The organism is Micromonospora zamorensis, assembly GCF_900090275.1.
GTDB classification, from domain to species: Bacteria; Actinomycetota; Actinomycetes; order Mycobacteriales; family Micromonosporaceae; genus Micromonospora; species Micromonospora zamorensis.
This window is the reverse complement of the sequence record NZ_LT607755.1, coordinates 1,206,753-1,264,423: the sequence shown is the minus strand read 5'-3', so window position 1 is coordinate 1,264,423 and position 57,671 is coordinate 1,206,753. Positions and strand designations below refer to the sequence as shown.

The 57,671-nt window shown below is 69.2% G+C and carries 50 protein-coding genes (2 of these 50 cut by a window edge); 21 read left to right on the top strand and 29 right to left on the bottom strand.

Translation table 11 applies throughout. The features are described 5' to 3' along the window. Both GA0070619_RS05750 and GA0070619_RS05745 read right to left on the bottom strand, forming a co-directional pair. Nucleotides 1-1,397: the 5' portion of an ABC transporter ATP-binding protein gene (locus tag GA0070619_RS05750; protein WP_088951580.1), read on the bottom strand. The gene continues 493 nt to the left of window position 1, outside the view; 1,397 of the gene's 1,890 nt are visible here — the first part of the coding sequence; its start codon is at nt 1,395-1,397; the stop codon falls past the left edge of the window. Between the two features lie 291 nt (nt 1,398-1,688). Beyond that, a complete protein-coding gene (locus GA0070619_RS05745) occupies nt 1,689-2,180 on the bottom strand; it encodes a MarR family winged helix-turn-helix transcriptional regulator (RefSeq protein ID WP_088947095.1) in 492 nt (163 codons plus the stop codon). Nucleotides 2,181-2,253: 73 nt separating this feature from the next. Between GA0070619_RS05745 and GA0070619_RS05740 the strand changes: the two genes are divergently transcribed. From GA0070619_RS05740 to GA0070619_RS05730, 3 genes are read left to right on the top strand one after another with little or no spacing between them, the layout of a single operon-like run. Continuing rightward, nucleotides 2,254-3,303 (top strand): LLM class flavin-dependent oxidoreductase, encoded by a 1,050-nt coding sequence (locus GA0070619_RS05740; RefSeq protein ID WP_088947094.1) that lies wholly within the window; start codon nt 2,254-2,256, stop codon nt 3,301-3,303. Continuing rightward, nucleotides 3,296-4,327, top strand: coding sequence for an LLM class flavin-dependent oxidoreductase (locus GA0070619_RS05735; protein WP_088947093.1), 1,032 nt, complete (start codon nt 3,296-3,298; stop codon nt 4,325-4,327). Before GA0070619_RS05740 ends, GA0070619_RS05735 begins: the two co-directional genes overlap by 8 nt. After that, on the top strand, nt 4,324-5,061 hold the full coding sequence (locus tag GA0070619_RS05730; RefSeq protein WP_269458587.1) for an NADPH-dependent F420 reductase: 738 nt from the start codon (nt 4,324-4,326) through the stop codon (nt 5,059-5,061). Before GA0070619_RS05735 ends, GA0070619_RS05730 begins: the two co-directional genes overlap by 4 nt. A gap of 89 nt (nt 5,062-5,150) precedes the next feature. On the opposite strand, the gene GA0070619_RS05725 is transcribed toward GA0070619_RS05730, so the two are convergent. After that, on the bottom strand, nt 5,151-5,879 hold the full coding sequence (locus GA0070619_RS05725) for a hypothetical protein (protein ID WP_088947091.1): 729 nt from the start codon (nt 5,877-5,879) through the stop codon (nt 5,151-5,153). Nucleotides 5,880-6,079: 200 nt separating this feature from the next. Here GA0070619_RS05725 and GA0070619_RS05720 point away from each other — a divergent pair, with 200 nt between their 5' ends. From GA0070619_RS05720 to GA0070619_RS05700, 5 genes are all read left to right on the top strand, one after another. After that, entirely contained in the window at nt 6,080-6,529 is a 450-nt protein-coding gene (locus tag GA0070619_RS05720; protein ID WP_088947090.1) for an iron chaperone, read from the top strand. A gap of 121 nt (nt 6,530-6,650) precedes the next feature. Further along, nucleotides 6,651-7,202, top strand: coding sequence for a hypothetical protein (locus tag GA0070619_RS05715; protein WP_197699604.1), 552 nt, complete (start codon nt 6,651-6,653; stop codon nt 7,200-7,202). Between the two features lie 3 nt (nt 7,203-7,205). Continuing rightward, nucleotides 7,206-8,012: an inositol monophosphatase family protein gene (locus GA0070619_RS05710; RefSeq protein ID WP_088947089.1), complete on the top strand. Its 807-nt coding sequence runs from the start codon at nt 7,206-7,208 to the stop codon at nt 8,010-8,012. Nucleotides 8,013-8,156: 144 nt separating this feature from the next. Continuing rightward, nucleotides 8,157-8,561 (top strand): superoxide dismutase, Ni, encoded by a 405-nt coding sequence (gene sodN / locus GA0070619_RS05705; RefSeq protein ID WP_088947088.1) that lies wholly within the window; start codon nt 8,157-8,159, stop codon nt 8,559-8,561. Nucleotides 8,562-8,622: 61 nt separating this feature from the next. Beyond that, nucleotides 8,623-9,933: a radical SAM protein gene (locus tag GA0070619_RS05700; RefSeq protein ID WP_088947087.1), complete on the top strand. Its 1,311-nt coding sequence runs from the start codon at nt 8,623-8,625 to the stop codon at nt 9,931-9,933. A gap of 18 nt (nt 9,934-9,951) precedes the next feature. Here the strand turns inward: GA0070619_RS05700 and GA0070619_RS05695 are convergent, their stop codons facing one another. After that, on the bottom strand, nt 9,952-10,866 hold the full coding sequence (locus tag GA0070619_RS05695; protein WP_088947086.1) for an SDR family NAD(P)-dependent oxidoreductase: 915 nt from the start codon (nt 10,864-10,866) through the stop codon (nt 9,952-9,954). Nucleotides 10,867-10,967: 101 nt separating this feature from the next. Between GA0070619_RS05695 and GA0070619_RS05690 the strand changes: the two genes are divergently transcribed. Continuing rightward, entirely contained in the window at nt 10,968-11,633 is a 666-nt protein-coding gene (locus tag GA0070619_RS05690; protein ID WP_088947085.1) for a TetR/AcrR family transcriptional regulator, read from the top strand. 37 nt (nt 11,634-11,670) lie between these two features. Here GA0070619_RS05690 and GA0070619_RS05685 read toward each other — a convergent pair whose 3' ends face one another. The 7 genes from GA0070619_RS05685 to GA0070619_RS05655 all read right to left on the bottom strand — a co-directional run bounded on the left by GA0070619_RS05685 (nt 11,671) and on the right by GA0070619_RS05655 (nt 21,727). Beyond that, complete coding sequence (locus GA0070619_RS05685) at nt 11,671-13,236, bottom strand: pectate lyase family protein (RefSeq protein WP_088947084.1); 1,566 nt, start codon at nt 13,234-13,236, stop codon at nt 11,671-11,673. Between the two features lie 498 nt (nt 13,237-13,734). Continuing rightward, complete coding sequence (locus GA0070619_RS05680) at nt 13,735-16,128, bottom strand: ricin-type beta-trefoil lectin domain protein (protein ID WP_231927289.1); 2,394 nt, start codon at nt 16,126-16,128, stop codon at nt 13,735-13,737. Nucleotides 16,129-16,208: 80 nt separating this feature from the next. Continuing rightward, on the bottom strand, nt 16,209-17,060 hold the full coding sequence (locus GA0070619_RS05675; protein WP_088947082.1) for a sugar phosphate isomerase/epimerase family protein: 852 nt from the start codon (nt 17,058-17,060) through the stop codon (nt 16,209-16,211). Between the two features lie 6 nt (nt 17,061-17,066). Then, nucleotides 17,067-18,248: a substrate-binding domain-containing protein gene (locus GA0070619_RS05670; RefSeq protein WP_231927288.1), complete on the bottom strand. Its 1,182-nt coding sequence runs from the start codon at nt 18,246-18,248 to the stop codon at nt 17,067-17,069. A 13-nt stretch (nt 18,249-18,261) separates the two neighbouring features. After that, the gene (locus tag GA0070619_RS05665) at nt 18,262-19,245 is read right to left on the bottom strand and encodes an ABC transporter permease (RefSeq protein ID WP_197699603.1); all 984 of its coding nucleotides are present in this window, start codon (nt 19,243-19,245) and stop codon (nt 18,262-18,264) included. Between the two features lie 2 nt (nt 19,246-19,247). Next, entirely contained in the window at nt 19,248-20,219 is a 972-nt protein-coding gene (locus GA0070619_RS05660) for an ABC transporter permease (RefSeq protein WP_088947080.1), read from the bottom strand. Beyond that, nucleotides 20,216-21,727: a sugar ABC transporter ATP-binding protein gene (locus GA0070619_RS05655; protein WP_088947079.1), complete on the bottom strand. Its 1,512-nt coding sequence runs from the start codon at nt 21,725-21,727 to the stop codon at nt 20,216-20,218. Before GA0070619_RS05655 ends, GA0070619_RS05660 begins: the two co-directional genes overlap by 4 nt. 522 nt (nt 21,728-22,249) lie before the next feature. Here GA0070619_RS05655 and GA0070619_RS05650 point away from each other — a divergent pair. Beyond that, entirely contained in the window at nt 22,250-25,795 is a 3,546-nt protein-coding gene (locus GA0070619_RS05650) for a ThuA domain-containing protein (protein ID WP_088947078.1), read from the top strand. A 109-nt stretch (nt 25,796-25,904) separates the two neighbouring features. On the opposite strand, the gene GA0070619_RS05645 is transcribed toward GA0070619_RS05650, so the two are convergent. The 8 genes from GA0070619_RS05645 to GA0070619_RS05610 form a co-directional block, all read right to left on the bottom strand. Beyond that, nucleotides 25,905-26,885, bottom strand: coding sequence for an aldo/keto reductase (locus GA0070619_RS05645; protein WP_231927287.1), 981 nt, complete (start codon nt 26,883-26,885; stop codon nt 25,905-25,907). Continuing rightward, on the bottom strand, nt 26,882-27,760 hold the full coding sequence (locus tag GA0070619_RS05640) for an amidohydrolase family protein (protein WP_088947076.1): 879 nt from the start codon (nt 27,758-27,760) through the stop codon (nt 26,882-26,884). Before GA0070619_RS05640 ends, GA0070619_RS05645 begins: the two co-directional genes overlap by 4 nt. Beyond that, nucleotides 27,757-28,518, bottom strand: coding sequence for an SDR family NAD(P)-dependent oxidoreductase (locus GA0070619_RS05635; protein ID WP_088947075.1), 762 nt, complete (start codon nt 28,516-28,518; stop codon nt 27,757-27,759). Before GA0070619_RS05635 ends, GA0070619_RS05640 begins: the two co-directional genes overlap by 4 nt. After that, on the bottom strand, nt 28,515-29,540 hold the full coding sequence (locus GA0070619_RS05630; protein ID WP_088947074.1) for a zinc-dependent alcohol dehydrogenase: 1,026 nt from the start codon (nt 29,538-29,540) through the stop codon (nt 28,515-28,517). Before GA0070619_RS05630 ends, GA0070619_RS05635 begins: the two co-directional genes overlap by 4 nt. Before the next feature lie 105 nt (nt 29,541-29,645). After that, nucleotides 29,646-30,869 carry a mandelate racemase/muconate lactonizing enzyme family protein gene (locus GA0070619_RS05625; protein WP_088947073.1) on the bottom strand — a complete coding sequence of 408 codons (1,224 nt, stop codon included), beginning with the start codon at nt 30,867-30,869 and terminating at the stop codon, nt 29,646-29,648. A gap of 1 nt (nt 30,870) precedes the next feature. Next, nucleotides 30,871-31,698, bottom strand: coding sequence for a carbohydrate ABC transporter permease (locus GA0070619_RS05620; RefSeq protein WP_088947072.1), 828 nt, complete (start codon nt 31,696-31,698; stop codon nt 30,871-30,873). Beyond that, nucleotides 31,698-32,678: a carbohydrate ABC transporter permease gene (locus GA0070619_RS05615; RefSeq protein WP_172861986.1), complete on the bottom strand. Its 981-nt coding sequence runs from the start codon at nt 32,676-32,678 to the stop codon at nt 31,698-31,700. The genes GA0070619_RS05620 and GA0070619_RS05615 overlap by 1 nt, the downstream gene beginning before the upstream one ends. Before the next feature lie 4 nt (nt 32,679-32,682). Continuing rightward, entirely contained in the window at nt 32,683-33,948 is a 1,266-nt protein-coding gene (locus tag GA0070619_RS05610) for an ABC transporter substrate-binding protein (RefSeq protein ID WP_088947071.1), read from the bottom strand. Nucleotides 33,949-34,095: 147 nt separating this feature from the next. Between GA0070619_RS05610 and GA0070619_RS05605 the strand changes: the two genes are divergently transcribed. Beyond that, nucleotides 34,096-34,866 carry a FadR/GntR family transcriptional regulator gene (locus GA0070619_RS05605; protein ID WP_088947070.1) on the top strand — a complete coding sequence of 257 codons (771 nt, stop codon included), beginning with the start codon at nt 34,096-34,098 and terminating at the stop codon, nt 34,864-34,866. Between the two features lie 100 nt (nt 34,867-34,966). Here GA0070619_RS05605 and GA0070619_RS05600 read toward each other — a convergent pair whose 3' ends face one another. The 3 genes from GA0070619_RS05600 to GA0070619_RS05590 all read right to left on the bottom strand — a co-directional run bounded on the left by GA0070619_RS05600 (nt 34,967) and on the right by GA0070619_RS05590 (nt 39,408). Next, a complete protein-coding gene (locus GA0070619_RS05600; RefSeq protein WP_088947069.1) occupies nt 34,967-36,352 on the bottom strand; it encodes an RICIN domain-containing protein in 1,386 nt (461 codons plus the stop codon). Nucleotides 36,353-36,478: 126 nt separating this feature from the next. Then, nucleotides 36,479-37,945 (bottom strand): endo-1,4-beta-xylanase, encoded by a 1,467-nt coding sequence (locus GA0070619_RS05595; protein WP_088947068.1) that lies wholly within the window; start codon nt 37,943-37,945, stop codon nt 36,479-36,481. A 455-nt stretch (nt 37,946-38,400) separates the two neighbouring features. Next, nucleotides 38,401-39,408 (bottom strand): PaaX family transcriptional regulator, encoded by a 1,008-nt coding sequence (locus GA0070619_RS05590; RefSeq protein ID WP_088947067.1) that lies wholly within the window; start codon nt 39,406-39,408, stop codon nt 38,401-38,403. Between the two features lie 267 nt (nt 39,409-39,675). Here GA0070619_RS05590 and GA0070619_RS05585 point away from each other — a divergent pair, with 267 nt between their 5' ends. Continuing rightward, the gene (locus GA0070619_RS05585; protein ID WP_172861985.1) at nt 39,676-41,010 is read left to right on the top strand and encodes an extracellular catalytic domain type 1 short-chain-length polyhydroxyalkanoate depolymerase; all 1,335 of its coding nucleotides are present in this window, start codon (nt 39,676-39,678) and stop codon (nt 41,008-41,010) included. A 77-nt stretch (nt 41,011-41,087) separates the two neighbouring features. On the opposite strand, the gene GA0070619_RS05580 is transcribed toward GA0070619_RS05585, so the two are convergent. Next, entirely contained in the window at nt 41,088-42,662 is a 1,575-nt protein-coding gene (locus GA0070619_RS05580) for an arabinofuranosidase catalytic domain-containing protein (RefSeq protein ID WP_197699602.1), read from the bottom strand. A gap of 191 nt (nt 42,663-42,853) precedes the next feature. Continuing rightward, on the bottom strand, nt 42,854-44,689 hold the full coding sequence (locus GA0070619_RS05575; RefSeq protein ID WP_088947065.1) for an RICIN domain-containing protein: 1,836 nt from the start codon (nt 44,687-44,689) through the stop codon (nt 42,854-42,856). Nucleotides 44,690-44,986: 297 nt separating this feature from the next. Between GA0070619_RS05575 and GA0070619_RS05570 the strand changes: the two genes are divergently transcribed. The 4 genes from GA0070619_RS05570 to GA0070619_RS05555 are packed head-to-tail and all read left to right on the top strand — an operon-like array spanning nt 44,987 to nt 49,781. Further along, on the top strand, nt 44,987-46,225 hold the full coding sequence (locus GA0070619_RS05570; RefSeq protein WP_088947064.1) for a sugar ABC transporter substrate-binding protein: 1,239 nt from the start codon (nt 44,987-44,989) through the stop codon (nt 46,223-46,225). 27 nt (nt 46,226-46,252) lie between these two features. Next, nucleotides 46,253-47,215, top strand: coding sequence for a carbohydrate ABC transporter permease (locus tag GA0070619_RS05565; protein ID WP_231927286.1), 963 nt, complete (start codon nt 46,253-46,255; stop codon nt 47,213-47,215). Next, entirely contained in the window at nt 47,212-48,036 is an 825-nt protein-coding gene (locus tag GA0070619_RS05560; RefSeq protein ID WP_088947062.1) for a carbohydrate ABC transporter permease, read from the top strand. Before GA0070619_RS05565 ends, GA0070619_RS05560 begins: the two co-directional genes overlap by 4 nt. Before the next feature lie 32 nt (nt 48,037-48,068). Then, entirely contained in the window at nt 48,069-49,781 is a 1,713-nt protein-coding gene (locus GA0070619_RS05555; protein ID WP_088947061.1) for an amylo-alpha-1,6-glucosidase, read from the top strand. 7 nt (nt 49,782-49,788) lie between these two features. On the opposite strand, the gene GA0070619_RS05550 is transcribed toward GA0070619_RS05555, so the two are convergent. After that, nucleotides 49,789-50,802 (bottom strand): LacI family DNA-binding transcriptional regulator, encoded by a 1,014-nt coding sequence (locus GA0070619_RS05550; protein WP_088947060.1) that lies wholly within the window; start codon nt 50,800-50,802, stop codon nt 49,789-49,791. A 200-nt stretch (nt 50,803-51,002) separates the two neighbouring features. On the opposite strand from GA0070619_RS05550, the gene GA0070619_RS05545 reads away from it, so the two are divergent. After that, nucleotides 51,003-52,475 carry an arabinofuranosidase catalytic domain-containing protein gene (locus GA0070619_RS05545; protein ID WP_088947059.1) on the top strand — a complete coding sequence of 491 codons (1,473 nt, stop codon included), beginning with the start codon at nt 51,003-51,005 and terminating at the stop codon, nt 52,473-52,475. Nucleotides 52,476-52,552: 77 nt separating this feature from the next. Here the strand turns inward: GA0070619_RS05545 and GA0070619_RS05540 are convergent, their stop codons facing one another. Together GA0070619_RS05540 and GA0070619_RS05535 are read right to left on the bottom strand one after the other, a co-directional pair. Next, on the bottom strand, nt 52,553-52,780 hold the full coding sequence (locus GA0070619_RS05540; protein ID WP_157743913.1) for a hypothetical protein: 228 nt from the start codon (nt 52,778-52,780) through the stop codon (nt 52,553-52,555). A 67-nt stretch (nt 52,781-52,847) separates the two neighbouring features. Beyond that, nucleotides 52,848-53,363 carry a MarR family winged helix-turn-helix transcriptional regulator gene (locus GA0070619_RS05535; protein ID WP_197699601.1) on the bottom strand — a complete coding sequence of 172 codons (516 nt, stop codon included), beginning with the start codon at nt 53,361-53,363 and terminating at the stop codon, nt 52,848-52,850. Between the two features lie 66 nt (nt 53,364-53,429). On the opposite strand from GA0070619_RS05535, the gene GA0070619_RS05530 reads away from it, so the two are divergent. Together GA0070619_RS05530 and GA0070619_RS05525 are read left to right on the top strand one after the other, a co-directional pair. After that, the gene (locus GA0070619_RS05530; RefSeq protein WP_088947056.1) at nt 53,430-54,329 is read left to right on the top strand and encodes an NmrA/HSCARG family protein; all 900 of its coding nucleotides are present in this window, start codon (nt 53,430-53,432) and stop codon (nt 54,327-54,329) included. 47 nt (nt 54,330-54,376) lie between these two features. Then, the gene (locus GA0070619_RS05525; RefSeq protein ID WP_088947055.1) at nt 54,377-54,979 is read left to right on the top strand and encodes a class I SAM-dependent methyltransferase; all 603 of its coding nucleotides are present in this window, start codon (nt 54,377-54,379) and stop codon (nt 54,977-54,979) included. Between the two features lie 59 nt (nt 54,980-55,038). On the opposite strand, the gene GA0070619_RS05520 is transcribed toward GA0070619_RS05525, so the two are convergent. Together GA0070619_RS05520 and GA0070619_RS32680 are read right to left on the bottom strand one after the other, a co-directional pair. Further along, nucleotides 55,039-55,782: a VOC family protein gene (locus GA0070619_RS05520; protein ID WP_172861984.1), complete on the bottom strand. Its 744-nt coding sequence runs from the start codon at nt 55,780-55,782 to the stop codon at nt 55,039-55,041. Between the two features lie 176 nt (nt 55,783-55,958). Next, nucleotides 55,959-56,105, bottom strand: coding sequence for a hypothetical protein (locus tag GA0070619_RS32680; RefSeq protein ID WP_172861983.1), 147 nt, complete (start codon nt 56,103-56,105; stop codon nt 55,959-55,961). 83 nt (nt 56,106-56,188) lie between these two features. On the opposite strand from GA0070619_RS32680, the gene GA0070619_RS05515 reads away from it, so the two are divergent. Beyond that, nucleotides 56,189-57,043: a phosphotransferase gene (locus tag GA0070619_RS05515; protein WP_197699600.1), complete on the top strand. Its 855-nt coding sequence runs from the start codon at nt 56,189-56,191 to the stop codon at nt 57,041-57,043. A gap of 54 nt (nt 57,044-57,097) precedes the next feature. Further along, nucleotides 57,098-57,671, top strand: the 5' portion of a protein-coding gene (locus GA0070619_RS05510) for an MOSC domain-containing protein (protein ID WP_088951575.1). It continues 245 nt past the right edge of the window; the window shows 574 of its 819 coding nt (coding positions 1-574); it begins with the start codon at nt 57,098-57,100; its stop codon lies beyond the right edge, outside the window.

Here is a 57,671-nt window from a genome sequence, read left to right as displayed (position 1 = left end):
TCGACGTCGCCGATGGCGATGTTCGTCGCCGCGGTGAACGGCCACTTGTGGTATTCCTGCGTCACCACAGCGATTCGGGCCCGCAGCCCGGCGACGTTCCACTCCGACAACTGTCGGCCGTTCCATTCGATGCTGCCCTCGGAGGGGGCCCGGAGGCCGGCGATCATCGCGGCGAGGGTCGTCTTGCCCGAGCCGTTCTCCCCGACGAGCGCGACCGTCTGGCCGGCGGTGATCGTCAACGTGACGTCGTCCACGGCGGGGGTGTCCCGGTCCGGGTAGCGCAGGCTCACCCTGCTGACGGTCAACTCCCGCAACCGTTCCGGACCGGCGGCGGCGGGTCGTGTCGCGTCCGGCAGGTAGGCGTCGGCGCGCGTCATGAAGCCGGTGTAGTCGCCGAAATGCTGGCCCTCGGTGTAGACGTGGTCCACCTGGAAGGTGGCGATGGCCAGGGACCGCTGCGCGGACTGCACCGCGATGACGCAGGTCGCCGCGGCGGCGAGCGGGATCTGCCCGTCCAGGAGCAGCAGGCCGAGCAGTGCGTAGACGGTGCCCGTGGCGAGACCGCCGATCATCGCCCCGACCGTGGTGGTCGTGGTGACCCGACGGGCCAGGGCGAGTTGGATGTCGGTCTCCACCTGCATCACCCGGTCGTACTGATCGAGCAGGAACCCGCGCAGCCCGTACGAGCGCAGTTCCGGGGCGGAGGCCCGTTCGGCCATCAGCTTGTGCAGCAGCCACAGTCGACGTCTGCGCACGGATCCGGCGGTGTACGTCTGGTAGCGCAGGTGCCCGGCCCGCAACGACGCCCACGCGTTGGGCACCGTGGCCACCAGCAGTGCCAGCAGCAGCAGTGGGTGGATGATGACGACGGCGGCCGCCACGGCGAGCAGCCCGGCCAGCCCGGCGAGCAGGTTCATCGACGCCTGCACCAGCCCGATCGTCGACTCGGTGCCCCGGGAGGCGCGCTCCATGTCGTCGGCGAACGCGTCGGCGTCGAACGCCTCCAGGCGTACCGCGGTGGACACCTCGAACAGACCCCGTTCCACCTCGCGGCTCACCCGCGGCGTCAAACCGTTCTGTGCGTACCCCGTGGCGATGCCCATCCCGGCGCGCAGCGCGACCGCCGCCGCCAGCACGGCCAGGGCGGGCATCGCCGCCCGCACCTTGTCCGCGGTCGGCCCGCCGGCGAACAACTCCACCAGCACCCGCTGCGTGGCCAACAGGCCGAAGGCGGCCATCACTCCCGCGCCGACCGTCGCCGCGGCCACCACGCCGGTACGCAGTCGGTCGGCGCGCCAGCTGATGCCCAGGGCTGTCCGTACGAGCCTGGGCAGCTCGGCGAAGACGGCGAAGACACCGGCCTCGGCTCGCGCCCGCACCCCCGTCTCCCACCACATCTCCCGCAGCTCCGGCAACACCGACTCGGTGCGCCCGGCGCCGGGGCGGCCTGACCGGGTGCGGTGGGGCTCTGCGGCGGCGGTCTCGATCATGGTCGTACCTCCCGGGGCGGCGCACCGTCGCCGTCTCAGCCAGGCCAGGCGGATTGGCGGGTTCCTGGAGGATTGGACCACCCAGACATAGCCGTTAGCAATTGACTGATCACTCGCAGTCATGAATGAACGGATGGTTGGCGGAAGGCCGCAGCGCGCTCGCGCAACTCGCCAGCTGACCGCAGCGTCCCCTGCTGATCAGCCCTTGCCCACGACGTCGAGGCGCGCTCGCAGCGCCGCGGCGATCTCGCCCGCCGCGACGATCTGATCCGGCGTGAGGGCGTCCACGAAGAGTTCACGGATGGCGCGCAGGTGCGGAAAGGCGGCCCCGGCGAACGCGTCGGCTCCGACCTTGGTGAGCAGCACCTCGGCTCCCCGGGGCACGGTGGCGCACTCCTGGCGCCGGATCAGGCCCCGTCGCTCCATCCGCCCCAGGTGGTGGGAGAGGCGGCTCCGCTCCCAGCCGATGTGTGACGCGAGTTCGGAGGACCGCATCGCCTGGCCCTGCGCCTCGCTGAGAGCGAGCAGCACGGCGTAGTCCCCCGTCGACAACGCGGAGTCGCCCTGTAGGCGGGACTCCAGGCGCGAACTCAGCGCTGCCGTCGTCTCGATGAAGTCCCGCCAGATGCGTAGCTCCTCGGCGGTCGGGAGCTGGCGTCCTCCCCGCCGGCCGGGTGTGGTGTCCGTCATGTCATTCTCCCGGGAATTGACGTGTCAATCGCCAAGTTAGCATGATTGACACGTCAACCGGCAGGAGGAGACGATGGCAGCAACAGGCTTCGAGCTGGGGCTCAACTCGTTCGGGGAGGTGGCCACCGACGGCGGCCGCGTCCTGAGCGACGCCGAGACCGTCCGGCTCCTCGTCAACGAGGCGCGACTCGCCGAGTCGGTCGGGCTCGACGTGTTCAGCGTCGGCGAGCACTATCGGGAAGGCCACAACGACTCGGCGACACCCGTCCTGCTCGCGGCGGCCGCGACGGCCACCGAGAGGATTCGCCTCGGCACCTCGGTCACGGTGCTCAGCACGAACGACCCGGTACGCCTGTACCACGAGTTCGCGACCCTCGACGCGGTGTCGAACGGGCGCGCCCAGATGGTTCTCGGACGCGCGTCGGCCACCGAGTCGTTCCCGCTGTTCGGCTACGACCTGACCGACTACGAGCGGTTGTTCGAGGAGAAGCTGGACCTCTTCCTGCGGCTCCAACGGGACGAACCGGTCACCTGGTCCGGCACCGTGCGAAGTGCCCTGGTCGAGCAGCGCCTGCACCCACGGATGCAGCCGGGCGGCATCCCGACGTGGATCGGCGTCGGGGGAAGCCCGAACTCGGTGATCCGCGCCGCCCGGCACGGACTCCCACTGATGCTCGCGATCATCGGCGGGCGACCCCAGCGGTTCGCCGGCCACGTCGAGCTCTACACCAAGGCGCTCGAACAGTTCGGGCATACCCCGCAGCCAATCGGGCAGCACTCTCTCGGCCTTGTCGCAGACACCGACGAGGAGGCGGTGGAGACGTGGTGGCGACACTGGCAGCCGGTGGTGGCCGCGCTGGCCGAGGAACGCGGCTTCTACAAACCCGACCGCGCGCGCTACGAGGCCGAAATCGACCACGGCGCGCTCTTCGTCGGGTCACCCGAGACGGTGGCGCAGAAGATCGCCACGGTCGCCCGCGACCTGCGACTGAGCCGCTTCGACCTGAAGTACGACATCATGCACCTGCCCCGCGAGGCACGCGCGCGCACCATCGAACTGCTGGGCAGTGAGGTCGCGCCGCGGGTCCGGGAGCTGCTGGCGAAGGAGCCCACCCATGTCTGATCTGTTGTTCGGCCTCGACACGTTCGGCGACGTACCGGAGGACGACTCCGGCAAGCTCGTCTCCCACGCCGCCGCGATCCGGCAGGTCGTCGACGAGGCGGTGCTCGCCGACCAGCTCGGCGTCGACGTCATCGCCCTGGGCGAGCACCACCGGCCGGAGTACTCGGTGTCGACGCCGGAGACGGTGCTGGCCGGTATCGCCACCCGTACGTCGCGGATCCGGCTGGCCTCCGGCGTGACGGTGCTGAGCTCCGACGACCCGGTCCGGGTGTTCCAGCGCTTCGCCACCGTCGACGCGCTGTCCCACGGCCGGGCCGAGGTGATCCTCGGTCGCGGGTCGTTCACGGAGTCGTTCCCCCTCTTCGGCTACGACCTGCGCGACTACGACACGCTGTTCGAGGAGAAGATCGAACTGTTCGTGAAGTTGCTGGACGAGAAGCCGGTCACCTGGAGCGGCACCCTGCGCGCGCCCCTGGAGAACGCCGACGTCTTCCCCAAGACGGAGTCGGGCCACCTGAGCACCTGGGTCGGCGTCGGTGGCTCACCGCAGTCGGTCGTCCGCACCGCCCAGTACGGCCTTCCGCTCATGCTCGCCATCATCGGTGGCGCGCCCGAGCGCTTCGCGCCCTACATCGACCTGTACCGCCGGGCGGCCGATCAACTCGGCACGACGGCGCACCCGGTCGGAATGCACTCGCCGGGCTTCATCGCCGACACCGACGAGGAGGCCAAGGAGGTGTACTGGCCGCACTACCGCGTGATGCGCAACCGCATCGGCGCGCTGCGGGGCTGGCCACCGATCCGCCGCCAGGAGTTCGACTCCGAGGTGGAGAACGGCTCGCTCTACATCGGCTCCCCGGAGACCGTGGCCCGCCGGATGGCCCGCGCGATCCGCAGCCTCGGCGTCGGCCGGTTCGACCTCATCTACTCGGCCGGAGCGCAACCGGTGAGTGCCCGGATGCGCGCCGTGGAACTGTACGGCTCCAAGGTGATCCCCATGGTCCGCGACATCCTGACGAGCTGACCAGCGCACGCACTTGGTACCGGAGGGACGACATGAACGACAACGACCGGAGCCGGCCGGTGACCCTCGGCATCCTCGGGGCCGGCAAGGTGGGCACTGTGCTCGCCCGTCTCGCCGTCGCCGCCGGCTACCGGGTGCTGGTCGCCGGCTCCGGCGACCCCGCGAAGATCGCCCTCACCGTCGAGGTGCTCGCGCCGGGGGCGGTAGCCACCACCGCGGGTGACGCGGCAGCGGACGCCGACATCGTCATCCTCGCCCTCCCGCTGGGCAAGTACCGCAGCGTTCCCGTCGACGCACTGCGCGGCAAGCTCGTCGTCGATGCCATGAACTACTGGTGGGAGATCGACGGTATCCGCGCGGACCTCACCGATCCGCACACCTCGTCGAGCGAGATCGTCCAGGCCTTCCTGTCCGACTCGCGCGTCGTCAAGGCCTTCAACCACATGGGCTACCACGATCTTGAGGATGAGGCGCGGCCGGCGGGGACGACCGGCCGCAAGGCCATCGCGGTCGCCGGCGACGACACCACCGCCGTCACGGCGGTCGCCTCCCTTGTGGACGCGCTCGGCTTCGATCCGGTCGTCGCGGGCCCCCTGGCCGAGGGGGTACGGCTCGAACCGGGCAGCGAGATGTTCGGCGCGAACGTCAGCGCCGACGAGGTACGCGCCATGCTCGACCGTTTTCCCGAGTCGGAGCGCGGACGGACCATCGCGGCAGCCCGAGAGGCGTCGTAGTCGACAGTGGCGTCGCCCGTCAGACATCGCGCGCTGGGGCGTACCGGACGTCGGTCGACGCCTGACCGGCGACAAGCGGTCACCGGCCCTCAGCGCTGGTCGCGCGCGAAGGCCGCCCGTGGTTCGAGGCCCTGACCCGCCGCGTACTCCGCGTCGAAGGCGGCGCGGCCGAGCGCCTCGATCGCGGCGGTGCGCATCGTGGCGAGGTCGGCCGCGTCGTCCGGGTCCGGCACCTGGCCCAGCGCCGTGAACGCGGCGTCCGCGACACCGATCATCAGCGCCGCCCGCGCGTGATCGCCCTCGGCCGTCGCGAGCGCGGCGCCCGCGACGCAGACGTACGGCACGAAGTCTGCCCAGTCGTTGGCGAACACCCGCTCGCGGTTCTCGGCGAACAGTGCCCTCGCCGTTTCGAGATTGCCCAGCCCCAGCTCACAGAACGCAAGGTTGTGGAACTCGGAGTTGACCATCATCGGCCGGCCCAGCGACTCGTTGAGCGCGATGCTCTCCCGGTACAGGTCCCGAGCCCGCAGCAGATCGCCGGACATGCGCGCCACGCCGGCCAACACGTGCCTCGGCCGTTCCTCCAGGCTGCGGTCGCCGGAGCGCAGTGCCACCTCCAGAGCTTCCCGGGCCCGCGCTTCGCCGCCCGCCAGGTCGCCACCGCGGATCGCCACCCGGGCCAGGCTGTAGCGGGCCTCCACCTCACCCGCCGGGTCACCGGCCGCCTGGGCCCGCTCGATCTCGGCCTCACTCATCCGCACCACAGCGTCGGTCTCACCACGCCGAAAGGCCGAACGCACGCTCTCACTGAAGGTCACGAAGCCTCTCCCCCACCCATGTGTCCGAATCACCGCCCGGACGCCCTGACGGTGCCTGCCGCCCCGCCGTCCCGAGCTCGCGTCCGTCCGAGCGGCGAAACCGATCAGGAATCGAGAAGCCCGACGGGCACGACCAGGCCTAGCCTTTTCCCAGGTCACCGGCAGCGCGCCTGACCTGACCAACGAGAGGGAGCCTAGATATGTCCGCGAAGACCTCCACGACCACCTCCGACGGCTTCAGCGCCGACGAACGGGCCGCGATGAAGGAGCGCGCTGCCGAGCTGCGCGCCGAGGGCAAGAAGGGCGCCAAGAAGGCCGACGGGCTGCAGGCGATCCTCGACCGGATCGCGCAGATGGAGCCGGACGATCGCGCGCTCGCCGAGCGCGTGCACGTGACGGTGACCGCCGCCGCCCCGGACCTGACGCCCAAGACCTGGTACGGGATGCCCGCCTACGCGAACGCGGACGGCAAGATCGTCGTTTTCTTCCAGGACTCCGGCAAGTTCAACTACCGGTACTCGACAGTGGGCTTCCAGGACGCGGCCAACCTCGACGACGGAGACCTGTGGCCGGTGGCGTACGCGCTGCAGAAGTGGAGCCCTGCCGTGGAGAAGAAGGTCACCGAGCTGGTGAAGGCAGCCGTCTCCTGACCTATGCCCCGCCGCGTCCGTCCATCGGCACGGGCGGCGTCCGGCCCTCGCTGGCCGGACGGCGGTGCCGTGGACGATGATCGTGGTTCGGAGGCTGAGGGAGGCAGGCAGTGCGAACGATGTGGCACAGGCCGACAGCGGTGGGACGGGTCGCCCGGTGACGGGCCGGGCCGGTGAGGTGTTCGACACCACTCGGGCGGTGTCCGACATCGAGACGTTGCTCGCCGCGGATCTGCCCACCAGCGGCCCGACGGTCAGCGAGGGTGACCCGGCCACCGGGGAGTGGACCGGCACCCGGGGCGCGGGTTTTCGGATCATCCCGCTGTGGGAGAGCGAAGCCCTCACGGGCGTGTACGGCGCCGACTGGAACCAGGCCGAGGATGCCGCCGAGGCGAACCTGGCTCTCGTCGTCCGGGAGTCGGACCATCGGTGGGGCCCGCACCGCAAGGTCTCCATGCGCGTGCCGCTGTTTCGGCACCAGGCCCGCGCACCCCTGCCGGCACTGTTCCAGGCCCTTGGCGACCTGGACTGCTTCGGCGACCTGACGGTCTGGGGGCCCACGGCGACCGGAGGCCGATGGATCGCGGTCTCGGTCAACCAGTGTGACGGCGACGCCCCAATGATCATGACTGCGGTCGTCAGTCATGCCCCGATCACCGAACTGGCGGAGTAACCGATGTCCACCACAGACCATGCGCTGGCCATCGAGGCGGCGGAGGCCGGAGCCGCGGTGGTCCGTTCGCAGTACGGATCCTCGCTGACGCGCTTCGCGAAGGTCGGCACCGACTTCGCCACCACCGCCGACATCGAGGCGGAGAAGGCCATCCTCGACGTCCTGGGGGCGGCACGTCCGGACGACGGCCTGCTGGGCGAGGAGAGCGGACGCACGGGCACCGGCGGAAACGGACGTACCTGGCTGGTCGACCCGTTGTGCGGCACGCTGAACTACAGCGCGCGGACGATGCTGGTCTCGGTCAACGTCGCTCTACGCACCGGCACACACCTCGCCGTGGCCGCCTCGGCGGACCCGTTCAGCGAGGAGGTTTTCTGGACCGACGGCGTCGCCTCGTACGTCCGACGCGCAGGGACGGACCAACGACTCGTGCCGTCGGCCGAGTCGACGCTGGTCGACCTCAATCTTGATCCACCGTTTCCTCACCGGGACGCGTTCCTGGCCGCCCGGATGCTCGCCGACGACGGCTTCATCGCACAGTTCCGCCCACGTGTGGTCTCCAGCACCCTGGCCGTGGCCTGGGTGGCTGCCGGCCGCCGCGCCGCCTACGTGACGGACGGCCGCGACCTGCGCCAGAGCGTCCACTTCGCAGCCGGCATCGCCCTCTGCGAGGCGGCCGGTTGTGTGGTCACCGGGATCGACGGCCGGCCGTTGCACGCCGGCGGCGAAGGCCTCGTCGCCGCCGCGGACGAGCAGACCCATGCCGCTCTGCTGGCTCTCATCCGCAGACAGCGCACCGAAAGGGACTGAAGGCCGAGGCCCGGGCCCGGCAGCTTGACATGAACCGTGGTTCAGGTTCTAGCGTCACGTGGTGGATCACGTTGACGGCCGGAAGGCGGACGAGCTGTTTCGCCGGACGTCCGTCACCCCAGCACTGCCATCGGAGGAAATCTGATGTACCTGCCACGCCTTCTGCGCCCGCGCACCGTCGCGAGCGCACACTGCGACCTGCCCTGCGGCGTCTACGACCCGGCGCAGGCCCGCATCGAGGCCGAGTCGATCAAGGCGATCTCCGAGAAGTACCAGGCCAGCGACGACCCGGAGTTCCGCACCCGATCGCTGCTCATCAAGGAACAGCGGGCCGAGCTGGTCAAGCACCACCTCTGGGTCCTGTGGACCGACTACTTCAAGGCGCCGCACTTCGAGAAGTACCCCGAGCTGCACAGCCTCTTCAACGAGGCCACCAAGCTGGCCGGCGCCGGTGGCGCGAAGGGCGCCGCTGACCCGGCGGTCGCGGACCGGCTCCTCGGGAAGATCGAGGAGATCTCGAAGATCTTCTGGGAGACCAAGCAGAGCTGACCGACCGGAACCGGGTGGCGCAGGCCACCCGGTCCGGCGTACCGCCTTTCAGGAGGACCGCATGACGTCGCGCACCGACCTCGTCGAAGAGCTGATGAGCCGCTTTCCGCAGGTGCCACGAGAGGCGGTCCTCAAGGAGGATCTGCTGCGCGGCGGGCTCGCCTTCGACGACGCGGCGCTGACCGACAACGAGAGCGGGACGGTCAAGCCGAAGTCGTACTTCATCTTCTCCTTCGATCATCGGACGCTGCCGGAGTTGGGGACGGCCGCGCTGCGTCGGCCGCCCGAGGAGATCGTGCTCACCGGGGGTCCGTACGAGCTACGTCGTACCGTCGTGTCGGTCCGCATCAACCCGAGCTCGCCGTACCGGGTCGGGACCGACGGCGACGGTCGACTGCGGCTGTTCCTGGACGGACGGCCGATCGCCGATGTCGGGCTGCCGCCCATGCCGGCCTACTACCGCCACACGCTCGCCAACGGCAAGTCGGTGATGGAGGTCGCCCCGACGATCCAGTGGGGCTATCTCATCTACCTGACCGCGTTCCGGGTCTGCCAGTACTTCGGTGCCAAGGAGGAGTGCCAGTACTGCGACATCAACCACAACTGGCGCCAGCACAAGCAGGCGGGTCGGCCCTACACCGGTGTCAAGCCCGTGGACGAGGTGCTGGAGGCCCTGGAGATCATCGACCGGTACGACACCGACCGCGCCTCGCAGGCGTACACGCTGACCGGCGGGAGCATCACCTCGCAGGTCGACGGGCTGGCTGAGGCGGACTTCTACGGCCGGTACGCGCAGGCGATCGAGGAACGGTTTCCCGGGCGGTGGATCGGCAAGGTCGTCGCCCAGGCGCTGCCCCGAGCCGACGTGCAGCGTTTCCACGACTACGGGATTCGCATCTACCACCCCAACTACGAGGTGTGGGACAAGCGGCTGTTCGAGTTGTACTGCCCGGGCAAGGAGCGCTACGTCGGCCGGGAGGAGTGGCACCGCCGCATCCTCGACTCCGCCGAGGTCTTCGGCGCGGGCAACGTGATCCCGAACTTCGTGGCGGGCATCGAGATGGCGGCTCCGCACGGCTTCGCGAGCGTGAGCGAGGCGATCGACTCCACCGCCACGGGGCTCGAATACTTCATGTCGCGTGGGATCACGCCGAGGTTCACCACCTGGTGCCCGGAGCCCACCACGCCGCTCGGCCGAGCCAACCCCGAGGGTGCACCGCTCGAATATCACGTCCGCCTGCTGGAGGTCTACCGGGCGACGATGGACGCCAACGGCCTGTCCAGCCCACCCGGCTACGGCCCGGCCGGACCGGGCCGGGCCGTATTCTCGGTCAGTTCCTTCATGGACACCCTGCCGGCCACGCCCTCGTGACGGGTGCCCGTGGCACGGTCACGCCGCGACGACTGCCTGGCCCACCGGGAACCGCACGCCGGTGAGGTCTTCCGAGACGGCCCAGAGGCGTTGCTGCACTGTCACGTCGTAGGACTCGGGGCTGGACGTGACCAGCCTCGGGTGGCCGCGCACCTCGCCCAGGCCGTCGGGGCCGTAGTACTGCCCGCCGAGGACGGACGGGTCGGTGGCGGCCCGCAGGGTGGGCAGCGCGCCCGCCGTCGCGGGCTGCGTGATCACCGGGGCGAGCCAGGTGACCGGCCGGCGAACGACCGACGGGGTGTTGCGGGCCAGTTCGGTGTTGGAGACGCCGGGGTGTGCGGCCACCGCGACGGTGGTGCCGTGTGCGGCGAGCCGACGCTGCAACTCGTAGGTGAACATCAGGTTGGCGAGCTTCGACTGGCCGTAGGCGGCAGCCCGGCCGTAGGACCGTTCCCACTGCAGGTCGTCGAAGTGGATGGCCGCGCGGATGCGGTGGCCGGTGCTGCTGACCGTGACCACCCGGGAGCCGGGCACGGGCAGCAGCAGGTCGAGCAGCAGGCCGGTGAGGGCGAAGTGGCCCAGGTGGTTGGTGCCGAACTGCATCTCGAAGCCGTCGCGGGTGGTCTGCTTCGGGGTGTACATCACGCCGGCGTTGTTGATGAGCAGGTCGATCCTCGGGTGGGCGGCGCGCAGACCGTCCGCGGCGGCGCGCACCGACTCCAGCGAGGTCAGATCCAGCTCCCGTACGGAGACGTCGCCGTTCATCCGGGCAGCGGCCAGCTTGCCCTTCCCGGTGTCGCGCACGGCCAGGACGACTGACGCCCCGCGCTCGGCGAGCCGCCGGGCGGTCTCGAAGCCGAGTCCGGTGTTGGCGCCGGTGACCACGGCCACCCGGCCGTCCTGGCGCGGAATCTGCTGCTCGGTCCACTTCATTTCGGGCTCCCCAATGTACCGCCGGTAACTTATGCTCGAACGGTAATGTACCGCCAGTACGATGTCAAGGAACCGCCGGTACCTAAGCTAGGGTTGACGTCATGACGTTCCAGCGGGCGCGCAGCGAGGAGCAGCGTGAGATCCGGCGCCGAGCGATCCTGGAGACCACTTCGGCGATGCTCGACGAGATGCCGGTAGCCGAGGTGACCCTGAACGAGCTGAGCCGGCGGGTCGGCCTGGCCAAGACGGCGGTGCTGCGCTATTTCGAGTCCCGCGAGGCGGTGCTGCTCGACCTGATGGACGACCGGACGACGACCTGGCTGGCCGAGCTTGACCAGGAGCTGGCCCACGGCGTCGACCTGGGCCGGCCCGCGTTGGAACGGGCGGAGCAGGTGGCCGACGTGCTCAGTCGGTCGCTCGCCGCCCAGACCGTGCTCTGTGATCTCTATGGCGCGCAGGGTGGGGTGCTTGAGCACAACGTGTCGGTCGAGGTGGTCCGCCGACACAAGCGGGCCTCGCTGGGCAACCTCGCGGTGATGGCCGACCTGGTCCGGCGGCACCTGCCCGAGGTCGGCGACCGCGCCGAGCTGTTCTGCCTGAACGCCCTGCTCGTGGGTGGCGCACTGTCCGCCTACACCTCGCCACCGCCGAGCCTGCTCGCCGTCTACGAGTCCGAGCCGGCGCTCGCGGTCCACCAGGTCGACCTGCGGACAGCCCTGCGGGTCGCGATCATCACGTCGCTCGTGGGCATGCTGCCGCGCTCCTGAGTCCAGAGCGCGGCAGCGCCCGCGATCGGAAACCGCCCTAGCTGGCGTACGTCTCGAACTCGCCGACCCGGGGCGTACCGCTGGAGCTGTTGATCTTGAAGGTGATCTTGCTCAACGACGTAGCGGAGAAGCTGATGGGGCCGGCCCCGCTGCCCGAGGCCAGGACGGCCCCGGTGTCGTGGTTGACCAGCTGCCAGGACCCGATGGAGCCCTGGGTTCCCGACGGCTCACGAATGATCACTCGGGAAACCCGGGTGGCCGAGCCCCACTTGATCGAGATGGAGCCGGTCGAGCCGGCCGGTGACCAGTAGCTGCTGATGTTGCCGTCGCGCACGTTGCCGTAGCTCGTTCCGCTGGCCTTGCTGGAGCCGTCGGCACTGGCGCCCAGGCTGAGGTTGGTCCCACTGGGCGGAGGCGTGGTCGGCGGAGGTGTGGTCGGCGGAGGTGTGGTGGGTGGGGGCGTGGTCGGCGGAGGCGTGGTTGGCGGCGGGGTCTGCGGTGAGCAACTGCCGTTCGACACCCGCAGACCCGTATTGGCGCCCACCGTCTGCCGAACGATGTCCGGCACGCAGCTCGCGCCGTCGAGGCTGTACGGGTACGGGATGCTGACAGTGGTGGTGGACGTCAGGTTGGGGCCGGCTGGGTAGTTCTCGCTGCCGGTGCCAGACCAGGTCACGTTGTCGAGGATGTTGCCGCTGACCTGCCAGAAGCCGCGCTCGTTGGTGTAGAAGGTGCCGAGGACGTCCTTCGAGTCACGGAAGTAGTTGTTCTCCACCTTGGCCTTGGCGCCGGCCCGGGAGTTGATGCCGGACTCGTGCAGGCTCACGTAGTGGTTGTTGTAGATGTGGGCCGTGCCGCCGCGCAGCAACGGCGTACGGGAGTCGATGTTCTCGTACAGGTTGTGGTGATAGGTGATGAAGCCGTTCGAGAGGTCGCTCTCGCTGGAGCCGACGAGGCCGCCGCGGCCGGAGTTGCGCAGGATGCTGTAGGACAGGGTCACGTACTGCGTGTTGTCCTTCATGTCGAAGAGGCCGTCGTACCCCTCGGACTCCCCGCCCGACGCCTCCAGGGTGACGTGGTCGACCCAGACGTTGCGGACCGTGCTCTCCATGCCGATGGCGTCTCCACCGTTGGAGGTGGGTGAGCCGGACTTCTTGACGTTCCGGATGGTCACGTTCTGGATGATGATGTTGCTGGAGTCGCGGATGTGGATGCCGAGCTGGTCGAAGACGGCTCCGCTGCCGACCCCGATGATGGTGACGTTGCTGATCTGCTTGAGCTCGATCACGCCCGCCGCGGTGTTGCAGCTCGACCCCGACACCTTGGTGGTGTTGCCGTGGTTGATGGTCCCGGTGACCTCGATGGTGATCGGGGTGCTGCTGCTGGCCCGGCCGCACAGCGCCGCGTGGATCGCCGTGCCGGTCGTGGCCCGCACCGTCTGCCCACCCGCTCCGCCGGTGGTCCCGCCGTTCTGGGTGGCGTAGCCGGTGGCGCTGCCGACCGCCGCCGACGCCTGAGGGGTCGGCATGGCAACCACGACCGCGATCCCCACGGCTGCCGTGGCCAGCGCTGCCGGTAGTCGTACCGAAACTGCTCGTCTCATCTCGCCTCACTTCGCATTCGTCTGGTCTTTGCCGACGCAACGCGACGGCCGTCGCGACCGGCCGGAACCTCGCGTCTCAGAAATTGGCGGTAGTAAATCGCCAGGCTGTCCTCGACATCCCCTTGCCCCTGGTGAACGCAGTGGGCGTCGCGCAATCGGCACCCACTGCTGGCATCGCCCTAAATGCGATCACCCGGGCTCATGAATGAAACATCGATGTAACGCAATCGTAGGAAAGCGGTTTCCCTCAAGGCAAGGGTTAGCGCTTGCAGGTTTGTTGCAGTGGTCGACGGGGAGCCCTCGTCGTTGTTCTCCACCGACGCCACCAGCAGCGCTAGCCGTGACGACCACCGGATCTGGGTGGCGACCGACGAGACCATGCACGGGCCTACGGAACGGCTCCTCGACCGGGCTGAGCGTGGTCGAGGAGCCGTAACCGCGCAGGCCCGGGCGGGGCGGTGTCGCCCCGGCCCGGACCTGTTGACGCACGCCGCAGTCTCAGCTGCGCAGCTGCCACTGCTGGTTGGTGCCGCCGTTGCAGGACCAGAGGATCAACTTCGTACCGTTCGCCGTTCCGGCGCCGTTCGCGTCGAGGCACAGACCCGACTGCACGCCGGTGATCGTGCCGTTGGCGTTGACGTTCCACTGCTGGTTGGCCTGGCCGTTGCAGTCCCAGATCACCACCGTGGTGCCGTTGGTGGTCCCCTGGCCGGAGGCGTCCAGGCACTTGGTGCCGTAGACCATGAGCTGTCGACTGGCGGTGTGGGTCCACCGCTGGTTGGTGGCGGAGCTGATGCAGTCCCAGATCTGGGCTTGCGTGCCGTTGGTCGTGCTGGAGTTGCCGATCTCGGCGCACCGGCCCGACTGGACGCCCACGATCTGCACGTTCTGCGGGTTGGTGCTGCCGCCGCTCTGCACGCCAGCAGCGTTGATCACCGTCTGCGCGCCCGACGGCCAACTGCCGTTGCTGACCGTGATGTTGCCGTTGACGACGTTGCCGCGATCGCCGTTGGTCACGTTCGTGGAGCTGTTCGTCGACCAGTTGTTGGTGACGGTGAAGTTGCCCATGTTCTCCGCGTACCAGTAGTTGGCGGTGGCCCAGGTGCCGGTGGAGGAGAACACGTTGTTGCGGGCGGTGTAGTAGCGGGAACCCTCGTCGAAGTAGAGCCCGAACCAGCCGTTGGTCCGCAGGCAGTAGTTCTCGTTGATGGTGCCGCCCGGGTTCGCCGACAGGGTGTAGATGCACCCGCCGTCGGTCATCTGCTGCATCACGTCGTGGACGTAGTTGCCGATGACCTGGTTGTTGGCCGCGGTGGTCGCCGTGGTGTAGCGCGGCTGGTAGTTGTACAGGCCCCGGTTCGCGTAGTGCTGGCTACCGCCGGCGTCGTTGGCGCCCCAGCCGTAGCCGACCGACAGACCGGTGTACGGCATGTTGTAGACCTCGTTGTGCGAGATCAGCGACGTGTTCACGTAGGTGGTCAGGATCGAGACGACCCCCCGGTACTCCAGGCCGAGATCGTGCACCCGGTTGTTGCTCACGGTGATGTTGCGGTTGACCATCCGCTGGTCGCCGGGGTGGTGCGCGTCGGCGCGTACACCGCCGACCACGATGCCGCCGGCGGAGTTCCGGGCGATCTCGGATCGGGTGACGGTGATGTTGCTGGCGCCCAGGCCGACACCGCTGGCGTGGGCGTTGGCGTCGTTACCGATGCCGATGGCCGTCTGCCCGAGGTTGACGAACTGCGAGTCGCTGAAGGTGATGGTGTTGGCCGCCGACACCTGCACGGCGGCGGGCATCTGGTTCCAGTTCGGCCGGGTGGCCTCGAACTGGGGGCAGCCGGCCTGGCAGGAGGTCAACGCGTCGGACGGGCGCGCCCAGGTGCCGGTGATGTGCGCGCCGGTCTGCTGGTCGGCGAAGCCGTTGCTGCTGCTGGGGCCGAGCCAACTGGTGCCCGTGAAGGTGATGCCGCTGAACGAGATGTGGTGCGCGGGCGCGTCGTAGGTGCCACCGACGTTGACCAGGGACTGGAGTTGCGGCAGCTCCACGCTGACGGAGCTCATGTTCTGCCCGGCGAGCGGGATGTAGTTGAGCTGACCGTTGCCCGGGTTGAGATACCACTCCCCCGGTGAGTCCAGGAACTCGTACGCGTTGGTCAGGTAGAAGGGACCGGCGCGGTGCGGGCTGGAGAGGGTGTCGAACCCGAAGGTGTTGTTGTTCCACGCGGGCTGTTGCATCGTGAGGAAGTTGCCGCTGATGCTCTGCACCGGCGAGTACCGGTCGGTGAACGAGCCGACGCTCTCCACCTCGACCCGGTTCTGGTTGCCGAGGTTGTTGAGATAGTTCAGAGCGCTGTTGCTGAACCGCATGCCGGCCGTGGTGAAGGTGAAGTCGGAGCGGTTCACGGCGGTGCGCGCCCGGGTGGCGACGGCCCCGTTGACGTAGAGCTGGCGGGAGTCGAGCCCCGCGCCGACGCTGGCACGCCAGATGTTCCTGCCGGAGTCGACCTGCGACCAACCGGTGACGGCCCGGGCACCGGTGATCGTCGGACGGGCGGACGGCGCCGCCCGCCAGATCACCTGGTAGCCGTTGTTGCCGGAGTCGGCAGCGGTCAGGCGCATCGGCGACGAGAGCCGGTACACGCCATCGGCCAACTGCACGACGATGTCACCGGACATCGTGGCGTTGCTCGCCCGGACCGCGGCCTGGGCGGCGGTCAGCGAGCACGGTTGGCTGGCCGAGCAACTGGTGCCGGTGCCAGCGGGCGACGCGTAGAGGGTGGTGGTGGCAGCGGAGGCCGGGGACGCCGAGGCGGCCACCACGACCAGCGCGGTCAACGCTGTCGCGGCGGCGCCGGCCAGCATTCGGCGCAGCGGCGGAAGGGACGAGGACACGGGACGGTGCTCCTGACATGACAAAGGGATGGGGGTGGGCGGATCGCCTCAACGAGCGCGGGGTTGGCGCGCGGCGCCGGTCAGCCGAGGATCTCCCGGAGATAGCGCAGGCCGTCCGTGGCGAGGCGGTCCTGTGAGGGGGCCAACGGGCGCCAGATCGCCGCGGCGGTGGCGATGGTCTCGTTCTCCGCCGTGAACGACTCGATGCAGATCGCGCCCTGGTAGCCGGTGTCACGCAGGACCGTGAAGAAACGGGGCCAGTCGAAGTGGTCGGCACCGGGAGCGCCCCGGTTGGTGCCGCTGACCTGGACGTGCTTGATGTGCGGGCCGGCGACCGCGAGGGCCGCGTAGGGGTCGGCCTCCTCGATGTTCATGTGATACGTGTCGATCATGATGCCGACGCTCGGCGGTAGGCCGTCGATCAGCTCGACCGTCTGCTCGATCGTGTTGACGACGCTCGTCTCGTAGCGGTTCAACGCCTCGACGCCGATGCTCACCCCGCACTCGCCCGCCCGCTCGGCCACCGGCGCCAGGGCCTGCCGGAAGTCCTTGTAGCAGGCCGCGCGAGCCGCTGGCGACATCCGCCAGGTGCGGCCGACCGAGGCGTACACCGGGCCGCCGACGCACGGGGCGCCGACGGCCGCGGCGCTCGCCACGCATCCCATGAGGTACGCCACTGTCGACTCCACGACGGCCGGTGCGGCGTCCACCAGGTCCCGTCCCGGCGGGGTGACCGCGCAGACCCCGGCGGCGGCGAGGCCGTGCGCGGCCAGCAGCTCCCGGGTACGGACCGGGTCCCAGTCACCGGGCTGCTCGATCGGCAGCTCGACGGCGTCGAAGCCGAACGCGGCGATCCGTGGGATCAGCTCGGCCAGGGCCTCGTCGTCGACCGGCGAGGCCCACACCCAGGGGTTGACACCGATGGCGTACACCGGGACCTACTTCCAGCGCTGCGGGTAACCGGGCAGGTCGGTGCAGCCGCACATCGCGTAGTGCAGCGGCGGCATGCTCGGATCGAGGTACCGGTCCAGGTTGTCCTGGGTGACGGTCGGCTGCGGCAGCTTCCACGGGTTGGAGACCTGCTCGCCGTCGAGGATCCGCAGCGCGGCGATGATCGGCGTACGCCACTGGTAGGTCGGGTAGGTCGGCGCGATGGCGGTGAGCTGCTTGTCCTTCCAGATCTTCAGGAAGTCGAGCTGGTCCTCACCGTTCATCGGCGGAACGGGCTTGCCCGCGTCCTGGAACGCCTCGACCGCCGCGACGGCAACCGCTCCGGCGTCCATCCAGACACCGTCGATCGTCCCGTAACGCTGGATGTAGTCGTCCACGATCTTCTTGGTCTTGGCCGGGTCACCGTCGGTGAACTCGACACCCACGACGTCGACCTTCGCCTTGTCGAACGCCACCTTCGCCGCCGACCACCGGGTTTCCAGGACGTCGACACCAGGCAGGATCCGCAGGGCGAGGACCTTGCCGCCGGGCTTCATCTTCTGACTGACGAACTCGGCGCCGACGTGACCGAACCCGTAACCGCCGATGGGGTTGATGAAGGTCACCGGGCACTTCGTGTTGACGCCACGGTCGAAGACGATGACCGGCAGCCCCGCCTGGCAGGCCGCCTCGACGGCCGGGGTGAGCGTGGCGGTGGTGTTGGGCGAGACGATGAGCGCGTCGCAGTCCTTGCCGAGCAGGTCGTTGATGTCCGCGATCTGCTTCTGGTCCTTGCCTTCGGCGTCGACGTGCACGAACTCCTTGATGCGGCTCTTCTGTGCATCGACCTCGGCCTGCATGGTCTTGAACCCGACCTGACGCCACGGGTTGTTCAGGGCCGCGTTGGAGAAGCAGATCTTGTGCGGGCCCTTCTTCTTGAACTTGGCGGTGTCCACCATCGTCGGGTTGAGCACCTGCTCCCACGGCTTGTCGGCCGGGCCCGTGGCGGCGGCGTCGAGCAGCGCGAGCTCCGCGTCGTAATCGGCCTGCACGAAGAACTTCGACTGGTCCCCGGTGCCCGAACCGGCGGCGGGGGCACTGCCCGAGGGGCCGGCGGCCGGCTCGTCGGTGGAACAGGCGGTGACGGACAGCAGGGTGACAGCGGCCAGCGCCGCCATGAAACGTCGCACTATGGTTTCCCCTTTATCTCGACGAAGAACGAGTTGCGGAGACCGCCACGGCGAGCAGGATGATCCCGCCCTGGACGGCCGACCTGAGGGCGCCGGAGACGCCGTAGAAATTCATGAGGGCGAAGAGCAGTTCGAGGGTCAGCGCCCCGAGCATCGCGCCGACGACCGCGCCGCGGCCCCCGCCCAGAGCGACGCCACCGAGGACGACCGCGGTGATGGCACCGAACTCCAGGCCCGCTCCGGCCTGGAACGAGACGCCGCTGTAGCCGCCCAGCAGGATCGCCGCCACGGCCGCCGCGAGCCCGCTGAGGATGAAGGCGATGGTCCGGGTACGCCACACGCGTACGCCGCTCAACTCGGCGGTGCGCGGATTGTCGCCGACGGCGACCAGCGTCCGGCCGAAGTCGGACCGCATCAGCAGCACGGCCACCACCGCCAGGACCAACAGGACCAGCAGCGCGTACGGCATGCGGCCGAGCACCGGCACGTCCTCGAAGGCGCGCCGGCCGAACCGCCGGAACTCCTCGGAGAGCCCACCCTTCGGTGCACCGTCGGACCACAGGTAGACCGCCCCGACCAGGATCAGGAACATGCCGAGGGTGGTGATGAACGACGGCACCCGCAGCCGGGTGGTGATGAGGCCGTTGACCAGCCCGACGAGTGCTCCGAAGGCGAGCAGGAGCAGCACCACCGGCCAGGTACGCGCCGGGTCTCCGTCGATCAGCCGGGCGGCGACGACCACCTGCGCCGTGACCAGGGAACCGACCGAGAGGTCGAACTCACCGGAGACGATCACGAAGTACTGACCGGCGGCGAGCAGGATGATCGGCGCCGAACGACCGAGGAAGGACATCAGCGACGGCGGGGACAGGAAGTCGGGCTGCCGGATGCCGACGAGCACCAGCAGCACCGCGAGGATCGCGAGGATCGGCAGGACACCACCGGGGCGCACCCGCGGCAGACGCAGCGGCAGTGAACGGGGCTGGACGGTCTGCACGGTCAGGCCGCCTTTCGCATGGCCCTGCGGGCGTAGACGGCGACCGCGGCGATGATGATGACGCCCCGGATCACCTGCTTGAAGAAGGCATCCACCTCGAGCTGGTTGAAGATGGCGTCGATGCTGGCGAGCAGCAGCACCCCACCGACGGTGCCGATGACACCGCCGCGCCCGCCGGCGAGGGCGGTCCCGCCGATCACCACGGCGGCGATCGACTCCAGGTCGTAGAGACCCTCGGTGCCCACCCGGGGAGCGCCCGAACCGAGCCGACTGGCCAGGTAGATACCGGCGAGCCCGGCACACATCGAGCAGAGCACGTGGGCGGTGACCAGGATCCGGTCGTTGCGGACACCCGAGAGCCGGGCCACCTCCGGGTCGCCGCCGACGGCGACCAGGTGATGGCCGAAGCGGGTCCGCGAGAGCGCGAACCAGGCCGCTGCGGTCACGGCGATCAGCAACAGGAACGACAGTGGCACCGGGCCGACGCGCTGGTAGCCGAGAGACTGCACGAGCGTGGGCGAGGTCGTGCCGGCCGGGCCGTCGTAGCCGTTGTCGAGGTAACCCTTGAGTAGCAGCCCGACACCGAGGGTCGCGATGAACGCGTTGACCCGGAACTTGGTGACGAGGAGCCCGTTGAGCAGCCCGACACCGGCGCTGACGGCGAGCGCCAGGCCGATCGCCGGCACCAACGCGCCGTCGCTGCCGTTCATCGTCTCGGCCGCGACGAGGGTGCTGAGGCTGATCACGTACGCCACCGACAGGTCGAGCGAGCCACCCAGGATGACCAGGGTCTGTCCGACGGCGACGAGCCCGAGGCCGGCGGCGACGTGCAGCAGACTCACCGTCGTGGACTGGTTGAACAGCTGACCGCCGTCGACGAGGACGACCAGCCAGCCGATCGCGAGGGTGAGGGTCAGGGCCACGAAGACGCCCGGTACGGGACGGCGGGCCGGAAGGAGCGACAGGGCGCTCATGCAGCTGCCTCCCGCGCGGTCCCGACCGCCAACGCGACGACGTCCTCCTCGGACGCGCCGGCGGGCAACTCGCCCACGATGCGGCCGTCGCGCAGGACGACGATCCGGTCACTCATCCCCAGCAGCTCCGGTAGGTCGGACGAAATCATCAGCACGGCCGCGCCGTCGCGGGCGAGACGGCGGACGAGATCGTGGATGGCGGACTTCGCGCCCACGTCGATGCCCCGGGTCGGCTCGTCGAAGAGCAGGATCCGCGGGTTGAGCGCGAGCCATCGGGCCAGCACGACCTTCTGCTGGTTGCCCCCGGACAGAAAGCGGATCTCCTGGTCGTCGCCGGCGCCACGAACCTCCACGGCGGCGAGCAGCTCGCGGGCGCGGACGGTGCGGGCGGCGTGGCCGGAGCGGATCGCGAACACGGCCCGGCTGGCGAGCAGCGTGTTGTCGAGGACCGACTGTCGGGGGACGATCCCCTCGCCCTTGCGGTCCTCGGTGACGTAGGCGATGCCGGCCCGCATCGCGGTGCGTGGCGAGCGCAGCCGCACCGGCCTGCCGTCGAGCGTGACCTCGCCGGTCGTGAACGGCGACACCCCGAAGAGCGCGCGGGCGAGCGCCGAACGCCCGGAGCCCTGCAGGCCGCCGACGCCGAGCACCTCGCCGGCACGCAACTCGAGGTTGACGCCGCGCAGCTTCCGGTTTCCCGCATCGCGGACGGTGACCCGCACCGGGCCCAGGTCGTCGGGGCTGGCCCGGTCGGGGTAGTAGCTGGAGAGCTCGCGGCCGACCATGTGCCGCACCAACTGGTCGGCGGTGGTGTCCGCCGTGTCCACTGTGGTCACCCGGCGGCCGTCCTTCAGGACGGTGATCCGACTGGACAGGTCGAAGACCTCGGCGAGCCGGTGCGAGACGTACAGCAGGCCGATGCCCCTCTCCTGGAGTCGGCGTACCAACCCGTAGAGCAGCTCGACCTCGTGGTCCGCCAGCGAGGCGGTCGGCTCGTCCATGATGAGCAGCCGCGCGTCCAAGGCGAGTGCCTTGGCGATCTCGACGACCTGCTGCTGCGCGACGCCGAGCTGCCCCACCCGGGCGTCCGCCGGCAACGTGGTCTCCCCGATCGAGGCGAGCAGCCGCGTGGTGCGGTCGAGCATCGCCCGGCGGTCGACCAACCCGCGGCGGACCGGCTCGTGGCCGAGGTAGACGTTCTCGGCGACGGTGCGCTCCGGGAGCAGGTTGAACTCCTGGTGGATGATGCCGACGCCGGCCCGTTGCGCGTCTCGCGGGCCACGGAACACCCGGGGTTCCCCGGCGAACTCGACAGTGCCCTCGTCCGGCGAGTATCCGCCCGAGACGATCTTCATGAGGGTCGACTTCCCTGCGCCGTTCTCACCGACGACGGCGTGGACCTCGCCTGGCGCCACATCGAGGTCGACTTCGCCGAGAACGCGTACTCCGAGGAAGGACTTGCCGATACCCCGAAGGGTGAGCAGCGGCACCGGCCGCGAGTCTGACATCCCGAGTGCCCTCACAGACAGTAGTTATCGACAGCATTCAATGCCACACTACGGTGACTTTGAAGCGCTGGACATCAAACTTTCGTAGGAACGGAGGCGGCTTACGTTCGCGCGTTGCAAACATTCTCTTGACATCGGCGAAACATCACACGTATGAAGATAGATGTTTGGATGCGGGTCCGCAATCCTCGATCTAGGCCGACTGCCAGGCCGGTCCATGATCGACAGTGGCACCGCAGCCAGGGAGCCACTCACGGCCGTCGTCCACCGGGCAGGACATCGGATGTTACCCTCGCTGATTGACACCCATCGATCTCTAGCTCATCCTGACCTCGCGGGCCACGGGACGACAACCACGGCCATCATCACGCTGTGTGACGTCCTGCCGGTCTGACTGCCGTTTCGGCGAACGGCACGAGGACAGCCCAGCGCGCGCTCGTGCCCGCCCAGGCGTCCAGGCAGAACCTGACGCACCGTAGGGCCCGTGATCGCACCCCACCACCGCACAACCTAGGAGACGGCATGCGTCGCAATACATTGATCATCGCGGTGATCGCCGGCCTGTTACTGTCGCTCGGACTCGCCCCACCCGCATCGGCGGCCCCGGCCTTCCGTGCCCTGCTGTTCACCAAGACCGCCGGCTACCGGCACGACTCGATCCCCGCCGGAATCGCCATGTTCCAGCAGCAGGCGGCGGCGAACAACTTCGAGCTGGTGGCGACCGAGGACTCCAGCGTCTTCACCGCCAGCAACCTGGCGACCTTCGACGTCATCATCATGTTCCAGACCTCCGGCATGGTCTGGACCTCGGCGGCGCAGCGCCAGGCGGTGGAGGGCTACCTCGCCAGCGGCAAGGGCATCGTCGGCGTCCACAACGCCACCGACATGGGCATCGAGTCGGAGTACCCGTGGTGGGACCAGACCATCAACGGCGGCGCCCACATGCCCGAACACTCCCCCGGCGTGCTGCCCGGCACCGCCATCGTCGCCGACAAGCAGCACCCGTCGACGGCCGGTCTGCCGGATCGCTGGAACCGCAGCGAGGAGTGGTACAACTTCGACACCAACCCGCGCGGCAACGTGCACGTCCTGGTGACCGCCGACGAGCGCACGTACAACCCGGGGTCCCGGGCGATGGGCCCGGACCACCCGATCTCCTGGTGCCGCAACGCCGGTGGTGGGCGGGTGTGGGCCACCGCGATGGGCCACGCGATCGACTCCTACAGTGAGACGAACTTCCGCAACCACGTCCTCGGTGGCGTCCGGTGGGCCGCCGGCAACGTCGCCGGCGACTGCGGCGGCACCGTCTGGGGCAACTTCGAAAAGCGCACCCTCGACGACAACACCGTCGACCCGATGGCGATGGCAGTGGCCCCCGACGGGCGGGTGCTCTACGCCCAACGCGGCGGGCAACTGAAGATCTTCAAGCCCTCCACCAACAGCACTGTCACCGCCGGCACGCTGAGCGTCTACACCGGCGGCGAGGACGGTCTCACCGGCATGGCGCTGGACCCCAACTTCGCCACCAACGGGTACGTGTACCTGTACCACTCGCCGGCGAGCAGCACGACCGACGTCAACCGCGTCTCCCGCTACACGCTCTCCGGCGACACGTTGAACATGTCCAGCGGTGTGACGATCATCGACATCCCGGCGTACCGTGACCGGACGTTCCCGGAGCCCGGCCACACCGGCGGGTACATCGAGTTCGGTCCCGACGGCAACCTCTACATCGGCACCGGCGACGACACGCCGCCGAACCTCGACCCCAACTGGCAGGGCTACGCCCCGCTGGACTGGCGGTCAGGCAAGTCCAACCTCGACGCCGCCAGGACCGCCGGCAACACCAACGACCTGCGCGGCAAGCTGCTGCGCATCCGCCCCGGAGCCAGCGGCAGCTACACCATCCCGACCGGCAACCTCTACCCGCAGGGCACCGCGCAGACCAAGCCGGAAATCTACGCGATGGGCTTCCGCAACCCGTTCCGCTTCTCGATCGACGCGGCCACCGGCTGGGTCTACCTGGCCGACTACGGGCCGGACCGCAACCCGCCCACCACCAACCGCGGCCCCGAGGGCCTGGTCGAGCTCAACGTGATCAAGACGCCGGGCAACTACGGCTGGCCGTTCTGCCACGGCAACAACCAGCCGTACGCGCCGTTCAACCCGGACACCGGCGTCGTCGGCTCGAAGTTCAACTGTTCCGCGCCGGTCAACAATTCGCCGAACAACACCGGTCTGACCAGCCTGAAGCCGGTCGTCATGCCGAACCTCTGGTACGGCTACCCCGCCTCGACGACCTTCCCGGAGCTGGGCTCCGGAGGCTCCGCGCCGATGGGCGGCCCGGTCTACCGGTACGACGCGTCGAACCCGTCCGCGACGAAGTTCCCGCCCTACTACGACGGGGTGCACTTCTTCTACGAGTGGTCGCGCAGCTACGTCAAGGAGGTGCACTTCGACTCCTCCACGGCGGTGACCCGCACCAACCCGTTCCTGCCCGGTGGCGGGTTCAACAAGCCGATGGACATGGAGTTCGGCAAGGACGGCTCGCTCTACCTGCTGGAGTGGGGCACCAACTTCGGTGGCGGCAACAGCGACTCCGGGCTCTACCGGATCGACTACATCCAGGGCGGCCGGTCACCGATCGTCAAGGCCACCGGCACGCCCACCAGTGGCACCTCGCCGCTCACCGTCCAGTTCAGCAGCGCGGGCACATCCGACCCGGACCCCGGCAACACGCTGAGCTACCAGTGGACGTTCGGTGACGGCACCAGCTCCACGGCCGCGAACCCGTCGAAGGTGTACACCGCCAACGGCAACTACACCGCGCAGTTGAAGGTCACCGACAACACCGGTAAGACGGGCTTCGCCAACGTCCAGATCACCGTCGGCAACAGCGCCCCGGTGGTCACCATCACCACGCCATCCAACGGCGGCATGCTCACCTTCGGTGACAAGGTGTCGTACCAGATCACCGTGACCGACCCGGACGGCGGCACTGTCGACTGCTCGAAGGTGGTCCTCAACCCCGCGCTCGGTCACGACGACCACGCGCACGAGACCACCGAGTACCCGGGCTGCTCGGGCACCATCTCCACCGACCTGCTCGGTGGTCACCCGGACGGCGCCAACCTGTTCTACGTGCTGAACGCTCGCTACACCGACAACGGTGGCGCGGGGGGCGCGGCACCGCTCACCGGCACCGCGCAGGCGATTCTCCAGCCGAAGCACAAGCAGTCCGAGTACTTCAGCAGCCAGTCCGGCATCCGGGTCGTCGACCAGGCGGCTGCGGAGAGCACCAAGCGCGTCGGTGACATCTCCACCAACGACTGGATCGCGTTCAGCCCGATGAGCCTGTCGGGCATCTCGACGGTCAGCTACCGGGTGTCGTCGCCGTCCGGTGGCGGTTCGATCGAGCTGCGCGCCGGCTCGCCGACCGGCACCCTGCTGGCCACCACCACGGTGCCCAGTACGGGCGGCTGGGACAACTACCAGTCCACGACTCCGGTGAGCGTCTCCGCGCTCAGCGGGACACAGACGCTCTACATGGTGTTCAAGAACAGCAACAACTCGTTCGATCTGGACTCGCACACCTTCGGCGGCAACGGCGTCGGAACACCCGGCACCGGTGGTGGCCTGGCGGGCAAGACCTGGACGGTCACGGCCCAGCACAGCGGCAAGCTGATGGACGTCAGCGGTGTCTCCACCGCCGACGGCGCTCAGATCACCCAGTGGGCGGCCACTGGGGGCAACAACCAGAAGTGGCAGGCCGTCGACGCCGGTAGCGGTGCGGTCTACCTGAAGGCCGTGCACAGCGGCAAGTGCGTCGAGGTCGTCGGCAGCTCCACGGCGGCGGGTGCCTTCCTCCAGCAGGCCACCTGCAACAACGGCAACCAGCAGAAGTTCACCGCGACCGCGACGGGCACCTCGGGGGTCTACACGGTGCGCAGCGTGCTGAGCGGGCTGTGCGTGGACGTCAACGGCGCCGCCACCACCGACGGCGCCCGACTGTTGCAGTGGACCTGCCACAGTGCGGCCAACCAGCAGTGGCGGTTCACCGCGGTGTGACCCGCGGCTGTCGCCGTAGCGAATGACGTCCCGGTCGGGACCGGTATCCGATGAGCGGAGCCGGTCCCGGCCGGGACGTCGTCGTCAGGCTGAGAGGGAGAGCGTCGCCCTAGTGCGCCGTGGCGAGCAGCCCCGCCGCCGCCAACGCGTCCCAGAGTTCCTCCGCCACGACGGCCTCCGAGCGTCGCACCGCCTCGGCGACCTGGGAGGTGTTGCGCACACCGACCACCGTTGACACCACCGCCGGATGCCGGCGGACGAAGGCCAGTGCCGCCTGCGGCAGGGTGACGCCGTACGTTTCGCAGACCGTCGCGATCCGCCGCGCCCGCTCGATCAACTCTGCCGGGGCCTGCTGGTAGTTGTAGACCGCGTCAGCCGGCGGCCGGTCCCGCGACAGCAGCCCCGAGTTGTAGACACCCGCGATGACCACGCCCACCCCGCGACTCTGGGCGGCGGGCAGCAGGTCATCGGCCGCGCCCTGCTCCAGCAGGGTGTACCGCCCGGCGCACATCATCACGTCGACGTCGGCTTCCCGCACGAACCGGGCCAGCATCTCCGACTGGTTCATGCCAGCGCCGATGGCACCCACCACGCCCTGGTCACGCAGCTCGACCAGGGCCGGCACGGCTTCACTGGCGGCCCACTCCCAGTGGTCGTCCGGGTCGTGGAGGTAGACGATGTCGATCCGGTCCAGCCCGGTGCGATCCAGGCTGGCCTCGATCGAGCGAAGGACGCCGTCGCGGCTGAAATCCCACACCCGCCGGTGGCTCGCGGGGACATCGAACCCGTCGGAGTCCCGCAGGTGGGCGTCCTGCGGCGACGGCACCAGCAGTCGCCCAACCTTCGTCGACACGACGTACTCGTCGCGCGGGCGGTGCCGCAACGCGGCGCCGAGTCGGCGCTCGGACAGACCGAGCCCGTAGTGCGGCGCGGTGTCGTAGTACCGGACGCCCGCCTCCCACGCGGTGTCGACTGCCGACGCGAACTCCTCGTCCGTCGTGGCCCGGTACAGGTTGCCACCCTGGGCCGCACCGAAGCCCAGCTCGGTGAGACGCACCTTCGGGCGACGCGGCAGTGCTCGCACCCTCACGACGCCTCCAACCGATAGACGCGCCGCGCCGTGTCCCCCCAGAGCAGCGCCTGGTCGGCCTCGTCGTGGTCGCCCAGCAACTCCGCCAGCGCCTCGACCCATCGCGGGTACGAGCTGGCGAGCAGGCAGACCGGCCAGTCCGAGCCGTACATCAGTCGGTCCGGTCCGAACGTGTCGAGCGCGCCCTCGACGGCCGGTCGGAGATCTTCCGTCGTCCACGGCGACCGCTCCACCTCCGTCACCAGACCGGAGAGCTTCGCCGTCGTGTTGGGCGAGGCCGCCAACGCCCGCAGACCGCGAGTCCACTCGGTCATCTCCGGACGGCCCAACGCGGGCTTGCCCAGATGGTCGAGCACGAAGCGCACCTCCGGCAGGTCGTGCGCCAGGCGTGCGGCCATGGGCAGCTGGTGTTGGCGGACCAGCAGGTCGAAGACCAGGCCGGCCGCGCCGACCGCCGCGATCCCCCGGCGGACGTCCGGGCGGTCCAGGTACGCCGGGTCGGTCTCGCTCTGCACGAGGTGGCGGATGCCGACGAGGCGTTCCCCGCCCGGTGCGGCCCGCAGGCGTCCGAGGCGCTGGACGACGTCGTCGGCGGTCAGGTCCACCCAGCCCACGACACCACGGACGAGGGCGTCCCCGGCCGCGACGGCCAGCAGGTCCACCGTCTCCGCCTCCGAGGCGATGGACTGCACCACCACGGTCGCGGTGACCCCGGCGGCCCGGGCCACCGGCGCGAGACCCGCGGGTTCGAAGTCGGCGTCGATGGCCGCCATGGTCACCGGGTCGATCCACGGTTGGGGGTGCCGTGCGCGGACCCAGAGGTGGTGGTGCGCGTCGACGATCCCGGCTCGTCCGGGCACCTCTGCGCCCGTCATCGGCCCAGCCAGCCGCCGTCGACGGGCAGGACGATTCCGTTGACGTAGTCGGATGCCGCCGACGCCAGGAAGACCGCGGCGCCACCGAGGTCGTCGGCCCGGCCCCACCGACCCGCCGGGATCCGGGTGAGGATCGCCGGGGCACGGTCGGGGTCGTCGCGCAGCGCCTGGGTGTTGTCGGTAGCGATGTAGCCGGGGGCGATGGCGTTGACGTTCACCCCGTGGGCCGCCCACTCGTTCGCCAACGCCTTGGTCAGACCGGCCACCCCCGACTTGGACGCGGCGTAGCCGGGGACCGTGATGCCACCCTGGAAACTCAGCAGCGACGCCGTGAAGATGATCTTCCCTCGGCCCCGCTCGACCATCGTCCGGCCGATCTCCCGGCTCAGGACGAACTGGCTGCTGAGGTTCACCTCGATCACGTGGTCCCACATCTCGTCCGGGTGCTCCGCGGCCGGAGTACGGGCGATCGTGCCGCCGTTGTTCACCAGGATGTCGATCGGCCCGAGAGCGGTGATGTCCCGGGCCAGCCGGTGCACGGCCGCGCGGTCGCCGAGGTCGGCCCGCAGCGCGGTGAACCCGCGGCCTGCGGCCCGCACCCGGCGTTCCACCTCGCTGCCGGTCGCTTCGAGCTGGGCGGAGACCCCGACGATGTCGGCACCGGCCAGGGCCAGGGCCTCGGCCATGGCGAGGCCGATACCGCGCCGCGCCCCGGTCACGACGGCGGTCCGTCCGGACAGGTCGAACAGGGCGGTCACTGGGTGCCCTCCCGCAGGTCGAGCAACACCTTCATGACGCCGCCACCTTCCAGGGCCGTGAAGGCATCGGCGGCCGCCTGGACCGGTTCGACGCGGGAGATGAGCTGTCGCGCCGGGATCGCGCCCGAGGCGACCAACCGGATCGCCTCCACCATGTCGTCGCGCTGGTACAGCCGGGCACCCAGGAGTTCCAGCTCGCGCCAGAAGAACCGGTGCAGGTTCACCTCGCGCGGCTTGGGGTGGATCGCCACCATCACCAGCCGACCCCGGGTGGTGAGGACGTCGACCGCCGTGGTGACGCCGGCCGCGGAGCCGGACACCTCGAAGGCGATGTCGGCGCCCGCGCCGTCGGTGCGGTCGTTGACCAGTGCCACGACATCTGTCGATCCCGGGTCGACGGCCTCGATCCCGATCCCGCCCGCCACCTCGCGGCGGAACGGGTCCGGCTCGACGAGGAGCACCCGTGCGCCGCGGCTCTGCGCGACGGTGGCGATGAGGACACCTACCGGCCCACCGCCGACCACGACCACCTGGTCGTCGGCGGTCACGTTCCCCCGTCGGACATCGTGCACGGCGACCGCGACCGGTTCGACGAGCGCCGCGTGGTCGAGCGGCAACTCCTCGGGCAGCGGCAGGACCAGCTCCACCGGCACGTTCCAGGAGGACTGCATGGCGCCCGGTGAGTCGATACCGAGGAAGTTCATGGCGTGGCAGACGTGGGAGTTGCCGCGCTCGCAGGCGGCGCACTGCCCGCACGGCTGGGTCGGCATCACGGTGACGGCCTGGCCGACGCTCCAGCCGTCGACGTCCTCGCCGAGGGCCGCGATCCGCCCGGACATCTCGTGGCCGATGATCGCGGAGTCACCGACCCGGGCGTCCATGTCCCCGTGGTAGATGTGCAGGTCCGTGCCGCAGATTCCGGTGTAGGCCACCTCGATCCGCACCTGGCCGCGACCGGGTGGCACCGGTTCGCGTTCTTCGATTCCGAGGTGACGCGCCCCCCGGTAGACGACTGCCTTCATCGATCCTCCGTCTCGACGGTCGGTACGTCGGTCGTGCCGACCGGCATGGTCATGGGTGCACCGCCGTGGCGGTGCACCCACGTTCCCTTTGATGTGGTGGTCAGCTCAGTGCCGCGCGGTGGGTGCCACGTCGTTGTGCGAGTTCAGCGACACGACGGGCACCTGGCGGCCGGGGACGATGCCGTCGACCCCGGCCAGCAGCCGACGGCCGGCGCGCTCCGGCCGGACGTTGGGGCTGTCGGCCGTCTGGGGCTGCGGGCGGCGGTTGGCGGCCCGGATCAGCTCCTCGTCGACCCGGACACCCAGCCCGGGTGAGTCGCCGAGGACGAAGGCACCGTCCTCGACGTGCAGGTCGATGAAGACCCCGACCGGTCGGTGCAGGTCCTGCAGCTCGCTGGTCAGATGGTTCGGCACCGAGGTCGCGGCGTGCAGCAGCCCGATCGGGCTGTTGCCGATCGGGCTGACCGGCAGGTCGTGGGCGTGTGCCAGGGCGGACGCCCGCAGGAAGTGGGTGACTCCCCAGACGGCGGCCATCTGGACGACGTCGACCGCGCCGGCGGCGATCAGCGGGCGGTACTGTTCGAGCCCGGTGAGGTTTTCCCCGGTGGCGACCGACGCGCGCACTCCTCTGCTCACCGCGGCGTTGCCCTCGGCGTCCCAGCGTCGGACGGGCTCCTCGATCCAGATGAGGTCCAGGCTGCGTTCGAGTTCGCAGACGTGCCGAACGGCCTGTTTGCGGGTCCATGCCTCGTTCACGTCGAGCATCAGACCCGGCCGCCGGCCGTGGCCGGCCTCGGTCAGGACGTCCCGGACCAGGCAGAGCCGGTGCCGGTCGCGCTCGATGTCGAGGCCACCCTTGAGCTTGGCGGCCCGCAGGCCGTGGCTGGCGTAGACCTCGTACTCGGAGACGAGCTCGTCGTCGGTCAGCCCGATGTCCAGGCCGGACGCGTAGGCGGGAACGCGCCGGTCACGTCCGCCCAGCAGCCGCCACAACGGCTCACCGGCGGCCTGCGCCTTGATGTCCCAGAGTGCGGTGTCGAGAGCGCCGATGGTGCCGAACACCGGGCCCGCGTGGCCCGCCTTGAACGTGTGCCGCAACATGCGGTCGTAGAGGGTCGTCACCGCGCGCGGGTCCTCGCCCTCGATGGCGGCGAAGACCCGCTCGATCTCGACGTGCGGCCCGAGGCCGACGCCCGAGATGCCCTCGTCGGTGTCGACGACGACGATCGAGACCGGGACCACCCCGTCGGCGAAGATGCCGTTGGCATCGCCGACCGGCCGCCTCCATTCCTGGACCGTGGTGAGCGTCCGATATCCCGTGATGCGCATGTCAACCCTTCGTGGAACCGGCGGCTACACCGTCGGCAATTTGGCGCTGGAGGAACAGGTAGACCAACAGGACGGGTATCGCGGCGATCAGCACCCCGGAGGCGAAGGTGGGGATGTTGTCGGAGTACTGCCCGCGCAGCGAGGTCACCCCGATCATCAGCGTCCGGTGTTCGGCCGACGGCATCATCACCAGTGCCATGAGGACGTCGTTCCAGCAGAACAGGGCGTTGAGGATGCCGACCGACAGCAGCGCCGGGGTGCCCAGGGGCAGCATGATCCGGCGGTACACGCCGTACACGGTGTTGCCGTCGATGCGGGCCGCGTCGACGATCTCCGACGGGATGCCCTTGTAGTAGCTCGTCATCAGGAAGACGGTGAAGGGCAGGAACTGGGCCACGTAGACCAGGATCAGGCCCGGGTACGTGTCGATGAGCGCGGTGTCGGCCATGATCCGGGCGAGCGGCACCATGATCACCTGGAACGGGATGAAGAGCCCCGCGAGGCAGCCCAGGAACAACGCCGACGAGCCACGGAACCGCAACTGGCTCAGGGCGAAGCCGGCCATCGACCCGAGCAGCAGCAGCAGGAGCACCGACGCCGTCACCACGAACAGCGAGTTGACGAAGTAGCGGCCCATCCCGACGCTGTTCCACGCCGTGCTGATGTTCTCCCAACGCAGAGCGTCGGTCAGGGAGAACCGGTCGAGGATGTAGTCACGGCGCGTCTTCATCGCGACGTTGGCGGTGAACAGCAGGGGGTAGATCGTCGCCAGGGCGAGCAACGACATGGGGATGGCGATCAGCCACCAGCCCAGGCGGAGGCGAGACATCAATCCTCCTTTCCGGATCGTTCGAGCAGCTTGATCTGCAACAGCCCCACCACGAGCATGATCATGAAGAGGATCGTCGACGCGGCCGACGCGAGAGCGGGACGGTTCATCTGGCCCTGCTGCTTCCAGATGTAGAACTCCGGCAGGTACGTCGACCCCTCCGGCCCGCCGCTGGTCATGACGTAGAGCAGCCCGAACATCGAGGTCAGCATCCCGATCATCGTGGTCACGAAGACGAACTGGATGGTGCGCGAGAGGCTCGGGACGATCACGTGCCAGACCACCTGGCGCAGCGACGCCCCGTCCACGCGGGCGGCGTCCAGCAGCGCGGGGTCCAGCGTGGCGAACCCGGCGAGAAACACCACCAGGGCCATGCCGAAGGTGGCCCAGATGTGCACGCCGACCACCATGAACATCGCGATGCCCGGGTCACCGAGCCAGTCGATCGGATCGACACCGACCGAGGAGAGGACGGCGTTGAGGGGGCCGTCGAAGGCGAGCAGCAGGTTGAAGATCGCACCGACGATGACCGGTGAGAGCACCGCGGGAAAGAAGTAGACGCTGCGGTAGAAGCGGTGACCGGGCACCCGCAGGTAGATGAACGTCGCGAGCAGACCGGGGATCGCCACCGCCACCGGCAGCAGCAGCACCAGCAGCCCGACGTTCTTCAGCGCGGTCTGGAACAGCGGGTCGGCGAAGAGCTCCCGATAGTTGCCGAAACCGACGGCCGTCCCGTTCTGCGCACCGTCGCCGGTGAAGGAGAAGTTGACCCCGAGGATCAGCGGGTAGAGCCGCAGCAGCACGATGATCAGGACGGCTGGGGCGACCAGGATGTAGGGGGCGAAGCGTTCCGCGCGCAGCCCGCCCCGGTCGGGACGGGGGCGTACGCCACCCCGGTGCGCGGCGGGGGTGCCCGCCGCCCCGCCGGCCCGTCCGGCCGGAGCCAGACGGACCGACGGTTGCGTGTTTCCGATTGGCACGAGGTCAGCCCGCCTGGTCGGAAGCGGCCAACTGCTTCACCACCTCGTCGACGGTGATCGAACCGCTGAGCAGTTGCTGGGAGAGGCGGCCCATCAGGTCGAGCGTCTTCGAGGAGAGCGCGACGTGCAGCGCGGGCTTGCCACTCTTCAGCTCGTTGACGATCGTGGAGACCGCCGGCCCGCCCTGCGACACGTCGATGGTGGTGTCGGCGGCGATCGCGCCGGCGTCGGCGTAGAACGCCTTCAGCGCGTCGGCCGAACTCAGGGAGCGCACCAGGTCGGCGGCCACCTTCGGGTCCTTCGTCCACTTGGCGACCGCGTAGCCGATGCCACCGTCGTACGGGAGGCTCGGGGTGGTGCCGGCGGTGACGACCGGGGCCTTCATGACGCCGAGCTTCTCCGGGGTGAGGAACTCGTTGAAGTCCTGCCAGTGCCCCACGTCCGACATCAGGCCCATGACGTGCGCGGCCTTGCCGGACTGGAAGAGTGCGAAGGAGTCGTTGAACATGGCGGTCGAGTTGGCCCCGTCGCTGTTCATCTTCTTCTCACCGGTCTCCTTCCAGAGTTGGAAGACCCGCTTGACGTTTGCCGAGTTCCAGTCGCGCTTGCCGGTGATCCAGGCGTCGTACTCCGCGGCGGTGAGGGTGGTCGAGCCCATGCTGGAGAGCCAGAACTGGATGCCGACGCCCTCCTTGTTGCCGAGGGCGAAGCACTTGGAGCCGGCCTTGGCGATGGCGGCGCAGTCGGCGACGAACTTGTCCCACGTGGTGGCCGGGCTCGCCGGGTCGAGGTTCGCCTTCTGGTAGACCGCCTTGTTGTAGTAGATGGGGTAACCCTGCAGCGTCACCGGTGCGGCGTAGGTCTTGCCGTCCTTGGCGAACGCCTCCCAGCCGGCCAACCGCTGCTTGTCCTCGGCCACGTAGTCGTCGAGCGGCACCAGCGCGTCCACCCGGTCGCGGATCTGGCCACCGCCGTTGAACAGCATGACGTCCGGGCCCTTGCCGGACTGGATGGCCGCACCGAGCAGCGTGTAGTACTGGTCGAAGGGCTGCGCGACGAACTCGACAGTGACGTTGGCGTGCTTCTTCTTGAAGTCGGCCTTCGCCTTGTCCAGGTACGACTTCGCGAACGGCTCGCCGGACTTCCAGTCCCACACCACCAACTTGTCGTCCGAACCGCCGCTGGACTTGCCCGAATCGCTGGCACTGCCACAGCCGGCCAAGGCCAGTCCCACAACGAGGACGGCCGACCACATTGAGCGCTGTCTCATCAGTTGTCACCTCTGAACGTGGGGTGGCCGGCGGACGGGCCGCCATGCCATTGTTGATCGGAAAGTAACTCGTATGACGTGTGACGTCAATAGTCGGCCGTAGACTGATGTCGACGTCGTGCCACGGCGAGCCATTCGGAGGGGGACATGACGCCAGCGCAGGAGACAGCCCTGAACAATCCGGGGACCCCGGAGTGGGTGCGTCGACCGACCAACCTCGCCAGGGCGGTCACCGCCGAACTCGTGCAGCGCATCGTGCGTGGCGTCCACCCGTCCGGGACGTCCCTGCCACCCGAACCGGTCCTCTGCGACACCTTCTCCGTGAGCCGGACCGTCGTCCGGGAAGCCGTCAAGATCCTTCAGGAGAAGGGGTTGGTGCAGGTCCGCCAGGGTGCCGGCACCATGGTCACCCCACCGTCACACTGGGACATGCTCGACGAGCTCGTCCTCGCGGCCACCATCGCCGAGGACGACAGCCTCGCCATTCTCGACGACCTCGTCGTCACCCGGCGGGTGCTGGAGTCCGACATGGCGAACGTCGCCGCCCGCCTCGCCGACGCCGAGACCGTCGACCGGCTGCGCGCCATGGTGGACCGGATGGACGAGCTCGTCGACGACCACGTCACGTACCACGACCATGACCGGGCCTTCCACGACACGATCATGCAGGCATCCGGGAACCGCATCGCCCGCGGCGTCGTGCGGGCACTGGAGAGCCAGGTCATCAACACCGCCCGCTACATGGGCCGCACCGAACGCTCGCTGTGCGTGGCATCCAACAAGGGCCACCGACGCATCTACGAGCGCATCGCCGCCCACGACTCCGAGGGCGCCGCCCAGGCGATGTTCACCCACATCACCGAGGCCTGGCTGGTCCGCCGCAGCGGCTCGGGCAAGCCGGTACGTCTTCAACGCTGAAGGGCGGCAGCTCCAACGCTGAGGGCGGCAGCGCCTGCTCCCGCGATCTCGGAGCAGGCGCCACCGCCGATGTCAGCGCCGGCCTCGCCGGCGACCGGGATCAGGAGAACTGCGCGAAGAACCTCCAGATCTCACCCTTGGTCCAGGTCGTGATGCCGCTCTCGGCGTAGGTGCCGTCCACCGGACCGGGCATGTGACCGTTGTCGTACGCCGCCCACTGCACCGGGTAACCGGACCGGCAGCCCGAGTAGGTGGTCGTGATGTGGGTGCGGCTGCCCGCGCCCGGCTCGGGCGGGTTCTGCGCGGTGCAACCGTTGTTGCGGACGAACGTGTCCCGCAACGACCGCCCCTGGGAGATGCTCAGGACGTTGTCCGAGATGCCGTGCAACCCGAAGTACGCGATGGGCTGAGTGCCGCCGCTGCACCCGCTGATCTGCCCGCCGGAGATGACCGCGACGGCCCGGAAGACGGTGGGCCGCGCGCAGGCGATGGCGTAGCTCATGCCGCCGCCCCAGCTGAAGCCGAGGGCGAAGCGCTGCCTCGGGTTGACGCAGAGGCTGCTCTCGATCCGGGTGATCATGTCATCGACGAAGGTGATGTCCTCACCGCCGGCGTTGCCCCAGCCGTTGCCGAACCCCTGAGGCGCGACCAGGATCGCGCTGTTGTTCGACTGCTCCTGCTGCCCGTAGTAGGACCACGGGGTCCCGCTCGTGCCGCCGGAGGAGATCTCCTGCATGGTGCCGCCTCGCCAGTGGAACGCGAAGATCAGCCGGTACGGGTTGCTGTTGTTGTAGTTCGCGGGCACCCGCAGGATGAAGGTGCGGCTCTTGCCGTTGGTCTGGATGGTGTGCGTGCCACTGGAGAGCGTCGGCGCCTTGCCGCACCCGCTGCCGCCTGTCGGCGGCGGGTTGCCGCTGTCCGTGGGGACGAGTTGCCACTGCTGGTTGGCGCCACCCCAGTCGGCGTACTGCACGATGTTGCCACCGTCGGCGGTGGACGCTCCCTGCACCTCGACGGCCTTGCCGCTGTGCCGGCTGATCAGCCGCACGTGGCCGCCGTCGGAGTCGGCCAGCCGGAACTGCTGGTTGGTCCCGTTGAGGTCGGACCACTGCACGATCGCTCCGCCGTCGGCGGTCGAGAAGTTGCTGACGTCGAGGACCTTGCCCGAGTGCCGGGACTTCAGCCGGTAGAAGCCTCCCCCGGAGTCCACGAACTGCCATTGCTGGTTCGCGCCGTTGTTCCGGGTCCACTGGCTGATCCGTGCGCCGTCGTTGGTGGCCGAGCCGTACAGGTCCAACGCCTTGCCGCTGTTGCGATTGACCAGGACGTACCAGGCGTTGGTGTCCACGGTCGCCGCAGTGGCGGGGGCCGCGTTGACCGCGACGAGCGTGCTGGCCGCCATGACCGCGGCCGCCGCTGCGGCCAAGCCTGACCGCCAGCGACGTCTCCTTGGAGAGGCGGGACGAGCCTCACCGATGGCCTTCATGGTCCACTCCTTCGATCGGGGTCATCCACGAGCAGAACGCACGCGGGTGCCCTGGCGTGCGTGCCGACGTCTGGTGGTGGCGTCAGCACGTCTGGGGGGATGGGTGCGGGCGAGATGCGGCGGTCACTATCCGATGCGGACCAGCTGCCACTGCTGGTTGCTGCCACCCCAGTCGGCGTACTGGACGATGTTCCCGCCGTCGGCGGTGGACGCGCCCTGCACCTCGACGGCCTTGCCGCTGTTGCGGTTGATCACACGTACGTAGCCATCGGATGACTGGGCGAGCCGGAACTGCTGGTTGGTGCCGTTGCCGTCGCTCCACTGCACGATCGCCGCACCGTCGGCGGTGGAGAAGTTGTAGACGTCGAGCACCTTGCTGGAGTTCCGCGACTTCAGCCGGTAGTAGCCGCCGCCCGAGTCGACGAACTGCCACTGCTGGTTCACGCCGTTGTTGCGTGTCCACTGGCTGATTCGCGCCCCGTCAGTGGTCGCGTTGGCGTACACGTCCAGGGCCTTGCCGCTGTTGCGGTTCAGCAGGACGTACCAGGCGCTGGTGTCCACCCCGGAGCCCGGCGGAGGCGTGGTCGGCGGGGTCGAGCCGGAGTTGAGCGCGTCCAGGACGGCCGTGTACGCGGCCTTCTTGTTGCCGTTGCAGTCGAAGAGCAGGGCGTTGTCCGAACCCCGCCACGAGTCACAGTCGCGTACGCCCCAGGTGGTGATGCCGGTGCAGCGCGAGACAGCCAGGCAGGCGCGGGTGACCGAGCCGTAGATGTTGGCCTGGTTGCCGCCGGTCATCACGTCCAGCTCGGTGATCTGCACGTCCACACCGAGATCGGCGAAACGCTGCAGGTTGGCCTGGTAGTCACCGGCCAACGACGTGCCCAGGTGCGACTGGAAACCCACACAGTCGATCGGCACACCACGGGACTTGAAGTCCCGCACCATGTTGTAGATGCCCGTCGACTTCGCGTTGATCCCATCGGTGTTGTAGTCGTTGTAACACAACTTCGCACCCGGATCCGCCGCCCGCGCCGCCCGGAACGCCGCCTCGATCCAGTCGTTACCGGTGCGCTGCAGATTCGAGTCACGACGCCCACCACTACCACCGTCGGCGAACGCCTCGTTCACCACATCCCACGAGTGGATCTTGCCCCGGAAATGCGTCGCCACCTGCGTCACATGGTTGATCGCCGCGTTCCGCAACGCGCTACCCGACATCCCCTGCGCCCAGCCCGGCTGCTGCTGATACCACAACAGCGCATGACCCCGCACGCTCATGCCGTTGGCCTGCGCATGACTGACCAACCGATCACCACCGCCATAGTTGAACTGGCCCTGCTGCGGCTCGGTGGCGTCCCACTTCATCTCGTTCTCGGCCACGACACTGTTGAACTCACGGTTCAGGATGGTCGTGTACGCGCTGGTCGAGAGCTTGCCCGTCGCGACGGCCGCACCGAAATAGCGGCCCTTCTCCGCCGCCGCGGCCTTCAGGGTCGTGCCAGCGGCGGCTGCGGGATTCAGCGCCACCGTCATACCGGTGGTGAGGGCGACGGCGAGGGTCGCCGCCGCCAGCATCTTTCTCATGGGCTTCATGTCGTTCCTTTTCAGTGGTTGCATCGGTGGTGGTGATGTGCCACTTCACTCGGGACAGATGGCCGAGCCTGCCATCCTGGCCACCAGGCGTCGGCGCGCCCGGTCCGAGAGGACTGCCGGCACCTGCCGGGTCCCGAGGTGACGTCCGCATGCCCTGGGGACGTCGCGATCGGAGGTACGACCCGTGCGGCTCGCCCGGTGAGCCACCACAACGATCGGCCTCTATATCGAGAGTGAGCGATAACATGTCGTTCGTCAAGACGTAACGAGCCGTTCACGCCCATCTCCCGGAACGCCGCGTTTCGCCCGGTACCAACGGGCCCGCAGCAGCCGTGCTCAGCCGCCATGCGACCAGGCGGACGAGCCGCAGCGCCGCGCCGCCGGGGTGCTGCCGTACGGCAACGCTGTTATCGCTCACAGTCGTCAGCCGAGGACGACCGTCGACTTCTCGCGGTTCACGGGCAACCGGTGGCCGGGCCGCCCGGGGCCGGCTGGGCCGGGTCCGCGTCGACCCGCAGTCCGGCGAGGATGTCGGCGGTGGTGTGCGCCTCGATGCCGGGCTGGGCGGCATCGGTGAAACGGGCGACGACCGCCCGTACGTGTCGTTCGGCGGGTGCGGCGAGGCCGTCGTAGACGGCCGCGAACAACTCGCGGGCCGGCCGCCTGAGCCATCCGTCCGGAAGGAGTTCCACGGGCAGTTGCGGGTCGAGGACGGGAAAACGGCGGAAGGTGTCCATGATCTCGGTACGGGCCCGCACAGCGGCGGCTCCGTCGACCGCCCCGGACGCCACCGGGGGCAACAGTGGCGTCCAGCGCCGGAGGAACTCCTCGTAGCTGCGACTGATCGCCTCGACGTCCCAGGCCTCGATCGGGGCACGGTGACCGGCCGAGTAGAGCGCGACCTGCCGTCCGCGAAACACCGTGACAGCACCGTGGGTGAGCTGGTCGAGCTGGGCCCGAGCAGGAGCGGTCAGTTCGCGGGGCGAGATCCACAACCCGTCGTACAACGGCGCGTATCCGAGCCAGCGGAGCTGGGCGCGCAGGGCCCGTCGCTGCGTGCTCAGGCCCTGGGGCAGCGAGAAGGCGACGACCGTCCAGCACCCGTCCCACAGTGCCGCCGCGGTGGTGGAGGTGATGATCCAGTGGCCGCCGGCGGAGAGGTTGGCGGCGGCCGCCCGGCTGAGCCGGTAGGAACTGCGCCGCCCCAGCCGACTGCCCTCCAGGACGCCACGACGGGCCAGCCGGCTGATCGCGGTACGCGCCCCGGCCGTGGTCACACCGGTCTCGGCGAGCAGCTCCACGATGGCGGCGGACGGGAGGGCAGCCCTGGTCCGCAGCGTGTAGTCCGCCAGCAGGGTCACCGCGACTCCCTGGGGTGAGTTGCCCACCTGCCGCCGGGGCAGTCGGAGTGGCTGGTCTCCGTCGTCCGGATATATCTCGTCGATGTCGAACGGGCTTGCCACAGGCGCTCCGTGCTCCTCAGGGACGGTGTGACGACTGTAGACGGACCGCCGCCGAGCCGGGCCGCGGTGGCCGCCCTCGATAGAGGGGCTTCGATTGACACTTGTCGGTCCTCGGGGAACACTAATTGCCACACGATGCCGTCCGGAGCCGGGCAGGGCGAGTCACAGACAGCGGGCATCGCGCGATCACCCGCGGGAGTCGGGCGTCCCCGCCAGCGGACCGCGCAGCCAGTCCCAGCCTGCACAGGCAACCGAAGGAGTCGTTCGTTGAGAACCAGAAGGAAACTGCTGCTCGCCCTCGCCATGACACTGGTGGCTGCCGGCCTGGTGGTCCCCGCGATCCGACCCGCGTACGCGGCGTCGCTGACCGAGGTCACCAGCTTCGGCGACAACCCGGGCCGGATGCGCATGCACGTCTACGTGCCGGACAACCGCCCGGCCAGGCCGGCCACCGTGGTGGCCATGCACGGCTGCGGCGGGTCGGGCCCCGGCTTCTATTCCGGCAGCGAGTTCGCCAGCCTCGCCGACCGGTACGGGTTCATCGTGATCTACCCGTCCGCGACCCAGCAGGCCGGCTTCGGCAACTGCTTCGACGTCTGGTCGGACGCTGCCAAGCGCCGCGGCGGTGGCAGCGACCCGGTGTCGATCGTCTCGATGGTCCGGCACGTCCAACAGCAGTACGCCGCCGACCCGGACCGCGTCTACGCCACCGGCAGCTCGTCCGGCGGCATGATGACCAACCACATGCTCGCCCTCTATCCCGACCTGTTCAAGGCCGGCGCGGCGTTCATGGGGGTGCCGTACAACTGCTTCGCCAACGCGGCGGACTTCCCACCCACCAGCAGTCAGTGCACCGGCGGTGCCATGAACCGGACCCCGCAGCAGTGGGGTGACGCGGTGCGCCAGGCGTACCCCGGCTATTCCGGCCCCCGCCCGCCCGTGCAGCTGTGGCACGGCACCAACGACACCCTCGTGCCGTACTCGTTGTTGACCGAGACGATCGAGCAGTGGACCAACGTGTTCGGGTTGAGCCAGACACCGACCTCCACCGACACTCCCCAGGCCAACTGGAACCGGCGGAGGTACGCCGACACCAGCGGCACCGTCCAGGTCGAGGCGTACAGCATCCAGGGCGCCGGGCACAGCCTGCCCTCCGGCGGCATGGCCGCGTCCGCCATCCAGTTCTTCGGCCTGACCAACCCGACGACGCCGCCCCCGACGACCCCGCCGCCGACCACGCCGCCCCCGACGACGCCGCCCCCGACCACACCGCCGCCGGCTCCCGGCGCCTGCGGTGTGACAGTCGCCATCAACGCCTGGAACACCGGCCTGACCGAGAACATCACCGTCACCAACACCGGCACCACCGCCGTCAACGGCTGGTCCCTGGTCTTCACCCTGCCCTCCGGGCAGACCATCACCTCAGGTTGGAACGCCTCCTACTCCCCGAGCTCCGGGCAGGTGACTGCCAAAAACGTCGCCTACAACGCCGGCATCCCCGCCAACGGGTCGGTGACGATCGGCTTCCAGGCCACGCACTCTGGTAACACCGCCAAGCCCAGCGCGGTCACCCTCAACGGCGCATCCTGCGCGGTCTCCTGACACCAGCCGACGCCCGACGAGGCCGTGCGCCGGTCACCACTTCGGTGGTGACCGGCGCACGGATCGTTCCGGCATGGTCAGCGGTAACCGGCGGTCACCACGTTGGCCTGCACGGCGTTCTCGGTGGCGTCGGACGGATAGCCGGCGACCATGGCCCCCTCGTAGAAGGTGCCGGCGCTCAGGTTCGCGCCGCCGTCGGGCTTGCAGCAGTCACCGCCACTGCCCAGGATGATCGCGCCCTGCTTCTTCATCGGGCTGTATCCCGGCGGGAGCGAGCCGTCCCAGAGCGTGTAGAGGCTGCCGGACTGGGCGTTGCTGCCCTTGATGGCGAAGCGGCTCACGCCGTTGTTCTTGAGTGTCGCGGTCACGAATTTGCTGGTGAAGGCGCGCTGGTTCGGGTTCCAGGAGCTGCTTCCGCCGGGGAACAGACCCCACTCCAGGTCGGCCTGCACCCAGGGGCCACTGCCCGAGCAGCCGCCGAACCAGCACTGCGTACCGAAGTTGATGGCGTCCATCGCCCCGGCGGCGTCGGCCTTCCTCGTCGTCTCGCTGTTGCCGTAGTCGAAACAGCAGCCGCTGTTGACGTGCGTGCCGCTGGTCACCATGTACATGCCCTCGGGAGCCGCGCCGGTGGGCACCCCGGTCAGGTGGCCGTCGCGCCAGTAGCTGTTGCCGGGGTTGATGTAGAGCGAGTACGCCTTGGCGCCGCCCACCGTCAGGGACTCCGACGTCGCGGTCGCCGGCCTGCTCTGCGGTGACCCCGGAACCACGCTCGACCCCTGGTACCAGAGGTCGTTGCCGCGCCCGGACTGGTCGAAGACGACAGTGATCACGCAGGTCGTGCCGGAGCAGAACGAGTCCTGGGTCGCCGCGTTGGCGGTGCCACCCGTACCCGTGAGCCCGATGTTGCGGGTCGTGTTGTCCGACGAACGCCGCACCTGGTAGAGGTTGCCGGCGTACGCCTCGTAGAGCGCCCGCGTCGTGCTGTGCGCCGCGATGCACGGGGTGCCGCCGGAGGCGTAGATGTCGCACGGGCGTGAACCGGTCGGCGGGTTGGTCGGAGGCGGGGTCGTCGGCGAGGCCCACTGCTGGTTGGTGCCGCCGTTGCAGGCCCAGAGGATGATTTTGGTGCCGTTGGCGGTGGCGGCGCCGTTGGCGTCGAGGCAGAGCCCGGACTGCACGCCGGTGACGGTGCCGTTGCTGTTGACGTTCCACTGCTGGTTGTTCTGGCCGTTGCAGTCCCAGATGATCGCCTGGGTGCCGTTGGTGGTGCCTCGGCCGGAGGCGTCCAGGCACTTGTTGCCGTACACCTGGAGTTGCCTGGTCGACGTCCAGGTCCAGGTCTGGCCGGCAGCGCCGTTGCAGTCCCACAGTTGCGTCTGAGTGCCGTTGGTGGTGCTGGAGTTGGGCACTTCGAGGCAGCGGCCGGACGCCGCACCGATGATCGGGGTGCTCTGCCCCGGCTCGATGGCTGCCGCCAGCGGTGCCGCAGCGGCTGCCTCGGCGGTCGGCGAGGGGGCGCCGGGGGTGGCGCCGATGCCGACGAGAACGCCGACCAGCGCGCCGGCCAGGGCAGTCAGGCGTTGGGCGCGATGGCGCCTCGGGATGAGTTCGGGGGCTTTTCCTGGCCCACCGGGGGACGGGGTTCGCACGAGGTTGCTCCTCGGAGTCGTGAGGGCGCGGGGGATTGTCGACGCGCCAGGGCGGTGGTCGCGGCGGCGGTGATGGCGAATCGATTCGCAGCGAATCGTATGACCTTTGTTGAATTCATGTCAATAAATGTGTGTCTCTGGTGAGCGCTGCCGGTGGGCGGACAGCCAGCGCCTCACCTCCCCCGAGACGCCTACCGGCCCAGGACCCGCCACGTCTGGTTCAGCGGGTTGCCCTGGCCGGCTCCGATGCAGGTCCACTGGTGGACCGGCGCCCGCGCCGCCGTGGAAACCGTGCTGACGTCGACGCACTTGCCGCTGTGCCGGGCGACGAGTTGGTAGTCGTGCGAGTCGTTGCCCGAGTAGGTCACCTTGCGCAGGGTGAACTGCTGGTTGGTGCCGTTCAGGCAGGTCCACTGGTGCACGGCCGCGCCGTCGGCGGTGGACACGCCACTGACGTCGAGGCACTTGCCGCTCTGCTGGTTGATCACCGTGTAGGTGTTGGCCACCCCGGCGACCGGGCGGAAGTTCCAGAGCTGCTGATCACCGCCCTCGCAGTAGAACTGCTGCTGGACCGTGCCGTCGGCGGTGCTCAGGTTGGGGTTGTCCAGGCACTGCTGCGAGTGCTGGGCCACCGCCACCGACTGGAAGCCGCCGTCCGACGGCGGTAGCAGGGTGACCGTGTAGGTGTCGGTCTGGTTGGCGTACGGCACTGTCACTGTGACGTTGTTGTTGGAGACGCCGACCACGCTGTTCGAGACGGTGACCGGCCCCTGCACGGCGCCGCCGCCGTTGTGGGGAATGCGCTGGGTGAGGACCCGGACCTGGTTGTTCTGCACGATGCCGCTGGTGGTGTCCAGGCGTTGCAGGTTGACGGTCAGGTTCCCTGTGGTACGACCACCACCGACCAGCACCTTCGCCGCGCCGGTCGCCCTGGTGGCGTACGCGTCGTAGGACTGGCTGGGGGTCACCGCGACGATCTGCCCGGCCTGCGAGGCGTAGAAGCGGTAGGCCCACCACTCGCCCCTGGGCTGGTGCTGACCGGCCGAGTTGCGGATCAGCAGGTTGCCGAGGTCGTTGTGCAGGCTGCCGCCGCTGGCCCAGTTCGCCCGGAGGCCGTCCGCCCGGGCCCGCTCCAGGCGCGCGATGTACCAGGCGCCGTCGGCCGGGTTCTGCTCGTCGGGGGCGCCGTACTCGTTGATCTGGTACGGCCGCGGGTGGGCGATGCCGCGCGGGTCGAGGGTGGCGTTGGCGGCGGCGACGTTGGCGACCGGGTCTCCCGGCAGCGAGTGCCAGCTGATGATGTCCGGCACGGTGTTGGTCGAGCGGACGAAGTCCAGGTACTGGTTCCAGAAGGTGTGCGTCGTCGACGGCACGCAGGCACAGCTCGGCCCGACGATGAGCTGGCTGGGGAACTCCGCTCGGATGCGCTGGTAGGTGCGGCGCCACAGTTCGAGGTACTGCGAGATCGGACGGTTCCAGAAGATGGTGATGTTGGGTTCGTTCCAGATGTCCCACTGCACGGACAGCCCGGACGCCCGGACGTCGCTGATGAGGCGGGTCAGGAAGTTGTCGTAGTCGGTCCAGTTGCCGTTGTCGCCGGGGAAGCGGGAGATGCCGGCACCGTCGGCGCCCCACAGGTCGTGCGGCAGGATGATGAACTTCCCACCGAGGGCCGTGGTCCGACGGGCCTGGGCGACTGTGGAGTTCCACCGCCGGTCGTAGGTGCCACCGACCCAGCCGCTGCCGGGAAGCTGTGCGCCACCGGCGCGCATGTACTGGAACTTGACGTCTCGGTAGAAGTGGTCAGCCGGGCCGCTGGCGTTCTCGGTCATGCCGTAGATCCAGCCGGATGCACGGTAGGTCGGCGTGCCGCTGGTCGCGGAGAAGTCGACGCTGATCGACTCATTCGCTGCCTGGGCCGGGGACGGGACGACGGTTACGGCGGCAGCGGCGGCGAGCAGGCCGACCACGAGTCGGGCGACGAGCGCACGGGCTCGGTCTGACCTGCCGCGGGACGGGGTTTTCACGGGCGGCTCCTTGGTGGGGCGCGGGGGACGCTCTCCGGAGGCAGCACTTGCGAATCGATTCGCACGGATCGTAGGACCGGGGACTGATCTGTGTCAATGAAGTGAAGACCCGATGAAGCTGGCGTTTCCGCCCAGGTCCCCGATGGGCTGGCCGATCCCTTGACCCGCAGGTGTGGACAGACCTATCTTCGGGCGAACCGATTCGGCGAATCGGTTCGCCTCATGGTCGGACTGGGTCCGGCCCGCGACGGTCACCCGCACACCCCACCTGACGATCGACTTGAAGTGAGGCAACACATGACAGGACTCAGTCGTCGGCGGCGCGTGGCCGCCGTTGTCGTGATGGCGCTCGCCGCAGCGGCGGGCAGCGCCTGCTCGTCGTCCACCGACGACCCCGCCGAAGGCGGCGCCTACGTCGTCTGGGACCCGTACCCGCAGTTCGCCGACGACTCCGACTGGGTCACGCTGCTCAAGAAGTGCGGCACCTCCGCCGGGGCGACGGTCGAGCGGACCGGCTACGACACCACCGACCTGACCAACAAGGCGCTGCTCGCCGCCCAGCAGGGCAACTCGCCGGACGTGCTGATCGTGGACAACCCGGTGATCTCGACACTGGCCGAGGCCGGCGCCCTCACCACCACCGACGACAACAAGCTGGACGTCTCGGCCATGGAGAAGAACCTGCTCGGCGCCGGCCAGAGCGAGGGCCGGACGTACGGAGTGCCGATCGGGGCGAACACACTTGCCCTCTATTACAACAAGGATCTGCTGACCGCCGCCGGCGTCGACCCGGCCACGATCAAGGACTGGACGTCCCTGACCGCGGCACTGACCACGGTCAAGGCCAAGGGAAAGAAGGGCATCACGTTCTCGGCCATCGGCACCGAGGAGGGCAGCTTCCAGTTCCTGCCCTGGTTCTGGGGATCGGGAGCCCAACTGACCACTCTGGACTCGCCGCAGGCGGTGTCCGCGCTGACGCTCTGGACGGACTGGCTCAAGCAGGGCCACGCCCCCAACTCCGTCATCAACAACACCCAGACCACGAGTTGGCAGGAGTTCGCCACCGGCGATTACGCGTTCGCCGAGAACGGCACCTGGCAGCTGGCCAACGCGGAGAAGCTCGGTTTCTCGTACGGCACCATCGCGATCCCGGCCAGCGCGGGTGGCCCGGCCCCCGCGCCCACCGGCGGTGAGTTCGTCTCCATCCCGGTGCAGAAGAACACCGGTCGGTACGACACGTCGCAGAAGCTCGTCGCCTGCCTGACCAACGCCGACAACCTCCTCACCACCGACACCACGCTCTCCTACGTCGCGCCCGTCGCCGCCGTCCAGGATCGACAGGCCACCGCGGACCCCAAGCTCAAGGTGTGGGTCGAGGCGGTCCGAGCGGCCAAGGGCCGCACCGGCGACAACCTCGGCACGAAGTATCCGAAGATCTCCGAATCGCTGTGGACCGCGGTGCAGGCGGCGCTCAGCGGCGGGAAGTCGCCACGCGAGGCGCTGACCGCCGCGCAGGCCGCCGCCACGACCAGGTAAGCACGCCGAACCGACACCATGCCCCCGATGACACAGAGCTCCACCACCGCACGAGACCAGAGTGGGGCGGCGAAGGCCGCCCCACCCGGGCCTCCCCCGTCCCGTGCCCGCCGGCCCAGTCGATGGCCGGCGTGGGGCTTCCTGGCACCCGTCACCATCTACCTGTTGGCCTTCTACGCCTACCCGCTCTACCGCAACGTCGAGCTGAGCCTGCGCGAGTACACCGTCCGCTCGTTCGTGCAGGGCGGCGCGCCCTTCGCCGGCCTGGACAACTACCGGACCGTGCTGACCGACCCGGCCTTCGGGCCGACGCTGACGCACACAGTGGTCTTCACCGCCGCGTCGCTCGCCTTCCAGTTCACCATCGGCATGGCCCTGGCCCTCTTCTTCCACCAGCACTTCCCGCTGTCGCGCACGCTGCGGGCGCTGATCCTCGTACCGTGGCTGCTGCCACTGATCGTGTCGGCGTCGACCTGGTCGTGGCTGCTCAACAGCGACTCGGGGCTGGTCAACGCCGCGCTCGGTGTCGTCGGCATCGACCCGGTCAACTGGCTCACCTCGCCGGGCTGGTCACTCACCTCGGTGATCATCGCGAACATCTGGATCGGCATCCCGTTCAACCTGGTGGTGCTCTACAGCGGCCTACAGGCGATCCCCACCGAGATGTACGAGGCGTCGGCGCTGGACGGCGCGACAGGATGGCAGCGGTTCTGGTCGATCACCTTCCCGTTGCTGCGCCCCGTCTCCGCGATCACGCTGTTGCTGGGGTTGATCTACACACTGAAGGTCTTCGACATCGTCTGGATCATGACCAGAGGCGGGCCGACCGGCTCCTCGGCCACGCTCGCGACCTGGTCGTACCGCCTCGGCTTCGGCAACCTCCTGCCCGAGTTCGGTCCGGGCGCGGCCGTCGGCAACCTGCTCATCGTGATGGCCCTGATCGCCGGGCTCGTCTACATCCGGATCGAGCGAAGGCAGCACCTACGATGACCACATCATCGCCTCGGGCCTGGTGGAAGACCGGTGTCGGTCTGGTGCTGACCGGGCTGATGCTCTTCCCCGTCTACTGGATGATCAACGTGTCGTTCACCCGGGACCGGGACATGCGGGCCAGTCCCCCGCACCTGATCCCGACCAACGGCACGTTGGACGGCTACCGGGCGGTGCTCGACCAGCAACTGCCGTACCTCGGGACCAGCTTCCTGGTCGGCCTCGGCACTGTGGTGCTGACCGTGGCGCTGGCCGCTCCCGCCGGGTACGCGCTGGCGAAGCTCCGACCGCCCGGCGGCCCGGCGCTGAGCTTCGTGCTGCTGATCGCGCAGATGATCCCGGGGATCATCATGGCGATGGGCTTCTACGCCATCTATCTCACCCTCGGCATCCTCAACACGCTGCCCGGCCTGATCCTGGCCGACACGACACTCGCGGTGCCGTTCGGCGTACTGATCTTCACAGCCTTCATGTCCGGAATTCCCGACGAGCTGCTCCAGGCGGCCGTGGTCGACGGCGCTGGCCGGCTGCGGACCTTCTGGTCGGTCGTGCTGCCGGTGAGCCGCAACTCGATCGTCACGGTGTCGCTGTTCGCGTTCCTGTGGTCCTGGTCGGACTTCATCTTCGCCTCGACCCTCGCCGGCGGCGGCGACCACCAGCCGATCACCCTCGGCATCTACCACTACATCGGCAACAACAACCAGCAGTGGAACGCCATCATGGCCACCGCCGTCGTCGCCTCCATCCCGGCCGCCGCGCTGCTGATCCTGGCCCAGCGGTACGTCTCGATGGGCGTGACCGCCGGCGCCGTCAAGGACTGACCACCCGCACCTCAGAAAGGCACCCGCCACCCATGACCGTCGCCCCGTCCGGTCCGGAGTTCGCAATCCAGGACATCCCGTTCAGCTACCGCGGTTCCTGGTTCAACATCTCCCCGGTGGTAGCCGAGAAGACGTACGCCGACGAGCTGCACCTGGTCTCCCACCAGACCGGGATGCATCCGGTGCTGCGCCTGTCCCCCACGGTCGCCGGCACCACTGTCGTCGCCACCCCCGCGCTGCTGACCTGGCGTGACGGCACCGGTCGGATCGAAGCCGTCTACGACGGACCGGACACCCTGCGGATCCGGGGCCGAGGGCTCGGTCTGCGGGTGGCCGCCGCCGCGCGCACCCTCACACCGTTCAGCGGCACCTACCTGTACCTGGACCCGCTCGACGGGTCACACGTGTTCACCTCGTACGAGACGGGTCGCCGCTACCGGGTCACGGTGCTCTCGGGCACTCTCGCGCGGACCGACGGCGCGGAGGCGCTCGGCACCGCCGACCGCTCACTGGACCTGCCGGGCGACCAGCCCTGGGAGATCGCGGTCGAGGAGTACGCCACCGCCCGCCGCCCGTACGCCGGATCGGTCACCTTCGAGCAGTTGTGCCGGGACCGGACCGCTGAGTTCACCGCGTTCGTCGACGCGATCGCGCCGTGGCGCGGCGCGGAGACCCCTGCCGCCGAACTGGCCGCGTACGTGCTGTGGTCGGCCACCGTCGCCCCAGCGGGCTTCGTCACCCGACCGGCGGTCCTGATGTCCAAGCACTGGATGGACAAGGTGTGGAGCTGGGACCACTGCTTCAACGCGATCGCCCTGGCCGCCGGTGAGCCGGAGCTGGCCTGGCACCAGTTCCATCTGCCCTTCGACCACCAGGACGAGGCCGGTGCGTTGCCCGACTCGGTCACCCACTCCGAGGTTTTGCACAACTTCGTCAAGCCCCCCATCCACGGCTGGGCCCTGCGACACCTGCGCCGACGACTTCCCCAGCCACCGGATCGGGCGGCGCTGGCGCAGACGTACGACCGGCTTGCCCGCTGGACCCGGTTCTGGCTCGACGCCCGTCGAGCTCCCGGCCAGGACCTGCCCCACTACCAGCACGGCAATGACAGCGGCTGGGACAACGCGACCACCTTCGACGCCGACCGGGTCCTCCAGACGGCCGACCTCGCCGCCTTCCTGGTCTCGCAGCTCCGCTGCCTCGCGGACCTCGCCACCGAGCTGGGCGAGCCGGCCGAGCCGTGGTCCCGGGAGGCCGACCGGATCTGCGCGGGCCTGCTGCGGGAGCTGTGGGACGGCGAACGCTTCACCGCCCGCAGCCCTCGCACCGGGCGACGGAGGGCCAGCCGCAGCCTGCTCGACCTGATGCCCATCGCGCTCGGGGCCGACCTGCCGGCACCGGTCGCGGCAGCGCTGGCGCGGGGCGTCGAAACCCACCTGACCACGCACGGGCTGGCCACCGAACCGACGGATTCGGCCCACTACGTCGCCGACGGCTACTGGCGCGGGCCGATCTGGGCGCCCTCCACGGTCCTGGTCGAGGACGGTCTGCGGCGGGCCGGCCAGAGCCGGATGGCCGACGACATCAGTCGACGATTCCTCGCCCTGTGTGAGAAGTCCGGGTTCGCGGAGAACTTCGACGCCGAGACCGGGGCCGGGCTGCGCGACCGCGCCTACACCTGGACCGCCAGCAGCTATCTCATCCTCGCCGCCGCGCAGGAGCAACGGCGGGCAACGGGAGGCTAGGGCCGGCTCAGCGGGCCCGGACCGGGCCGGTGCTGGAGCGCAACGAGATGGGCGGGCTGTACAGACGGTGTCGTGGCACGGCCCCGCGCTCGGCGATGTTCTCCAGAAGCAGCGACACCGCCTCGGCGCCCATCTCGACCATCGGCACGTCGGCAGCGGTCAACGGTGGGCGGAAATCCTCCGCCCAGTGCTGGGCCGCGACGCCGGTGACGGAGAAGTCGCCGGGCACGGACAACCCGGCGCCGGTCAACGCGCGCTGCATTCCGGGCAGCGCTGCCTCGTTGATGGTGGCCACCGCCGTGACGTCCGGGTGCGTCACGAGCAGCTGCTCGACGCACGCCTCGCCGGAGGCCGTGTCGTCGCCGCAGCAGACCTCCACACCGGTCAGGCCCCGCTCCTCGGCAGCCGCCCGGAACCCGGCCAGCGCCCGATGACTGGGGCCGTAACCCGCGGCGACCAGCTCGGCGGAGCGGTTCACGAGGGCCACCTGCCGGTGCCCCAGATCGGCCAGGTGGTGCACGCACCGGGCGATCAACCCGGCGTAGTCGATGTCGATCCAGCTCATGCCGTGTGGTGCGGCCGTCCGCCCGATCGTGACGAACGGCAGGCCGGCCTTCGTCAGCCGAGTCACCCGCTCGTCCTCCAGGCGGATCTCCATGAGCACCACGCCGTCGACCCGACGCCCTGTGACGATCCGCTCGAACGACCGGTCGTGGTCGCCACCGGACGGCGACAGCAGCACATCGAGGTCGTGGCGAGCGGCCGCCTCGACGACGCTGGCGACGAAGCCCAACTGCATGTCGGTCAACCGTTGGCTCGCCGGAGGGATCACCAGCCCGAGGGTGCGGGTGCGGCCCTCCTTCAACGCGCGGGCGCTGGCGTTCGGCCGATAGTCCAGCTCGTCGATGACCGCCTGGATCCGTTGCCGGGTCGCCTCCGACACCGTCCGTTTTCCGCTCAGCACGTAGGACACGGTGCTGCGGGAAACCCCGGCCCGGCGAGCGATCTCCCCGATGTTCATAGACCGCCCTCGAATCGAATCTTGCCCCGACACGGGACGCACCAGGTTGCGCTGACGAGCATATCCACCCGACGCTCGACAACCGGGGCCCCGGCTCGCGACCTGGCGCTATCGCATGGACAACCATTAATGTCATAGGTATTACGTGTGATGAAGAATCGTCGCCACGCCGCATCCCACCGCACACCGGAAAGGATCCGATGAACGTGAAGAAAAAGCTGGGTCGCCTCATTGCCACCGCGGGGACCGTGTTGGTCCTCGTCGCCGGCGCTGGCGCCTACGTCGCCTCGGACGCGCCGAGCGCTCGGGCCGCAGTCTCGGGCCCGTGCGACATCTACGCCACCGGCGGCACCCCGTGCGTTGCCGCGCACAGCACCACCCGGGCGCTGTACGGCGCGTACAACGGCCCGCTCTACCAGGTCCGACGCTCGTCGGACAGCACCACCCGGGACATCGGCCTGCTGAGCGAGGGCGGATACGCGAATGCCGCGACCCAGGACTCGTTCTGCGCCAACACCAGCTGCGTCATCACCGTTATCTACGACCAGTCCGGTCGCAACAACCGTCTCACCCAGGCGCCGCCCGGCGGCTTCACCGGCCCCGCCCCCGGTGGATGGGACAACCTCGCCGACGCGAAGGCCGCGCCGGTCACCGTCGGCGGCCAGAAGGCGTACGGCGTCTACATCGCGCCCGGCACCGGTTACCGCAACAACAACACCAACGGCGTCGCGACCGGCGACCAGCCCGAGGGGATCTACGCGGTCGTCGACGGCACGCACTACAACCAGTGGTGCTGCTTCGACTACGGCAACGCCCAGACGAACAACCTTGCCGACGAGCGCGCCATCATGGAGACCGTCTACTTCGGCGCCAACAAGCAGTGGGGCTACGGCGCGGGCAGCGGCCCCTGGGTCATGGCCGACCTGGAGTGGGGGCTGTTCTCGGGGGTGAACGCGGGCTACAACAACATCGCGTCCATCAACCACCGCTTCGTCACGGCCATGGTCAAGGGCGAGCCGAACCACTGGGCGATCCGGGGCGGCAACGCGCAGTCGGGCAGCCTGACCACCTACTTCGACGGGCCGCGCCCCAACGGCTACCACCCGATGAAGAAGGAGGGTGCCATCCTCCTCGGCATCGGCGGCGACAACAGCATCACCGGCCGAGGCACCTTCTTCGAGGGCGTGCTGACCTCGGGCTACCCGTCGGCGGCCACCGAGAACGCCGTGCAGGCCAACATCAACGCCGCCGCCTACGCGCCGGCCGGCGGCGGCAACCCGCAACAGAACGTCCAGGTCGTGGGCGGCCAGTCCGGCCGCTGCATCGACGTGCCGAACGGCAGCACCACCAACGGCACCCAGACCCAGCTGTGGGACTGCACCGGCGGCACGCCGCAACGCTGGACCTACACCGCCGCCAGGCAACTCCAGGTGTACGGCAACAAGTGCCTCGACGCCTCCGGCCAGGGCACCACCAACGGCACCCAGGCGATCATCTGGGACTGCCACGGGGGCACCAACCAACAGTGGAACCTCAACGCCAACGGCACCATCACCGGCGCCCAGTCCGGGCTCTGCCTCGACGCCAACGGCGCCGCCACCGCGAACGGCACCAAACTCATCCTCTGGGCCTGCAACGGCGGCAGCAACCAGCAGTGGTCCACCCGTAGCTGACCACGTGCACCATCAGGTCGGTCGTGCCGGTTCCGTGAGGTCTGCGGAGCCGGCACGACCGGCGACCCGGTCGTGCCTCAGCGGGTGCTGCCTGACGTCGGTGCCGCGCCGCGCGCCTGGCTGGCCCCGCCTGAGCGCTTGAGCATGTATGCCCCACCGGCAACGAAGACGACGCCGAGGACGATCCCGACGAGATTGCCCTGGGCCAGACTGGAGAAGACCGCCAGAATGCCGATGATGACTGCCACTCCGCCGAGAAATCGCATGAAGTAGCCGCCGACAGACTTGACCCGTTCATTCGTCATGGTCTTTCTGTGCCCGGCGTGCCGGTCCGACAAACGGGCCCGACCAGGCAGGCCTCATGCGGCGACCTCAGTCGGCCTTCGGCTTGGACCGGAGGCTACGCATCTGGGCGTGACTGAGGTCGTGCGCGCGCGTCATGTGACGGGTGATCACCTCAAGCTCTTCGTCGGTGTGATCGTCGAGCAGTGCCTGCCAGGACTCACCAAGGTCGTCCCAGACCGCGGTGACACGGTCGAGTCGGTCAGGCACCGAGGTGACCAGCACCCGGCGCCGGTCCGCCTGGTCGGGCGTGCGTTCGACGTAGCCGCCACGTTCGAGTCGGTCGACCAGGCGAGTGGCCGATCCCGTGGTCAGGCTGGTCATCTCGGCGATCTCCTTCACCGTGAGCGGCGCGGGGGCTGCCGTGAGCAGGCTCAGGAACTGCACGTCGGTCGGATGTAGCCCGAGGTGTTCGGCAATGGCCTGGTTGAACAGGACGTACGACGCCAGATAGCGGCGGGACGCCATCGACAGATCCTCGTACAACTTGGCGCGGCGGTTCGTTGCCATCCTCACCACATCCCAACTAGTTGCGCGACGCAGCAATCCGACCTAGTCTGCTGCGTGGCGCAGTTAATGTGTAACGCAGCTATCCTACCTTCTGGAGCGACCATGCTCACCGTTGCCGTCACCGGAGCCACCGGAGCCCAGGGCGGTGCCACCGCCCGCGCCCTGCTGAGAACCGGCCACCGGGTACGCGCGCTCACCCGCCACCCCACCTCACCGGCCGCCGAAGCCCTCCGCGATCTCGGCGCCGAGGTGCGCCAAGCCGACTTCGACGATCGCGTTTCCCTCGATGCCGCGCTCGCCGGTTCCACCTCGCTGTTCGCGGTCACCACACCGTTCGGCACCGACCTCGCCACCGAGGTCCGGCATGGCAGGGCCCTCGTCGACGCCGCGGCGGCCGCTGGCCTCGGCCACGTCGTGCTGACCACCGCCGCACACGCCGACCAGGGCACCGGCGTCCCGCACTACGACAGCAAGCACCTCGTCGAGCAGCACCTCCACGCCTCGGCAGTGCCGTGGACGGTCCTCGCGCCGGCGGCCTTCATGGACAACTACGCCAGCGGCTGGACGCTCGACGGCCTGCGCACGGGCACATTCGCGTGGCCAATGCCCGCCGATCGACCGCTCACCCTCATCCCGACCGTCGACATCGGCGCGTTCGCCGCGCTCGTCCTTGAGCGCCCCGGCGAGTTCGCCGGCCGGCGCATCGACATCGCGTCCGACGAGCGCACACCCAGCCAGATGGCCGAGATCCTCGCCGCCGCCATCGGCCAGGCGATCACCCACCAACGGGTGCCCCTGGACCGGGTCCGACACTGGTCCGCCGACCTGGCGGCCATGTTCGAGTACTTCACCACCGTCGGCCTGCACGTTGACGTCGCCGCGCTGCGCCGCGACTACCCGGAGGTCGGCTGGCACAGCTTCGCCGACTGGGCCACGGGCCAGGACTGGCCCACCCTGCTGTCCACCGAGGCCACAGAGCGCAGGTCGTCGACGAGGGCGTAGGCCTTCAGGGCGGACCCACCCGCTCCGGTGGGCCGTATAGTGCCCGGGTGGACAGGGACAAGGTCCGGCAGGCATACGCGTCCGTCTCGGAGCTGTACATCGGGCTGTTCGGCAGCCGCGAGCAGGTGGATCCGGCCGACCTCTCGTTCATCGGCCGGCATCTGGGGACTCGGGCGGGCAGGGTGCTCGATCTGGGGTGTGGCCCCGGCCATCTCACCGGTTACCTGCGTTCGCTGGGCGTCGACGCGGCGGGGATCGACCTGGTGCCCGAGTTCCTCGCCCACGCGCGGGCCGCCCACCCGGACGTCGAGTTCCAGCTCGGGTCGCTGGATAACCTCGACGTCGCCAGCGGCTCCCTCGACGGCATCCTCGCGTGGTACTCGACGATCCATCTGCCACCGCAGGAGCTGGACGGCGTCCTCAACGAGTTCCGGCGAGCGATCGCCCCGGCCGGGACGGTGGTGCTGGGCGTGTTCGTCGCCGACGAGGTCGGCGCCTTCGACCACAAGGTCGTGACCGCCTACCGCTGGCCCCTGGACGAGATCTCCGAGCGACTCAGCCGGGCCGGCTTCAAGGAGGTCGAGCGCCTGGAGCGACCGAGAGAAGGCGACCAGCGACCGCATGCCGCCATCGCGGCGATCGCTGTGTGAAGGTCGAGCCCTTCGTGCTCAGCCGTGCAAGGGCGGGGAGGCCCCTGCGTCACGCCATCTCATTGAGGTGCCGCAGCAGGCGACGCGGCGGAGCTGTGGTGCGCCGGCCTGACGCAGAACTCGTTGCCGTCCGGGTCTGCCAGCACGACTGCGCCGTCCTGAGCGACATCGAGTCGGGTGGCGCCCAGCGAGACCAGCTCGTCGACCGTCGCCTGCTGGTCGCCAGCGGCCGGGACCAGTTCGAAGCGCTGCCGGTTCGGCTCGGTTCTCGGGGCCACCGGCGAGCCCGCCCATGCGATCTTGGTGCCGCCGCGTGGTGACTGGATCGCGGTCTCCTCGTCCTGGTCCCACACCAGCGGCCAGCCCAGCACGTTGCTCCAGAACAGGCCGACGTCCCGGGTGCCGTCGCAGGTGAGCTCACCGAGGAAGCCGCATCCGGCGAGGTAGGCGTTGCCCGGCTCGATCACGCAGAACGCGTAGCCCGCCGGGTCGACCAGGACGACGTGCCTCTCCTCGGGTCGTTGCCCAACGTCGAGGTGGCGGCCACCGAGCTTCAACGCCGTCGCCACCGTGTGCTGCTGCTCGTCGAGATCAGCGCTGGTCAGGTGCAGGTGCATGCGGTTCGCGCCGAGCTGACCAGCGCGGCCCGGAACGAACCGAAGAGCAAGCTGGGCGTCCTCGCCCGGCAGGAGCGCACCGACGGCGTCCTCGACGACCTCCCGGCCGAGCAGAGCGGACCAGAACTGGGCCGCACGAGCCGGGTCGTCCGCCTCGACGGTCACTGCCAGCAGCCGCGAACGCATCACCAGACCCTAGACACCGCCCCGGCAGGCCGACAAAGGCATTAACGTCCTGGTGCGCGTACCGGAGGAGGGCTTGCTCTCCGCCGCGCAGCACCGCGCCGCGACACCGCACACGGCGGGCAGGCGGCAGTTTGTGACTGCCGACCACCGGCCGCGACGACGACCCGCCCCTCACGTCAGTTGGTGATCACCGGCCAGGCGTAGGCGAGCAGGGCGCACGCCGCACCCAGAAGCGCGAGCGAGACGCCCCGGGTGGGCAGGGGCAGGGCGGCGAGCACGATGAGAATGACGGCGACGATGTAAAGAAATGCCTGGATCGACATGGGGCTCTCCTCGATCATGGGGATTGATGGCGGCTGACTGTAACCCCCGGAAGGCCACCGCGCTCAGTCGTATCATTTCGGCCGTGACCTCTGCGCTCGGGAACCTCTCTGCCCAGCAGCGGGCGTTGGTGGGTCGGTGGCTGCCGAACGCGACAGTCGAGAGAGACCACAGTTGGGGCCTGACGACGACCACCGTCGTCGAGATGACCCACGCCGGGTCACGATTCATCGTCAAAGCCGCCGGCGCTGACGACCACCACATCCAGCGAGAACTCCATGCCCACCTCAACTGGTTGCACCCCTGGACCAGCAGGGGACGCGCGCCTGCCCTGGTGCACGGCAGCGCGGACGCGAAGGTCCTCGTCACCCGGTACCTGCCCGGTGAGCTGGTGCTGGGCAGCACGCACGCCGACGACCCCGCCGTGTATCGGCAGGCGGGCGAGTTGCTGGCCCTGCTGCACGCGCAGAGTGTCGTCGTGGACGACGACTACGAGAGGCGCGAGAACGAGAAGTCACTGGCGTGGCTCCGCCAACCACACCGGATCGCCGCGGCCACCGCGGAGCGCCTACGAGCCGAGATCGTTACCTGGGCGACACCACCCGCGACCCTGGTGCCCACCCATGGGGACTGGCAGCCACGAAACTGGATCGTCCGCCACGACGTCGTGGGCATCATCGACTTCGGCCGTGCGGCAATGCGTCCCGCGTCCACGGATTTCGCCCGGCTCGCCGTCCAGGACTTCAACCGCGACCCGAACCTCGAAACGGCCTTCCTCGACGGGTACGGGCCCGATCCGCGCGATGCGGGTGCGTGGCACCGCGACCGGGTCCGCGCGGCGATAGGCACGGCCGTCTGGGCCCACCGCGTAGGCGACGAACCATTCGAAGCGCAGGGCCACCGAATGATCGCGGAAGCGCTCTCGTCCTCCCGGGTATGACGACAACCCGTGCTGTCCCTGCCCTGCCAGCGGTGATCGGGCAGCATGGTCGTCATGAGTTCGGTTGTCATGCTCCGGCGCTACCCGCTCAAGAGCGCTCAAGGCGAAGCACTCACGGCGGTCGAGGTCGAGCCGACCGGTCTGCGCGGCGATCGGGCGTGGGCCTGCATCGATCGCCTGGACGGGACGGTGGGCAGCGCCAAACATCCACGACGATGGGGTCGCCTGTGCGGTGTCGCCGCCACGACACACGTCGACGGCGCGGAAACGACGGTGACGCTGGACGTCGACGGCACCTCGCTGCGAGCCGGCAGCGCTGCGGCAGATGCCGCACTGAGCAGGCACCTGGGCCGCCCGGTGCGGCTGAGCCGGGAGCTGCCGCCTGACGCGCGGCTGCACCGGACGTTGCCCGACGAGGTCGGCATGGTGCCGGACTGGATGAGCGGCACCCGGCCCGGCCAGGACACCATCACGACGATCGCGGGCACCGAACGGGTCGGCCGGTTCGTCGATTTCGGCGCCGTCCACATCGTGACCACCGGTGCGCTGGATCTGCTGGGCCAGCGCATCGGAGGCGCCAGTGTGGCCGCGGCGCGCTTTCGACCGAACCTGGTCATCGACGCACCCG

Excerpts from the sequence above, each read along its gene's own strand:
- GA0070619_RS05545 (WP_088947059.1), top strand. The coding sequence starts at position 51,003 with ATGAACGTGAAGAAAAAGCTGGGTCGCCTCATTGCCACCGCGGGGACC.
- GA0070619_RS05695 (WP_088947086.1), bottom strand. The coding sequence starts at position 10,866 with ATGAAGTGGACCGAGCAGCAGATTCCGCGCCAGGACGGCCGGGTGGCC.
- GA0070619_RS05565 (WP_231927286.1), top strand. The coding sequence starts at position 46,253 with ATGACACAGAGCTCCACCACCGCACGAGACCAGAGTGGGGCGGCGAAG.
- GA0070619_RS05620 (WP_088947072.1), bottom strand. The coding sequence starts at position 31,698 with ATGTCTCGCCTCCGCCTGGGCTGGTGGCTGATCGCCATCCCCATGTCG.
- GA0070619_RS05625 (WP_088947073.1), bottom strand. The coding sequence starts at position 30,869 with ATGCGCATCACGGGATATCGGACGCTCACCACGGTCCAGGAATGGAGG.
- GA0070619_RS05570 (WP_088947064.1), top strand. The coding sequence starts at position 44,987 with ATGACAGGACTCAGTCGTCGGCGGCGCGTGGCCGCCGTTGTCGTGATG.
- GA0070619_RS05700 (WP_088947087.1), top strand. The coding sequence starts at position 8,623 with ATGACGTCGCGCACCGACCTCGTCGAAGAGCTGATGAGCCGCTTTCCG.
- GA0070619_RS05630 (WP_088947074.1), bottom strand. The coding sequence starts at position 29,540 with ATGAAGGCAGTCGTCTACCGGGGGGCGCGTCACCTCGGAATCGAAGAA.
- GA0070619_RS05685 (WP_088947084.1), bottom strand. The coding sequence starts at position 13,236 with ATGAGACGAGCAGTTTCGGTACGACTACCGGCAGCGCTGGCCACGGCA.
- GA0070619_RS05710 (WP_088947089.1), top strand. The coding sequence starts at position 7,206 with ATGTCCACCACAGACCATGCGCTGGCCATCGAGGCGGCGGAGGCCGGA.
- GA0070619_RS05660 (WP_088947080.1), bottom strand. The coding sequence starts at position 20,219 with ATGAGCGCCCTGTCGCTCCTTCCGGCCCGCCGTCCCGTACCGGGCGTC.
- GA0070619_RS05540 (WP_157743913.1), bottom strand. The coding sequence starts at position 52,780 with ATGACGAATGAACGGGTCAAGTCTGTCGGCGGCTACTTCATGCGATTT.
- GA0070619_RS05555 (WP_088947061.1), top strand. The coding sequence starts at position 48,069 with ATGACCGTCGCCCCGTCCGGTCCGGAGTTCGCAATCCAGGACATCCCG.
- GA0070619_RS05690 (WP_088947085.1), top strand. The coding sequence starts at position 10,968 with ATGACGTTCCAGCGGGCGCGCAGCGAGGAGCAGCGTGAGATCCGGCGC.
- GA0070619_RS05530 (WP_088947056.1), top strand. The coding sequence starts at position 53,430 with ATGCTCACCGTTGCCGTCACCGGAGCCACCGGAGCCCAGGGCGGTGCC.
- GA0070619_RS05720 (WP_088947090.1), top strand. The coding sequence starts at position 6,080 with ATGTCCGCGAAGACCTCCACGACCACCTCCGACGGCTTCAGCGCCGAC.
- sodN (WP_088947088.1), top strand. The coding sequence starts at position 8,157 with ATGTACCTGCCACGCCTTCTGCGCCCGCGCACCGTCGCGAGCGCACAC.
- GA0070619_RS05520 (WP_172861984.1), bottom strand. The coding sequence starts at position 55,782 with ATGCGTTCGCGGCTGCTGGCAGTGACCGTCGAGGCGGACGACCCGGCT.
- GA0070619_RS05550 (WP_088947060.1), bottom strand. The coding sequence starts at position 50,802 with ATGAACATCGGGGAGATCGCTCGCCGGGCCGGGGTTTCCCGCAGCACC.
- GA0070619_RS05595 (WP_088947068.1), bottom strand. The coding sequence starts at position 37,945 with ATGAAGCCCATGAGAAAGATGCTGGCGGCGGCGACCCTCGCCGTCGCC.
- GA0070619_RS05655 (WP_088947079.1), bottom strand. The coding sequence starts at position 21,727 with ATGTCAGACTCGCGGCCGGTGCCGCTGCTCACCCTTCGGGGTATCGGC.
- GA0070619_RS05735 (WP_088947093.1), top strand. The coding sequence starts at position 3,296 with ATGTCTGATCTGTTGTTCGGCCTCGACACGTTCGGCGACGTACCGGAG.
- GA0070619_RS05605 (WP_088947070.1), top strand. The coding sequence starts at position 34,096 with ATGACGCCAGCGCAGGAGACAGCCCTGAACAATCCGGGGACCCCGGAG.
- GA0070619_RS32680 (WP_172861983.1), bottom strand. The coding sequence starts at position 56,105 with ATGTCGATCCAGGCATTTCTTTACATCGTCGCCGTCATTCTCATCGTG.
- GA0070619_RS05650 (WP_088947078.1), top strand. The coding sequence starts at position 22,250 with ATGCGTCGCAATACATTGATCATCGCGGTGATCGCCGGCCTGTTACTG.
- GA0070619_RS05610 (WP_088947071.1), bottom strand. The coding sequence starts at position 33,948 with ATGAGACAGCGCTCAATGTGGTCGGCCGTCCTCGTTGTGGGACTGGCC.
- GA0070619_RS05640 (WP_088947076.1), bottom strand. The coding sequence starts at position 27,760 with ATGACGGGCGCAGAGGTGCCCGGACGAGCCGGGATCGTCGACGCGCAC.
- GA0070619_RS05600 (WP_088947069.1), bottom strand. The coding sequence starts at position 36,352 with ATGAAGGCCATCGGTGAGGCTCGTCCCGCCTCTCCAAGGAGACGTCGC.
- GA0070619_RS05560 (WP_088947062.1), top strand. The coding sequence starts at position 47,212 with ATGACCACATCATCGCCTCGGGCCTGGTGGAAGACCGGTGTCGGTCTG.
- GA0070619_RS05740 (WP_088947094.1), top strand. The coding sequence starts at position 2,254 with ATGGCAGCAACAGGCTTCGAGCTGGGGCTCAACTCGTTCGGGGAGGTG.
- GA0070619_RS05745 (WP_088947095.1), bottom strand. The coding sequence starts at position 2,180 with ATGACGGACACCACACCCGGCCGGCGGGGAGGACGCCAGCTCCCGACC.